Annotated in this window: 47 protein-coding genes (1 of these 47 running past the window's edge); 29 read left to right on the top strand and 18 right to left on the bottom strand. The window is 50.2% G+C overall.

What is annotated here, in order from left to right; genetic code table 11:
- From WC959_06635 to WC959_06660, 6 genes are all read right to left on the bottom strand, one after another.
- The coding region (locus WC959_06635) for a hypothetical protein (protein MFA5688804.1) at window positions 1–274 on the bottom strand (274 nt) is incomplete at its 3' end.
- A 1,077-nt stretch (window positions 275–1,351) separates the two neighbouring features.
- On the bottom strand, window positions 1,352–1,900 hold the full coding sequence (gene folE, locus WC959_06640) for a GTP cyclohydrolase I FolE (GenBank protein MFA5688805.1): 549 nt from the start codon (window positions 1,898–1,900) through the stop codon (window positions 1,352–1,354).
- 13 nt (window positions 1,901–1,913) lie between these two features.
- Entirely contained in the window at window positions 1,914–3,332 is a 1,419-nt protein-coding gene (locus tag WC959_06645) for a dihydroorotase (protein ID MFA5688806.1), read from the bottom strand.
- Window positions 3,322–3,540, bottom strand: coding sequence for a hypothetical protein (locus tag WC959_06650; GenBank protein ID MFA5688807.1), 219 nt, complete (start codon window positions 3,538–3,540; stop codon window positions 3,322–3,324). The genes WC959_06645 and WC959_06650 overlap by 11 nt, the downstream gene beginning before the upstream one ends.
- Window positions 3,524–4,339, bottom strand: coding sequence for a prolipoprotein diacylglyceryl transferase (gene lgt / locus WC959_06655; GenBank protein ID MFA5688808.1), 816 nt, complete (start codon window positions 4,337–4,339; stop codon window positions 3,524–3,526). Before lgt ends, WC959_06650 begins: the two co-directional genes overlap by 17 nt.
- Before the next feature lie 76 nt (window positions 4,340–4,415).
- Window positions 4,416–5,273: an NAD(+)/NADH kinase gene (locus WC959_06660; GenBank protein ID MFA5688809.1), complete on the bottom strand. Its 858-nt coding sequence runs from the start codon at window positions 5,271–5,273 to the stop codon at window positions 4,416–4,418.
- 205 nt (window positions 5,274–5,478) lie between these two features.
- Between WC959_06660 and hisF the strand changes: the two genes are divergently transcribed.
- From hisF to WC959_06685, 5 genes are all read left to right on the top strand, one after another.
- Window positions 5,479–6,237 (top strand): imidazole glycerol phosphate synthase subunit HisF, encoded by a 759-nt coding sequence (hisF, locus tag WC959_06665; protein ID MFA5688810.1) that lies wholly within the window; start codon window positions 5,479–5,481, stop codon window positions 6,235–6,237.
- 119 nt (window positions 6,238–6,356) lie between these two features.
- Window positions 6,357–6,770, top strand: a complete 414-nt coding sequence (locus WC959_06670; protein MFA5688811.1) for a phosphoribosyl-AMP cyclohydrolase — start codon at window positions 6,357–6,359, stop codon at window positions 6,768–6,770.
- Between the two features lie 90 nt (window positions 6,771–6,860).
- On the top strand, window positions 6,861–7,328 hold the full coding sequence (locus tag WC959_06675) for a hypothetical protein (GenBank protein MFA5688812.1): 468 nt from the start codon (window positions 6,861–6,863) through the stop codon (window positions 7,326–7,328).
- An 82-nt stretch (window positions 7,329–7,410) separates the two neighbouring features.
- Window positions 7,411–10,689, top strand: a complete 3,279-nt coding sequence (gene lptD, locus WC959_06680; protein MFA5688813.1) for an LPS assembly protein LptD — start codon at window positions 7,411–7,413, stop codon at window positions 10,687–10,689.
- A 179-nt stretch (window positions 10,690–10,868) separates the two neighbouring features.
- Window positions 10,869–11,462, top strand: coding sequence for a hypothetical protein (locus WC959_06685; GenBank protein ID MFA5688814.1), 594 nt, complete (start codon window positions 10,869–10,871; stop codon window positions 11,460–11,462).
- Window positions 11,463–11,662: 200 nt separating this feature from the next.
- On the opposite strand, the gene WC959_06690 is transcribed toward WC959_06685, so the two are convergent.
- A complete protein-coding gene (locus WC959_06690; GenBank protein ID MFA5688815.1) occupies window positions 11,663–12,163 on the bottom strand; it encodes a LysM peptidoglycan-binding domain-containing protein in 501 nt (166 codons plus the stop codon).
- Window positions 12,164–12,182: 19 nt separating this feature from the next.
- The gene (sppA, locus tag WC959_06695) at window positions 12,183–13,154 is read right to left on the bottom strand and encodes a signal peptide peptidase SppA (GenBank protein ID MFA5688816.1); all 972 of its coding nucleotides are present in this window, start codon (window positions 13,152–13,154) and stop codon (window positions 12,183–12,185) included.
- 191 nt (window positions 13,155–13,345) lie between these two features.
- Between sppA and WC959_06700 the strand changes: the two genes are divergently transcribed.
- The 4 genes from WC959_06700 (at window position 13,346) to WC959_06715 (ending at window position 18,164) form a co-directional block, all read left to right on the top strand.
- Window positions 13,346–14,284 (top strand): ATP-binding cassette domain-containing protein, encoded by a 939-nt coding sequence (locus WC959_06700; GenBank protein MFA5688817.1) that lies wholly within the window; start codon window positions 13,346–13,348, stop codon window positions 14,282–14,284.
- Entirely contained in the window at window positions 14,284–15,030 is a 747-nt protein-coding gene (locus WC959_06705; GenBank protein ID MFA5688818.1) for an ABC transporter permease, read from the top strand. Before WC959_06700 ends, WC959_06705 begins: the two co-directional genes overlap by 1 nt.
- Window positions 15,031–15,108: 78 nt before the next feature.
- Window positions 15,109–16,992 carry a Gldg family protein gene (locus tag WC959_06710; protein ID MFA5688819.1) on the top strand — a complete coding sequence of 628 codons (1,884 nt, stop codon included), beginning with the start codon at window positions 15,109–15,111 and terminating at the stop codon, window positions 16,990–16,992.
- An 80-nt stretch (window positions 16,993–17,072) separates the two neighbouring features.
- Window positions 17,073–18,164, top strand: a complete 1,092-nt coding sequence (locus WC959_06715) for a DUF4340 domain-containing protein (protein ID MFA5688820.1) — start codon at window positions 17,073–17,075, stop codon at window positions 18,162–18,164.
- 17 nt (window positions 18,165–18,181) lie between these two features.
- On the opposite strand, the gene WC959_06720 is transcribed toward WC959_06715, so the two are convergent.
- Window positions 18,182–19,279, bottom strand: a complete 1,098-nt coding sequence (locus tag WC959_06720) for a GntR family transcriptional regulator (GenBank protein MFA5688821.1) — start codon at window positions 19,277–19,279, stop codon at window positions 18,182–18,184.
- 41 nt (window positions 19,280–19,320) lie between these two features.
- On the bottom strand, window positions 19,321–20,694 hold the full coding sequence (locus tag WC959_06725) for a sulfatase (protein MFA5688822.1): 1,374 nt from the start codon (window positions 20,692–20,694) through the stop codon (window positions 19,321–19,323).
- Window positions 20,695–20,814: 120 nt separating this feature from the next.
- On the opposite strand from WC959_06725, the gene WC959_06730 reads away from it, so the two are divergent.
- The 6 genes from WC959_06730 to WC959_06755 all read left to right on the top strand — a co-directional run bounded on the left by WC959_06730 (window position 20,815) and on the right by WC959_06755 (window position 27,981).
- Complete coding sequence (locus tag WC959_06730) at window positions 20,815–22,455, top strand: hypothetical protein (protein MFA5688823.1); 1,641 nt, start codon at window positions 20,815–20,817, stop codon at window positions 22,453–22,455.
- 45 nt (window positions 22,456–22,500) lie between these two features.
- Entirely contained in the window at window positions 22,501–23,319 is an 819-nt protein-coding gene (locus WC959_06735; protein MFA5688824.1) for a hypothetical protein, read from the top strand.
- A gap of 40 nt (window positions 23,320–23,359) precedes the next feature.
- Entirely contained in the window at window positions 23,360–24,145 is a 786-nt protein-coding gene (locus WC959_06740) for a hypothetical protein (GenBank protein MFA5688825.1), read from the top strand.
- Between the two features lie 54 nt (window positions 24,146–24,199).
- Window positions 24,200–26,059 carry a metallophosphoesterase gene (locus tag WC959_06745; protein MFA5688826.1) on the top strand — a complete coding sequence of 620 codons (1,860 nt, stop codon included), beginning with the start codon at window positions 24,200–24,202 and terminating at the stop codon, window positions 26,057–26,059.
- 81 nt (window positions 26,060–26,140) lie between these two features.
- On the top strand, window positions 26,141–27,091 hold the full coding sequence (locus WC959_06750) for a glycoside hydrolase family 130 protein (GenBank protein ID MFA5688827.1): 951 nt from the start codon (window positions 26,141–26,143) through the stop codon (window positions 27,089–27,091).
- Entirely contained in the window at window positions 27,091–27,981 is an 891-nt protein-coding gene (locus tag WC959_06755; protein ID MFA5688828.1) for an alpha/beta hydrolase, read from the top strand. The genes WC959_06750 and WC959_06755 overlap by 1 nt, the downstream gene beginning before the upstream one ends.
- A 243-nt stretch (window positions 27,982–28,224) precedes the next feature.
- Here the strand turns inward: WC959_06755 and WC959_06760 are convergent, their stop codons facing one another.
- Window positions 28,225–29,088 (bottom strand): AraC family transcriptional regulator, encoded by an 864-nt coding sequence (locus WC959_06760; GenBank protein ID MFA5688829.1) that lies wholly within the window; start codon window positions 29,086–29,088, stop codon window positions 28,225–28,227.
- A gap of 628 nt (window positions 29,089–29,716) precedes the next feature.
- On the opposite strand from WC959_06760, the gene WC959_06765 reads away from it, so the two are divergent.
- The 13 genes from WC959_06765 (at window position 29,717) to WC959_06825 (ending at window position 47,911) form a co-directional block, all read left to right on the top strand.
- Complete coding sequence (locus WC959_06765; protein ID MFA5688830.1) at window positions 29,717–30,832, top strand: aminoglycoside phosphotransferase family protein; 1,116 nt, start codon at window positions 29,717–29,719, stop codon at window positions 30,830–30,832.
- Entirely contained in the window at window positions 30,829–31,746 is a 918-nt protein-coding gene (locus tag WC959_06770; protein MFA5688831.1) for an NAD-dependent epimerase/dehydratase family protein, read from the top strand. The genes WC959_06765 and WC959_06770 overlap by 4 nt, the downstream gene beginning before the upstream one ends.
- A 22-nt stretch (window positions 31,747–31,768) precedes the next feature.
- Entirely contained in the window at window positions 31,769–32,788 is a 1,020-nt protein-coding gene (locus WC959_06775; GenBank protein ID MFA5688832.1) for a sugar phosphate nucleotidyltransferase, read from the top strand.
- Between the two features lie 196 nt (window positions 32,789–32,984).
- Window positions 32,985–33,725, top strand: coding sequence for a PEP-CTERM sorting domain-containing protein (locus WC959_06780; protein ID MFA5688833.1), 741 nt, complete (start codon window positions 32,985–32,987; stop codon window positions 33,723–33,725).
- A 205-nt stretch (window positions 33,726–33,930) separates the two neighbouring features.
- Window positions 33,931–34,563, top strand: coding sequence for a DNRLRE domain-containing protein (locus WC959_06785; GenBank protein ID MFA5688834.1), 633 nt, complete (start codon window positions 33,931–33,933; stop codon window positions 34,561–34,563).
- Between the two features lie 137 nt (window positions 34,564–34,700).
- On the top strand, window positions 34,701–38,087 hold the full coding sequence (locus WC959_06790; GenBank protein ID MFA5688835.1) for an FAD-dependent oxidoreductase: 3,387 nt from the start codon (window positions 34,701–34,703) through the stop codon (window positions 38,085–38,087).
- Between the two features lie 74 nt (window positions 38,088–38,161).
- Window positions 38,162–42,358 carry a DNRLRE domain-containing protein gene (locus WC959_06795; protein ID MFA5688836.1) on the top strand — a complete coding sequence of 1,399 codons (4,197 nt, stop codon included), beginning with the start codon at window positions 38,162–38,164 and terminating at the stop codon, window positions 42,356–42,358.
- A gap of 20 nt (window positions 42,359–42,378) precedes the next feature.
- Window positions 42,379–43,035 (top strand): DNRLRE domain-containing protein, encoded by a 657-nt coding sequence (locus WC959_06800; protein ID MFA5688837.1) that lies wholly within the window; start codon window positions 42,379–42,381, stop codon window positions 43,033–43,035.
- 123 nt (window positions 43,036–43,158) lie between these two features.
- Window positions 43,159–43,797 (top strand): DNRLRE domain-containing protein, encoded by a 639-nt coding sequence (locus tag WC959_06805; protein ID MFA5688838.1) that lies wholly within the window; start codon window positions 43,159–43,161, stop codon window positions 43,795–43,797.
- A gap of 48 nt (window positions 43,798–43,845) precedes the next feature.
- Entirely contained in the window at window positions 43,846–45,264 is a 1,419-nt protein-coding gene (locus WC959_06810) for a hypothetical protein (protein ID MFA5688839.1), read from the top strand.
- A gap of 52 nt (window positions 45,265–45,316) precedes the next feature.
- On the top strand, window positions 45,317–47,233 hold the full coding sequence (locus WC959_06815; GenBank protein ID MFA5688840.1) for a hypothetical protein: 1,917 nt from the start codon (window positions 45,317–45,319) through the stop codon (window positions 47,231–47,233).
- A gap of 73 nt (window positions 47,234–47,306) precedes the next feature.
- Complete coding sequence (locus WC959_06820) at window positions 47,307–47,630, top strand: hypothetical protein (protein MFA5688841.1); 324 nt, start codon at window positions 47,307–47,309, stop codon at window positions 47,628–47,630.
- Window positions 47,631–47,692: 62 nt separating this feature from the next.
- Window positions 47,693–47,911, top strand: coding sequence for a hypothetical protein (locus tag WC959_06825; GenBank protein ID MFA5688842.1), 219 nt, complete (start codon window positions 47,693–47,695; stop codon window positions 47,909–47,911).
- Window positions 47,912–48,013: 102 nt separating this feature from the next.
- Here the strand turns inward: WC959_06825 and WC959_06830 are convergent, their stop codons facing one another.
- The 7 genes from WC959_06830 to WC959_06860 all read right to left on the bottom strand — a co-directional run bounded on the left by WC959_06830 (window position 48,014) and on the right by WC959_06860 (window position 56,712).
- Window positions 48,014–49,084: a LacI family DNA-binding transcriptional regulator gene (locus WC959_06830; GenBank protein MFA5688843.1), complete on the bottom strand. Its 1,071-nt coding sequence runs from the start codon at window positions 49,082–49,084 to the stop codon at window positions 48,014–48,016.
- A 206-nt stretch (window positions 49,085–49,290) separates the two neighbouring features.
- Complete coding sequence (locus WC959_06835; GenBank protein MFA5688844.1) at window positions 49,291–50,916, bottom strand: ribulokinase; 1,626 nt, start codon at window positions 50,914–50,916, stop codon at window positions 49,291–49,293.
- A gap of 139 nt (window positions 50,917–51,055) precedes the next feature.
- Entirely contained in the window at window positions 51,056–54,193 is a 3,138-nt protein-coding gene (gene mfd / locus WC959_06840) for a transcription-repair coupling factor (GenBank protein MFA5688845.1), read from the bottom strand.
- A gap of 45 nt (window positions 54,194–54,238) precedes the next feature.
- Window positions 54,239–54,715, bottom strand: coding sequence for an SsrA-binding protein SmpB (gene smpB / locus WC959_06845; GenBank protein MFA5688846.1), 477 nt, complete (start codon window positions 54,713–54,715; stop codon window positions 54,239–54,241).
- A 91-nt stretch (window positions 54,716–54,806) separates the two neighbouring features.
- Window positions 54,807–55,067: a DNA-directed RNA polymerase subunit omega gene (locus WC959_06850; GenBank protein MFA5688847.1), complete on the bottom strand. Its 261-nt coding sequence runs from the start codon at window positions 55,065–55,067 to the stop codon at window positions 54,807–54,809.
- A 380-nt stretch (window positions 55,068–55,447) separates the two neighbouring features.
- A complete protein-coding gene (locus WC959_06855; protein MFA5688848.1) occupies window positions 55,448–55,885 on the bottom strand; it encodes a CBS domain-containing protein in 438 nt (145 codons plus the stop codon).
- Window positions 55,886–55,938: 53 nt separating this feature from the next.
- Window positions 55,939–56,712 carry an RNA methyltransferase gene (locus WC959_06860; GenBank protein ID MFA5688849.1) on the bottom strand — a complete coding sequence of 258 codons (774 nt, stop codon included), beginning with the start codon at window positions 56,710–56,712 and terminating at the stop codon, window positions 55,939–55,941.
- Window positions 56,713–57,046: 334 nt separating this feature from the next.
- On the opposite strand from WC959_06860, the gene murB reads away from it, so the two are divergent.
- Window positions 57,047–57,671 carry the 5' portion of a UDP-N-acetylmuramate dehydrogenase gene (gene murB, locus WC959_06865; protein ID MFA5688850.1) on the top strand. Its footprint extends 320 nt past the window's final position, so only the first 625 of its 945 coding nucleotides appear in the window; it begins with the start codon at window positions 57,047–57,049; its stop codon lies off the right edge, out of view.

Consider the following 57,671-nt stretch of genomic DNA (forward strand, 5'->3'; position numbering starts at 1 on the left):
CAATGATTGTATATTTTGTACCGTTCACGCTGCGGATGGTGATCGCTTTATTGTCGGTTGAAATCGGTGCATAGGTGCCGTTTGTAACAATAATTTCATCGCCGGCACCGGCGGCATTAATTGCCGCTTGAATTGTTTTTTTAGCGGCTGCCCAGCTCTGTCCGTCTCCGCTATCATCCGCACGGCTTGCGTCCACATAATATGTCGCCGCAGAGCACACACCATGAACGAAGATACTCAGACAAAGAATCCGGATTGATTTTAAAATAGTCATGTTATTTATCCCGATCTGTTTTCTCAGCGAAAAAGTACTCTTTCTCTTATGATGAGTACACTTTAAAATGCGCATTTCAAAAACGTTGCATTCCAGGCTGTTACCCTCGTACACCCTTCACAAAGGAACCGTAAGAGCGTTTGTCTGACACAAGCATCGCAGGCGTTTGCGCTGCCGGGCGCCGCGAGAGCATTTTAAATTCATGTACAGCCGCAAAACGCGCAAAATAATTATGGGCCGAATGAGAGATAAACCGCAGCGCGCACTGAGAGCTTTTCAACTCTCAATTGTAAACTGAAAACTCCGAACACGGAACGCGGCGAGGGCGCCGCGTCTACTATACTCTGCCTCTCTGCTAATCCCCTCTCTGCGAAGCTTCCGTGTGTTTTGTGTATTTGCCGTTTTCACTGCCCGCCTTTGGCGAGCCGTTGCCGCTCCCTCCGGTCGCTGTTTTCTTTCAGAAAGCCACTCTTCGAGTCTTCATCTCGTTTCGAATCGCGGTTTAAACATCTGCGCTTATCTGCGTCATCTGCGGACCAATTATATTTTTTGTGTTTTTTGCGGCTGTAATTTTTCTGAATACGCTCTACAACGTGGGGCGGGCATTCCTGCCTGCCTTCTTCATCCTGAAACATGTGGGGCAGGCATTCCTGCCTGCCCATTTTTATAGTCAATTGAACCAACAGAACTTATAGAAAAGGCTCACGCCTGCGCAAGCTGTTGAAATGCCTGGCAATTTTGTTCTGCGCAGTAACGGCAACTTAAACAGGGAGTGCTCCATCCGGCGGTGCCGGCAGATGGGCAGGCAGGAATGCCCGCCCCACGCCTTAAAAGGCATGGCAATTCTGTTCCACACAGTAATGGCAACTTAAACAGGGGATGCTCCATCCGGCGTCACCGGCAGATGGGCAGGCAGGAATGCCCGCCCCACGCCTTGAAAGGCAGGGCGCTTCTGCTCCGCACAGTAACGGCAACTTAAACGGGGAGTGCTCCGCCCGGCGTCACCGGCAGCTGGGCAGGCAGGAATGCCCGCCCCACGTTTTAGAGTGATGCCGGTTGATATCTCATAATAAACGATTAATCCAGAGTTCCGATTAAGCGGAGAAATTCAGTGCGCGTGGCAAGCTGTGAGCGGAAAGTGCCGTGCATGGATGAGGTGATCATTTTTGAATTCTGCTTTTCCACGCCGCGCATCATCATGCAAAGGTGCTGCGCCTCAATTACAACACCGACGCCCTGGGCATCCACTTTTTCCATCAGTGTCTGTGCCACCTGTTCCGTCAGCCGTTCCTGAATCTGCAGCCGGCGCGCAAAGACATCGACAATACGCGCAAGTTTGCTGACACCGAGAACTTTTTTATTCGGAATATAGCCGATATGACATTTGCCGATAAACGGCAGCATGTGATGTTCGCAAAGGCTGTAGATTTCAATATCCTTGACGATAATCATGTGATTATCTTCCGCTTCAAAAAATGCTCCATTTAACACATCGTCGATGTTCTGATGATAACCGCGCGTCAAAAATTTATACGATTCCGCCATACGGTGCGGCGTATCTTTCAACCCCTCGCGCGCCGGATCTTCACCGAGTTCTATCAGCAGTTTTTTGATTAAATTTTCCATAAAACAGTTTTCCTTAACGTTCAAACTTCAAGCGCTGTCCAAAAATTCCGGCATGAATCGCTTCATCCTGCCAGACGATTTGACCGGAAACAATCGTGGTGTCGATAGTTGAGCGGAATATGTTCCCTTCAAACGGCGACCAGCCGCATTGATAGAGAATATTTTTTTTCGCAACTGTTTGCGGACGGTTTAAGTCAACCAGCACCAGATCAGCGAAGTATCCTTCGCGGATAAAGCCGCGCCCGGCAATATTAAAAATCCGCGCCGGCGCGTGCGCCGTTTTTTCGGCGACGGTTTCCAGTGAGAGTATCCCATCGTGAAAATGTTCGAGTATGGCGGGCAGGGCGGATTGAATCAGCGGCAGGCCGGACGGCGCAGTCCAGTAGGTCCCGCTTTTTTCTGCGGCGGTGTGCGGCGCGTGGTCGGTGCCGATCGTGTCAATCTGATTGGTGAGCAGTCCGCGAATTAATGCGGCGCGGTCGGCGGAGGTTTTAATTGCCGGATTGCATTTTACGCGCGCCCCGAGTCTGTCATACGCCGCATCATCAAAATGCAGGTAGTGAATACACGTTTCGGCGGTGATGTGTTTCCCGCATTCATCGTTTTCAATGTAGGCCTCGTTTTCGCGCGGACCGCCGACGCGCGCGATGCTTTCGTCGAACAGGTTCAGTTCGCGCGCGGTGCTGATGTGCAGAACGTGCAGCCGCGTACCGTATTTCCTGGCGAGTTCCACCGCAAGTTTCGTTGAGGCATAACAGGCTTCTTCACTGCGGATTTCCGGGTGCGCACGGAACGGCGTTTTGTCACCGAGTTTTTCGCGGAAGATTGTTTCGTTTTGTGCGATGATGTTCGCATCTTCACAGTGCGCCGCCAGCGGCACCGGCGCGGCGCGGAAAATCTCTTCCAGGACATCGTGCCCATCAACGAGCATGTTGCCGGTGGATGAGCCCATAAAAATTTTTACACCGCAAACATCTGCCGGGTTCAGTTTTTTAATTTCATCCAGATGACTGCCGGCTGCACCCAAATAGAACGAAAAGTTTGTTGCGCAGGTTTGTGCCGCCAGGGCAGATTTTTCTTCGAGCCGTTCAATGGATGTGGTTTGCGGAACCGTGTTCGGCATGTCCATGACAGACGTGACGCCGCCGGCGACGGCGGCTCGCGATTCACTGTGCAGACTGCCTTTGTGCGTTAAGCCCGGTTCGCGGAAATGCACATGGCAGTCGATCATGCCCGGCAGCAGCGCTTTCCCTTCGGCATTGATTTCAATATCCGCCGGCGCACTGATTGAGCTGTCGATGCGATCAATACGACCGTTGCGGATGAACACATCCGCCGCACGGATTTCGCCGTCAGAAACCACCTTTGCATTTTTTAGGAGAATGGAACGATGGAACGGTGGAATGATGGAATGATGAAACTCACTGCTCATAACACACCTCGTATATTTCATTGGTTTCACGAAGAATGAACGAATCATCCCATTCTTTACCTTGCTGCTTCAGTTTATACGGAAAAGGCTTCATGATTTTCCAGGTCAGTTTGTACAGTTCTTTTGCATCCTGCCAGACTCGTAGTTTCATGTATCCGCGATTGATATTTTTCCGGTGCTCCAGTATTCCATTATTCCATGATTCCATGATTCCGGTGAAACAGTTTCTGTTTCAGAATAACACCGGCAGCGATTAAAATCATTATGGCGGAGTAAAGCTGTCCTTTGGTAAGCCAGCCGAAGTAGACGGTGCTGTCGGGTTCGCGGAAAAATTCGGCAGTGATGCGCGCAACGGCATACAGAATCAGAAACATGGCGCTGGCTGCGCCGCTGCATCTGCCCCGCGCGGTTTTGCGAATGAGCGCCAGCGTAATAAACAGAAAAAGTCCTTCACCGCAGGCTTCGTAGAGTTGCGACGGATGGCGCGGCACCGGCACCGGATCGCCGGCCTGCGGAAAAATCACCGCCCACGGAACAGTCGCCGGACGTCCCCACAGTTCTCCGTTAATGAAATTTGCAATGCGCCCGAAAAAAAGTCCGATCGGGGCGGCAAAAGCCAGTCCGTCGGTGATGTTGAGAAACGGCGCCCGATATTTTTTTGCATACCACAGAGCAACCAGCAGTACGCCGAGCATTCCGCCGTGACTCGCCATTCCGCCTTCCCAGACGCGCAGCAGAAACAGCGGGTCGGCAAGCAATTCATCCAGCGCATACAGCAGCACATAGCCGAGCCGGCCGCCGAGGAAAACGCCGAAGATGGCGATGCTGACGATGAAGCTGCCGATCTCTTTTTCCGGCACAGCGAATTCGCCGCGCTTTGAAAGATGACGCAAAATCAGCCAGCCGCCGATAAACCCGAGCAGATAGGCGAGCCCGTACCAGCGCAATGCCATCGGTCCCCAGATGTGAAAAATAACCGGATCAAGATTGTGAACCCAATAATTCATGTAGTTGCAGATTTATTTGTGTTTGATTTTTTAAATTTAAATATTGTTTCGTACTGCGAATTTCGAGCTGCGAATTTTAATTAGAACCGCGCCAGTGCAGTTTACGGCTGAGCACATCAAAATAATCATAATCCGGCAGATGCAGAAATGTCACCGGTGATTCGCTTTTTACAATTTTTACCGCGTCGCCTTCGTCCAGTTCGGCCACATCCTGTCCGTCGGCGGCAAACAGAAGTTTTTTGTGTGAGTGCTGAATGCGGATTTCAATTTCGCTGCTGTCCGGCAGGATGATCGGACGGTTGCTGAGCGTGTGCGGACAGATGACGCTGATGCCGAAAACGCCGGCACACGGCTGAATGATCGGACCGCCGGCGGCGAGGGCGTGCCCGGTACTGCCGGTCGGCGTCGAAACAATCATGCCGTCGCAGGTGAAAACAGAAACCGGCCTGCCGTTAATCAGCAGTTCAAGGTTTACCACCTGCGATGACCCGCCGAAACCGAGTACCGCATCGTTCAGAATCCGGTATCCGGCGGAACATGTTCCATTCTGATAAACGGAGCAGTGCGCGACAATCCGGCGGTCTGTTTCAAAATTTCCGGCAGCGGCGGCTTCCAGTGCGGTTTCGATTTCATCTTCACCGACGCCGGTAAGAAAGCCGAGACTGCCGAGATTTATACCGAAAACCGGAACGCCGGCACCGTTCAGAATTTTTGCACCGAACAGCACCGTACCGTCGCCGCCGAGCGCAAACAGCACATCAACGGTTCCAGCGAACTGATCGAATTCAATCACTGCGGCCGCCGGCAGGTAAGCGGCCGTTTGTTGGTCGGCATAAAGCTCAAGATCCAGCTCCGCCGCTTTCCGGCTGAGCCGTTCAAACACGTCGGCGGCGCGCGGGCGTTTCGGATTCGCTATAATACCGATTTTTTTCATAAAATTTTAAGTCAAACGTCTCAAAGTCGCAGGTCGAAAATCAGTTGTATTAAACCCTATAGACCCGAGACTTTTGACATTTAGACTTTCGACCGTTAGACTTTGACCATTTCCCATTTCCGGCACAAGCACTTATTTTACAGGAGAAGCAAAACTGCATCTGTGTTCTTGTCGTACCACAGGGATCATGTTTAACTTTCTAACTATGTTAGCAAAACGGATTATTCCCTGTTTGGACGTGGCCGGCGGTCGTGTGGTAAAAGGCATCAACTTTGTGCAGCTCCGTGACGCCGGCGATCCGGTTGAATGCGCGAAGGCATATCAGGAGCAGGGCGCCGATGAATTAACACTGCTTGACATCGCCGCAACGAACGACGGGCGCGATACAATGGCTGATATTGTCCGGCGTGTTGCCGAACAGATTTTTATGCCGCTGACGGTCGGCGGCGGCATCCGTACCACGGCCGATGTACGCCGGTTGTTGAACGCCGGTGCCGATAAAGTTTCGTTTAATTCGGCGGCGGTGAATCATCCTGAAATTTTAAACCGGTGTTCTGAACAGTTCGGCAGTCAGTGCACCGTGCTGGCGATCGACGCGCGCCGGAATGAACACGGCTCATGGACGGTGTATACACACGGTGGACGCACGCCGGTTGATCTTGATGTCATCGTCTGGGCGCAGGAAGGAGTCGCGCGCGGCGCCGGCGAAATCCTGTTAACCAGTATGGACGCTGATGGAACGAAAAACGGATACGACCTGAAACTTACGCGCGCGGTTGCCGAAGCAGTCGGTGTGCCGGTCATTGCCTCCGGCGGCGCCGGAACGTTACAGCACATGGTCGACGCCGTCACCGAAGGTAAAGCCGACGCCGTACTCGCCGCCTCCATTTTTCATTTCGGTGAATTCACCATTCGCGAAACCAAAGAATATATGCGCTCCAAAGGCGTCGTTGTGCGCTTGTAACGAAGAGTTGGAATATAGTTTTCTTTTTTATCTTTTTTTGGATGCATGAGGAAAGTGGAGTTCGGGAGTAATGCTGTCGGTTGGCACATTGAATGTTGCTGTGTGATGAGGACGAGAAAATGAGCAGAGAGATTGAAGAGGGTTTGAAGCTGGAGCTGGACTGGAATAAGCTGGAAAAAGCAGTGGCGGGAACAAAGGGAATTATTCCGGTGGCGGTGCAGCATGCGGACACAAAAGAAGTAATTCTGATTGCGTACATTAATCAGCTGGCATTCGAAGAATCGCTGAAACGCCGGATGCTGGTGCTGTGGAGTTCGTCGCGCCAGGAGCTTTGGATTAAAGGGCTGACCTCCGGCGAAACGTTTGAACTGCTGGAAGCGCGCGTGAATTGCGAACAGAATTCGCTGCTGTTTATTGTGCGACCGAATCGAGGCAATATCTGTCATACAAAAAACAGATCCGGTGCGCCGCGCAACTGCTATTACCGCCGGATTAATTTCGATACACTCGAACTCGAAAATATTGATCCATAATTTAAAACCCCGGAAGACACGGAATATGCCGAACCGGATTTTGTGTTTTCAGTGTATTCCGTGGTTCAAAGAATCACCGCCGGCATTTTTATGAACAAATCTGCGTTATTGCGTGCTGTGGTTGCTGAACTCGAACACGATCTGATTCGTCAGCAGGAAGCCAATAAACAAGCCTCTGCCGGCGCGACGGATTCGGAAACGCGTGCCGAAACAAAGTGGGATACGTGCGGGCTGGAGTCGTCCTATATCGCGCGCGGTCACGCATTGCAGTTTAAGGCGCTGGCCGGTGCACTGGATGATTTACGGACGTTTGTGATTCCGGCGTTTAATGATTTTCCGATCGGCACCGGCGCGCTGGTTGAGGTTGAAATGAGCGGCGAGCGGATGGTTTGTTTTCTGCTGCCGTGCGCCGGTGGAACAGAAATCAGTTTTGCCGGCACGGCTGTTTCTGTGATTACGCCGGAATCGCCGATCGGTGCATCGCTGATGGGAAAACGGCAGGGAGAAATGTTTTCGTTCCGTGCCGGGATGACCGGCAAAATCTTATCAGTTCGTTAAACCGGATTCCGGCGGGTTTCCGGCGTTCTTTTTTTATTCCTTATTGGACAAGCGCCGCCGGTTTCCGTACTCTTTGCCCGATATGAGTTTGAAACAGGATGGCGGTTTTTGGGCAGGATTTATTGCGATTTCGGCGCTGCTGGCAGTGACGGGCTGTTCAACGCTGGCGCGGCCGCACACAGAAACCCGGCGCGGAAGTTATATTTATGTAAATCCGTTCAGCTATAAACCGGCGAATCCGGCGGAGCATTTGCGTTATGCCGAACAGCTTCGTGATGCAGGGAAGCTGCGCAAAGCGACCAAAGAATTTGAAATCATTGTTAAACGCTGGCCGGACAGCATGGAAGCGGCGGCGGCGCAGCGTGCACAGGCGGATACGCTGCATGAGCGCGGGAAAAATAAAAAAGCGTTTAAAGAGTATGAAGAACTGATCGCACAATATTATACCGGCATCAAAAATTATGACGGTGTACTCGAGCGGCAGTTTGATATCGCGCAGCACGAACAGGAACGCAAACGGATGCGCTGGCTGTTCGGCGGCTTCCGGGCGCCGGAGCGTGCGGTGCCGTTTTATGAATCAATTTTAAAAAATGCGCCGCAGTGGGATCGTGCACCGGAGGTGCAATACCGGATCGGTCAGGCATATCAGCGCAACGAAGAGTATGAAATGGCGGTGGTCGCATATTCCACGGTGGAATTCCGTTATCCGCGCAGCCCGTACGCCGAAAAGGCGGCGTATGCCAAAGTTCAAACCTACCGCGAACTGGTGAAGTCAGTCCCGTACAGCGTCGATATTCGCGAGCAGGCGCAGATCGCCGCTGCCATGTTTCCCGGGCTTTATCCGGACTCCGGACATATCGCGGAAGTGACTGTTTTTGCTGATGAACTGCGCGATCAAGAGGCGCGGTATACTTATCAGGTCGCTGAGTTTTATGAGCGCATTCCGCGTCCGGCACGCACTGATTCGGCCGTGCTTTATTATCAGAAAACGGTGGATGAATTCGGCGGCACACCGTCCGCCGGCGCTGCCGTTGCGCGGCTGAGCGAACTGCATTCTACACAGCATCCGGCGGTCCGTCCGTCGGCAAAACCGGCTGATGCAGATGTAATGAGCGTTGAGTCCATTATTGCCGATCTGCGTACGCCGGCGGTAACTCCGGTACAAGTATTCTCGGCGGACGAAGGCGCCGGCGTTGCCGGCGGCATGCGTGCCGCTGATATGCGCGCCAAGAGAAAATCCAGCGCAACTGCCGCAGCCGGACTGTCCGGACCGGTCACGGCGGCGCCGCTGCCGCAGCGTTTTTCGAATGAGCAAGGTGCGGTAGAGGTAACGGCCGACCGGATGGAATACCGCGGAGAACTGCTGATTGGCGACGGCAATGTTGCGGTGCAGCAGGAGGGGGCAAGCCTGCAGGCGGATCACGTTACAGTGAATCCGGAAACCGGCGAAATTATTGCCGCCGGCAATATACTCATGTTGCGCGGCAACGAGCGCTGGGAGGGGCATGAGCTGACGTACAATTATAAAACACGCGAAGGTTCGTTCGGCAATTCAATGATGTATTTTGAACCGGCATACATTACCGCCGGGAAAACCGAACGGCTTTCAACCAATGAATTTATGCTGCATGACGTGGTGATGACAACGTGCGAAGGCGATAACCCTGTTGTATACGCCCGCGCCAAAGAGGTTTACGTGATTGACGAAAACAAACCGAGCGGCGCGTTTATCAAGGCGAAGCACGTTACGTTTTTCGTCGGTCCGGTACCGGTGTTTTATACGCCGGTCTGGCAGCGCCATCTCGGTGAGCGCATCTTCTCATTTGCTGTCGGCGCAAGCGGGCGGATGGGCGCATACATCATGAGCCGCGCCGAGCTGCATCCGGCCGACTGGCTGAAAACAAATACACATCTTGATCTTTATTCGAAACGCGGCATCGGTGCCGGACAGGACTTCCGGTGGGCGACACCGCACGGCGGCGGCGGAATTAAAACGTATTACATCAGCGACGGTGACTGGAAAGATTCCGACGACTCCGCTGATGAACGCCGCTGGAAAGATTCTGACCGCTATCGCGTGAAGATATATCATAACGAACAGATTGACGATGAAACATATATTGCGGCGCAATTGAATTATCTGAGCGATCCTGATTTTCTCGACGACTTTTTTAATGATGAATACCGGCACGAAGTAAATCCCGAAAATTATGTTGTCGTGCAGCGCTCCACTGAACGCTATTCGCTCGGCGCGCGTTTCGACCGGCGGATGAACGATTTTTATACCACGGTTGAACGCATTCCGCATGTGACATACGACCGGTATCGCGCCCGGGTCGGCGACACACCGCTGTATTTTCAGAGCGAAAATACCATCGGGTTTTATGAAAATCTGAATGCAAAAACAATTAATCCGCCGCTGATTCCGAATAATCGCAGTGCGCGCTTTGACACCTACAACCAACTGTTAATGCCGCTGCGCTTTTTCAATTTTCTGAATATTACGCCGCACACCGGCTATCGTGGAACATGGTACAGCGAAACCGCCACCGGGAAATCCGATTCGCACTTCCGGCACCTGTTTGAAATCGGCGCGCTGACGTCATTCAAGGCGTATAAAACGCTGACTGATCAAAGCGGATTTTTCGGCACCGGCATGCGCCATGTGTTTGAACCGTACATTGATTATCTTTACCGTACCGAACCCGGATTGCGCGGAACGCGTACGCGCCGCCCCGATCTTTATCATTACGATGAAATCGATGAACTGGACGAACGGAATGAAATCCGCTTCGGTGCGCGCAATCTGCTGCAAACCAAACGCGGAGATCAGCGCATTGCGAACTTTTTTGATCTTGATCTGTACACCAGCTACCGCTTCGATCCGCAATACGACTCTCACTGGCAGCGGGAAGAATATAAATTCGGTCCGCTCACCGGCGATCTCGAATTAAATATCACAGATAATTTTTATATTAAAGGCAATGTGGAGTACGACTGGCATGAACGCGAGCTTTCACCGGCGAATATTCGCACCGTATTTGTTACCGCCGACCAAAGTGAATATTCATTCAGCTATCGCTACCGTGACAGTGATTATTATCCGTTGAATGAAGAAGAGTTCAAGCGGTCACTTTTCGAAGCCCGTGCGCTCCTGTTTCCGAACAGTAAATGGTCATTCGATTTCCTCGTGCGCTACGATGGACATCATGACGAATGGGAAGACCGCCGGATTGTCGTGAATCATCGGTTTAACTGCGTTACGATGGGCGTTGGTTACCGGTGCGATGAAGACGATGAACATGAATTCTGGGTACAGTTCTGGCTGAACGCGATTAAAGGCACACCGATCAAACTGTAGCAGCACTGAAAAACTGTCCGGTTAATACATCCGGTCTTACAGATTACTGACTGGAATGTCGGCGGTTTTGTTTAGCATAACAATAACAAGGCGCTCGCGCCGGCGGCGCCGGTAAAACACGGAGCAGGCATCCCCGTTCGCCCTTTTTCGCAGTGAATTGAGCAGACAGGTTTTGTTCTTTGACAAAATTTCGCGCTTTTACTTATTATATCCGCATGAGCACAGATCCTTTTCATTTGAACCGCACCGTACATCTCGCGCGCCGCGACGCTCTTTACGAGAAAGCCGTTCGCCGCATTCTCCATATCTCGGTGCGTAAATGTCCGCAGGAACAATGTCAACTCGCCAACGAAGCGTTTTATCTGTTAACCGAAGCGCACCGGCACGCCGAAATTGCCAATCTTGCCGGAAAAACATCCACACAAAGTAAACTGTTTGAGCAGGTGCTCGGCACACTGATCGACAACACGCAATCACTCTCCCGCATGCTGCGCCGGCGTTTAGTCTTTGGTCACAAAGACAATCATCTTAACCGGTTTTTCGGAGCACCGGAAATCGGTGAAAAAGTCAGCAGCCATTATATCCGTTGCGCCGGACTTATTCTGCGCGGGTTAAAAAACATTGTTCACAGTGCGGAAACACCGTTTAAGGAACTGAGTAAAACCAGCATTGCAAAAATGACTTCGGTGGATAAAGCGCGCTATGAAAAAGCGTATACTCATTTCTTCGAGCTCGCCGACAGCGAAGCCGCCGCTGCTGCAGAGCGGCAGTAAAACAGATGGTTATGCTTGTGATAAAAACAAAAACCGCACTCATTGTGCCGTGTTGAAGATTATGGGACTGTACGACAGAGATTATATGAGAGCGCCGCAAACACGGCCGGCACCATCACGTAAGCCGTCATTCTGGCAGCGGCTGCGGTTCCGCCTCTGGCTTTTTTGCCGGCGCCGGTAAAATTTTACCGGCGCAGATTTTATTCAGGAATAAAGAGTTTTTGTCCGACGGAAAGGACGTTTGGATTTTTAATTTTGTTCGCGTCGATAATGGCTTGAGTGGTGACGGTGTATGCTTTGGCAATGGTTGACAGTGTTTCACCGGGGCGGACAATGTGTTCATAGCCGTACGCACTGGTTTTTCCGGGACTTGATGACGGTGCGGGCTGTGCGGTTTTTAACTGACGCTCCAGTTCGCCGGTGACATTGGCAATGATCTGGCGTTTATCGGCTTCACTTTTCTGTTCAATCGCGGCGCAGCGCGCGTCGAACTGCATGCGAATCGCATCGATGTCCTGCCGCATCTGACTGATTTCGAATTCGAGATTTTCCATCCGCCCGTTCAGCCGGTTCATATTGGCCTGGGCAATCCGCCGTTCTTCGGTTTGCGCGGCATAATTAGATCGAGACTGCGGTGTTTGAAGGGTCTGACAGCTAGAAATGAGCAGCACGGCCGGAATGAGCAGAATTTGTTTTTTCATGAGAGTTCTCCTGTGAGGGTTACGGTTTCCAAAGATATAAAAACTGCGATGAATTGATTTTAATTTCCGGCAGAACCGGACGTGCGCGCACACTGAACAGCAATGTTTCCAGCAGACTGCGCGGCGCTTCGTAGCGGATGATTTTTAATGCGCCGGTATCCAGCAGCGCTGCAGTGTGTGCTACCGCATCGTCCCAGTAGCCGATGCTGTCGATCAGTCCTTTATTCAAGGCTTCACCCGCTGAAAAAATCCGTCCGTCGAACAGTTCCGGATTGCCGGCGCGGTCAAGTCTGCGCGCTTCGGCGACGAGTCCGGCAAAACGGTTTTGCATGTCGTCGATCAATCCTTGCAGAATTGCGAGCTGATTTGCATCCACCGGCTTAAACGGATTGAGCATGTCCTTATTTTCACCGGAGCGGATTGTGACATCGGAGATACCGAGTTTTTCAGACAGCGGTTGAAAATTGATCGACTGCATAATCACACCGACCGATCCGACCACCGCCGTTGGCTCCGCTACAATCCAGTCCGCCGCCATCGCCGCATAATATGCGCCGGACGCGCCGAGATCGCGAATGAACACAACCACGCGCCGGTCAGGGCGGCTGTCGCGGAAACGGTGCAGCGCATTGTAAATCTCATCGCTCGGCGTTACACCGCCGCCGGGGGAGTTAACTTCCAGAATAATGGCGCGTACATGTGAATCGCGTTCGGCGGCACGGATTTGAATCAGTGCATTGCCAACCATGTCAAACCGCGAACTGAACAGGCCTTCGTCCTGCGGCCGCAAAATGATACCATCGAGAAAAATGCGCGCGGCCTTCACATCGCCGCTGCCGTACGACCACACTTCGGTCAGCTTCGGCGCTTCGTCCACTGGATAATTTGCCGTTGCCGGCGTACACGCCTGCCGTGCACACGTTCCCGCCAGCAGCAGAAACAGCACAACAATCACCGCCCACAGTTTCCAGTTTTTTTTGCAACGTTTCATGACGTTAATGTAAAAGCGCGCGCCGCCGAAATCCAGAACTAATCCATAACGAGTAATGCATGAAAAATCCACCGCGCCGGTGGTTAAAGTAGAAAATTATGACTTGAAAAAGTCGAGGTATTGAATAAAAAAGAGAGAATAATGCAGGCTGATGTCTGTCGACAGGATGTTTGAATACAGGAGGAGAGTTTATGATCAACGTTGACGGTTTGATCAAACGCTTCGGTGCGCGCACGGCGGTGGACGGCGTATCGTTCGAAGCGGAACAGGGAACCGTGCTGGGATTTCTCGGCCCGAACGGTGCCGGAAAAACCACCACTATCCGGATGATCGCCGGTTTTTTAATGCCGGACGCCGGGCGGATTGATGTGGCGGGAATTGATGTAACGGTGAATCCGGTTGCGGTGCAAAAGCGCATCGGTTACATGCCGGAAACTACGCCGTTATACGAAGACATGCCGGTCGCCGGTTTTTTAAAGTTTCTGGCGGAAGTGCGCGGGCTGAAAGGCGCGGAACGCAACCGGCGCGTGGATGAAATTCTGGAGCGCTGTTCACTGGCGCCGGTGCGGAATCAGACAATCGGCACACTGTCGAAAGGATACCGCCAGCGCACCTGTTTTGCGCAGACACTGCTGCATGATCCGGATATTCTGCTGCTCGACGAGCCGACGGAAGGGCTTGATCCGAATCAAAAACAGGTCGTGCGCGATATGATCCGCAACATGGCGGCGGATAAAGTGATTATGCTGTCAACGCATGTGCTCGAAGAGGTGGAAGCGATCTGCACGCGCGCGATTATTGTCAGTAACGGAAAAGTTGTAGCGGACGGAACGCCGGCGGAACTCAAAAAGCAAAGCCGGTGTTACAATGCCGTAACACTCACTGCCGACGGCGCTGAAATTTTTGCAACGCTGCAGAAAATTCCGGCGGTGGAACGCGTCGAATCCATTGCGGACGGCTGCTTCACCGCGTTTCCGAAAAACGGCGAATCCATCGCACCGGAAATCCTTGCCGCCGCACAGGCGAACGGCTGGAAACTCGCCGGAATTAAAGTGGATGCAGGGCGGCTCGACGATGTGTTCCGTCAGCTGACAGTGACCGAAGATGCGCAGCAAAAAGAGGTGGCGTAATGAAAGAATCAACCAGTCATGTTCTGGCGGTGTTAAAGCGCGAATGGAAAAGCTACTTTGATTCGCCGGTCGCTTATGTATTCATTATCATTTTTCTGATGCTCGCCGGATTTTTCACATTTGCAGTGTCGCGTTTCTTTGAAGCGGGACAGGCGGATCTGCGCGGATTCTTTATGTGGCATCCGTGGCTTTATATGATTCTTGTACCGGCGGTGGCGATGCGCCTGTGGGCGGAAGAACGCCGGTCCGGCACGATCGAGCTGCTGTTTACCGTTTCGGTCACACCGTGGCAGGCGATTCTCGGAAAATTTTTTGCCGCATGGCTCTTCCTGATTCTCGCGCTCGCGCTGACGTTTCCGGTGGCGCTGACAGCGGCATATCTCGGCTCGCCGGATTTCGGCACAATTGCCGCCGGTTATCTCGGCAGCGCGCTGCTCGCCGGCGCTTATCTTTCCGCCGGAATGTTCACCTCCGCGCTCACGCGCAATCAGGTGATCAGCTTTATCCTCGCGGTGGTCATTGGCATGTTTCTGATTCTCGCCGGCTATCCGCCGGTCACCGATCTGCTCGCGCGTCATGCGCCGGTGTGGGTGGTTGACGGCGTGGCGGCGTTCAGCTTCATGCCGCATTTTGAAACGCTGCAGCGCGGTGTGATCGACGTCCGCGATCTGCTCTATTTTGCGTCCGTCATGATCTTCATGCTTTTCGCGACGCAGGTTGTGCTGAAAAATAAAACGGGAAGATGAAAAACAGTCGAAGGTCTTAAAGTCAAAAGTCTCTGACCTTCGACTTTCAGACTTTCGACTCTAAAAAAGGAGATGACCATGAATTTAAAAAAACTTGGCGGAGCCGCCGGAATACTTCTGCTGCTCGGAATTCTAATTGCGCTGAACGCAATATTCCAGCCGTTGCGTCTGCGCAAAGATGTAACGGAAGATCAGCTCTATACATTATCGGACGGAACCAAGCTGCTGCTCGGCGAACTCAACCGCGATGTGACGCTGAAACTTTATTTCTCAAAAAGCAACGACCGCCTGCCGGTGCCGCTGAAAAATTTTGGCAGCCGCGTACGCGATCTGCTGGCGGAATATAAATCGCGCGGCGGCGGCTGGCTCGTCGTTGAAGAATTCGACCCGAAACCGGATTCTGACGAAGAGGAATGGGCGCGCCGTTACGGATTGCAGGGTCAGCCGCTCGATATGTTCGGCGCCGGCAGTGAACTGTTCTTCGGCATTGTCGCCGTTTCCGGCAACCGCGAAGCGGTAATTCCGATGCTGACGCCCGACACCGAGCCGCGCCTCGAATATATGCTCACGCGCATGATCAGCGAAGTGAGCCGCGACAAAGCCGCGAAGATCGGTTTAATGAGTGCGCTGCCGGTGCAGGGCGCCGGTGCGAAGAATCCGTACATGATGATGGGCCAGCCGCCGCCGCAGCCGGCGTGGTCGATCATCGGCGAAATTGAACGGCAGTCTGAAATTCAAAATCTCGGTATGGACGTTACAGAAATTCCGGCGGACATCGACACGCTGCTCGTTATTCACCCCGCCGGAATTAATGAAGCGGCGCTGTTTGCCATCGACCAGTTTGTGCTGCGCGGCGGACGGCTGTTTGCATTCGTCGATCCAATGTGCATTGCGGCGCAGGAAAATATGCCGCCGGAAATGCAGCAGTACGGCATGCCGCCGCCGCAAATCGCCTCTGATCTCGATACGCTCGTTCAGGCATGGGGGTTAAAAATGACCACCGGCCAGCTCGCGTGCGACGAATCCGCCGCAACGATGCTGAACGCCGGTAACGGACGCGCCATGCGCAACGCCGCGTGGCTTTCGTTGCGCGCGCCGCACATGAATCAGGATGAAGTTGCCACGTCGTCGCTCGGCGATATGATGCTGCCGTTTGCCGCCGCATTTCAGGGTGACGGACTTGAATCGCTGGAAGTCACTACGTTACTTCATACCGCGAACGATGGTTTTCTTGTCAGCACCTACGAAGCGCAGATGGGGCAGATCCGTCCGCCGGCGCTGAAACAGCAGCTTGCACTCGCGGTTCGGCTACAAGGTAATTTTAAAACGGCATTTCCGGACGGAAAACCGGCACCGGAAAATTCTGACGATGAAGAAAACCCTGCCGCATCGGAATCCGAACATCTTGTTGAAAGTGCGAAACCCGGCGTTGTTGTCCTCGTCGGCGATGTCGATATGCTCACCGACCGCATCGCGATGCAGGCGCTCAACTTTTTTGGTCAGCAGATTATGCAGCCGCGCAATAATAATTTTGCGTTCGCCATGAATCTGACCGAACAGATGACCGGCAGCGAAGCGCTGATCGGACTGCGCAGCCGCGGTTCGTTCGACCGCCCGTTTGACCGCGTGCTTGATCTTGAAAAGCAGGCGCAAATCAAATGGCAGGCCGAAGAGCAGCGGTTGAACGAAAATCTGCAGCAGACGCAAATGCGGCTGAATCAGCTGCAGCAGGCGCGTGACGACGGACAGCAGTTGATCATGACGCCGGAGCAGGCAGCGGAAATTAAAAAATTCCGCGAAGAGGTTTTCCAGACGCAGCAGTCGCTCAAAGAAGTGCGGAAAAATCTGCGGAGCGATATTGAGCAGCTCGGTACGCGGTTGAAGTTCATCAACATTGCCGGCGTTCCGCTGCTCGTTGCGCTGTTCGGAATTTTTTACGGGTTAAAGTTAAGAAAGAGGTAAAAGTCAAAAGTCACAGGTCTGAAAGTCCAAAGTCCCGACTTTTGACCTTTGACTGTCAGACTTTCGACAAAGGAAAAATTATGAACTCTAAAAATTTTTTTCTGATGGTGGTTGTGCTGGCGGTACTCGCCGGAATTGCAGTCTGGCAGCGTAAGGATTCTACGTCGCGCCATGAAAAAACGCCGGCGGAATCAACGCTGCTGGCCGGTGCAGATCTGAATGCGATTGACCGCATCGAAGTGTCAGACAGTTCCGGCGCCGCAACCGTTGTTAAAAAAGACGGTCGCTGGGCGGTTGAATCGCTTTATGATTACCCGGCGGATTTCAGCAGACTCGCCGGCGCGCTGCGCGCGGCGGCGGAAGTAAAAACCGGTGCGCCGGTGCGCACCAAAAACGTTGATGCGGCGGAATTCGGTTTGAACGCCGGCGCGAAAAAAATTGTGCTGAAAACCGGCGATCAGACCGCGGCGGAAATTATCGTCGGCGCGCGGCGCGAAGCATCGTCCACCGCCGGCTGGGCAAATCAGTATTTCATTACGAAAAGCGGCGGCGATTCCGTTTTTCTGGTGGATTACGATTTCCGGCCGTTTGCCGGAAATTCTGCGGAGTGGATGAATAAAGAGCTGCTGCGTGTTCAGTCCGGCGATGTGGTTGCGGTGAAAACCGGCGACGTTGAGCTGAAAGAGGAGAGCGGCACATGGACGCTCGCCGGTCTGGATTTAGAAAAAGAAAAACTGCAAACGTCTGAGGCCAACCGGATGCGCTCGGCAATGCAATATTTAAACTGCACCACCGTCGCTGATCCGGCGGCTGAATTTTCTGTCGACAGCGAATACACTGCCAAAACCAAAGACGGCTTCACCTACACTGTAAAAACCGGCACGGAAGCGGACGGCGGACGTCTGATGCAATTGGCCGTTGAATACGTCGCACCGCCGGCGCCTGCAAAGCCGTCCGGCGATGATGCAGATCAGGCGGCAGCGTTCGATCGTGCCGAATCCGAATATCATTTAACAGTTGAAGCCAATACTCATAAAGCAGCGGAGCTGAACGCTAGGCTCTCCGGCTGGACGTATGTCGTCAGCACCTATTCCGCCGACGCCTTTCGTCTGACGCGCGACAAGCTGGTGAAAGAAAAAGAACCGGCGGCAGCGGAAAATTTGGCGGAATAAATTTAGTTATTAACGGGTTATAGCTTCTTTACACTGTCGCGGCTGCAGAGAACCGGTGCGAGATGTATGGATTGCAGCGGGCGATCCGGTGATTCTATCCGGTTAACTAATAATTCAACCGCCCGTGAAAACACCAGTTCAAACGGTTTGTCGACGGCGCTGATCGGCGGGTTCGTATGTTCAAACGAGGGGAGATCTAACTCCATCGCGATGAGTGATATATCCTCAGGAACCGAGCGGCCTGTTTCAATAATTGCTTTATAAGCGCCTAATGTAATGTGTCCGTCACCGCCGATAATGGCGGTGATGTCCGGATGTTTTTCCAGTAGGTGGAGTGCGGCATTCCGTCCGGGATTCCACGGAGCGTCAAAATCGAGATGCATCGGGTCAACGGTTTCTTTTATCATACTGTTGTACGACTGCCCGATCTGCTTCATGGCGAAATCGATTCCCTTTTTACGGGCGATAAAAGTTTGGTTATCCGATTCATTGCCAATCAATCCGATTTTCCGGTGCCCCATCTGGATGAGATGATTTGTGGCGATCTGTCCCATGGAAAATCCATCGGCTGTTACACTGTCCATGCCGAGTTCTTCAAATTCGGCCAGCGCCTGAATGCACGGAATACCGGACGGCAGATTTCTTTGGATTGATTCTATGTAACAGCGTGCAGGAGGTGTCTGGAGGATGATTCCGGAGATGTATGGGCTTGAAATGGTTTTTAAAATATCAATCTGTCCTTCATATCCTGTAGAAGAGGCTTCGATGACCAGCCGGTAATTTTTTGGCAGGCTTCCCCGGGTTGCCCGGATAATTCGTGGCACCTGTTCCAGCTCCGCCGAGGAGAGGACCAGTGCAATGCTTTTCAGCGGCAGCGTATCCGCCACAAACACGCCGGATTTCGGTACGCTCCTGAGATACCCTTCGAACGACAGCGTGCGCAGCGCCAGTTTAATAATTCCGATACTGACGCCGAAATGTTCCGCCAGATCCTGCATGCTGGGCAGTTTTTTTCCGGGGGAAAGTTCTTTGGCTTCAATTTTCCGGCGCAAGATGTGTTCAATCTGGCGAACCTTCGGGACTGGAGATGCTCGATCTATTTTTAAACGGTTCATAATTTTGCAATACTTGCTGGAAAACGGATATCCTTATAATTTCATTTCAACAGGTTGTCGCCAAGTTCATTGCGAGCTTTTTCAGCGGGCCGGTCAATTTCCGATTCAACCGCCGGAAATTCAGTGCGCCGGTCAATCTGTTCGCCGGGATCGACGATAATATCATACAGCGCTTTGCCGGTGCGGCTGTCGGTTGGATATGAACAGTAACCATCGCTGCCGGCGGGTACGCTGGTATAATCGCGGTAGGCGTGCGGAAAAATCAGTTTCCACTGATCCTGAATAACGGCGCGCAGTTCGTTCGGCTTATAATAGTAATACAGATTTTTGCGCGGCGACGCTGGGTTTGTTCCGGCGAGCAGCGCTGAAATATCAAACCCGTCGAGCGGTTTTTCCGGCGCCGGCGCGCCGGCCTGGGCAATAATCGTCGGCAACAGTTCCATGGATGAAACCAGCTCATTGCACACCGTTCCGGCGGGAATAGCGCCGGGACGGCGCATAATCGCCGGCACGCGGATTCCGCCTTCCCACGCTGTACCTTTGCCGCCGCGCAGGCCGTGACATGTGCCGGCGTGATTGCCGAAACTCAGCCACGGACCGTTATCGCTGGTAAAAATGACCAGCGTGTTTTCTTCCAGCTGATGCTCTTTGAGTTTTTTGATGATCTCGCCGACCGACCAGTCGATTTCCATCATCACATCGCCGTACAATCCCTGTTCGCTTTTGCCTTTGAACTTTTCCGAAACACCGAGCGGAACGTGCGGCATGGAGTGTGCGAAATAGAGGAAGAACGGCGCGTTATGATTACGGTCAATAAAATCCAGCGCGCGTTCGGTGTAGCGCGTCGTCAGCATGTCCTGCTGTTCGAGTGTGGAAATAATTTCAACCGGCGCGCCGCCGTCGTACAACGGCAGCGGCGGCCATTTACCGGCGCCGGAATTTTCTCGCGTCGGCGTACCGTCGAACTCCACCGGCCACATATCATTGGAATAGGGCAGTCCGAGCCATTCGTCGAAACCGTGATGCAGCGGCAGCTGTTCCGGCCGGCTGCCGAGATGCCATTTGCCGACCATGCCGGTGGCGTAGCCGGCGGTTTTCAAAATGCCGGCGATCGTTTTTTCGGATTCCGGCAGTCCGATTTCATCCCACGGCATCAGCGCACCGTCGATGCCCATGCGGTTGTGATAGCGTCCGGTGAGAATCGACGCCCGCGATGCGGAACAGACGCCGCTGGTGACATGAAAATTTGTAAACTGGATGCCTTCCGCTGCCAGCCGGTCAATGTTCGGCGTCTTCCAGCCGACAGCGCCGAACGCGGAAATATCGGAGTAGCCCATGTCGTCAGTGAGAATTAAAACAATATTCGGCGGGGTCTGCATCTGCGGGATTTCTGCATCTGTTGCTGGAAAGTTCATTTTGGCAGGATAAAATATCATGTATGTTATACAAGAAAAAATAATATGAAATAATCGTTGAAATATTAAAAAACTAGGATAACATAGTTGGGAAATTTGAAAATAAAGGAGTTTGTGATAATGAGGGTTGTGATTGGAAAATCACTGTTCATGGGGGCGGTGCTGGCGGCGTTATCGGTTCAAGCGGTTGCGCTTGGCGTGTCGGTTTCTTCGCCGGAAAAAGTGGTGATCCGCGCCGGATTTTCCGAACCCGTGCCGTACAGTCCGTATGTGCTGGGAGTAAATCCTCATTTCACCAGACGTCCTTATGATTTTTCGCATCAGGAATGTTTCCGGTTGACGAAAGAGTCCGGTGCGACATTTATGCGCTTCCCCGGCGGAACCATGGCGAATTTTATAAACTGGGACACCGGCACGTTTGTTGACGATAAAACTGTGGCGCGTATTGCGCCCGCATTTAGCGGTCAGGTAAAAGACTGGCGCAAGGATATGGAAAACTATCATCCGCACGGTGAAACGGTGGATGAATTTATGGACGCGCAACGGGGACTTGGGATCAACAATACCTCCTGGGTTTTAAATCTGCTGACCGGTAGTCCGGAGCAGAGCGCCGCATGGCTGCAGTATTGTATTGATAAAGAGTATCCCGCCGAATACTGGGAACTTGGCAATGAATATTATCTGAATCCCTATCGCAGTCATTATCCGACGGTGGATGATTTTATTGCAGACGCCAAACGCCATTCGCAGGCGATGAGAGCCGTGAAGGCAGATGTGAAACTCGGCGTGCTGGCATCCGGTTTCCGGCATGTGAAAAATGAAAATCCGGAAGCGGATGATTTCTGGGTAACGGATAATCCGAATGCGCAGTGGAATATCGCTGTTTCAAAAGAGTCGTTTTATGACGCAGTGGTGATTCATGACTATCTGGTCACGCCGCAACTGTTTGCGCATTTGACGGAAACTGAGGCGTATACCTATCTCATGTCACGCAATCCGGTGGAATTTTCAAAGCTGATTGCATACTATCAAAAACTGTTTCCGGGCAAACCGCTCTGGCTGACAGAGTGGAACATTCATCCAATTCCGTTTTTCACGAATTTGAAAAATCAGGGACTGTCCGATCAGGACCGGACGAAATTTATTCACACCAAAACGCTGGCGCACGGATTGTATCTGGCGGACTGGCTGCTGCATGCGCTGAAATATCCGGAGACGGTTGAAATGGCGCATCTGCACGTGCTGGCGGCACCGTTTTACTGGGGCATGTTTTATGTGCAGCAACCGGAAGAAAAACATTTGGACGATCCGTTTGTGCAAACCATTTCATTTGAGGTTGTAAAACTTTTCAGCGAGGCATTTCAGTCCGCCGGAAAACTGACCGTGTGCGAAATTTCCGGCGCGCCGGAAATGACCGGTGAACTGGATTTCGGCAGTGAATCATTTCCGGCGGTGATCGGCGCCGCGTTTCCCGGCGAACAGAAAACGGCGCTCATTCTGTTGAATAAATCCCTGTCGGACCAGCTGGCGGAAATCCGGTTGAACGGCTTTTCCGGCGCGAAAGCACGGCTGAAAGTGTTGACTGCGCCGGAACTGATTGAGGGGTGGGGCACCGTTAAAAAAGTCGAAACAAAATACGGCGTAGATTCGGTATTTAACGGGAAATATGAAGTGTATGAAAAAGAGATCGCGCCTGCATCGTTTACGCTTCCGGCGCATTCGCTGTGTTTAATCATAGTTGAATCCGGCGACGGACAGTAAGCGAAGCGGGCAGAGGAAAAACTGGAAAAACAAAAGGAGGCAGCAATGAGTAAGAGAGTTCGTTTAACAGCAGTCGCGGCGATTTTCGGCGCGTATTGTGCATCAGCCAATGTGGTTGATTTCAGCACCTATTCCGCCGGGTCAATTTCGACCGTAAGCGGATATGATTTAGTGGTCATCGACGGCAGCGGCACCGCCAGTGCATCCATCGTAGATGACGGTTCCGGAGTTAATGTTTTGCGGTTAAGCTCAGGTGGCCACGGCTCTGCCGTTGCCATGCTCGGGTCAAAACAGATATTCAATTTAGCCGATGAATGGTCGGTCTCAGCCGATTTTTCTATCAATTCTGTTTCGGGTAATGGACCGCTTTCATTTGGAATATACAATGCGGCGGTGGTGGATGCCGATGGACTGGCCAGCGGGGAGGCGTCCATTGCCTCCGGAGACGCCGCGACATCACGCATGGCCATGCAGATGACGGTTCGCCCAACTGGGGCATACTCATTCAGCTACGTTGACGCCGGCGGCACGAGAAGAGAACCCGGTTCGGCTTACAGCGGTTCTGTTAACGGCAGCACACGGTATACGGTTACGTTTGAGTGCGATGGCGTAAATCTGGTTGCAACACTTTCTGACAGCTCCGGCACGGAATTAAAAACTTTGTCGCAATCCGTGACAGCGCTGGGTCCGAATGTTTCCGGGGATGCATTGAAATTTGCATTCGGTGACACGATGAATAACAGCACATCAGGCTATGATATTGATGTTTACAAAATTACCACCATTCCGGAACCGGCTACAATCAGTCTGTTTATTATTGCATCGTGCGTCGGACTTGCCGGCCGGAAATGGATTCAGAAATAAAATATAATACCACCGGTATTTAGCTTTCAGGAGAATATGAATGAAAAAGAATCGTCAGGTTGGATTATTTTTTTCTCTGCTTTTAGCCGGAATTTCTGTTTCCGGCGCGCCGGTGGATTTCAGTAATTATACCGCCGGAAAAATTGCCTCGTCCGGTACATTCACCACAAATCTATTGGACGCAACAGGCAATGCTTCCGGATTCGTTTTAAAAGGCGGTGGATCATTTCAACTGTCCATTGAGGACAGTGCCGGAAAAAAATGTGTCCGGTTGAATTCAAGGAATTCAGTGGCGGCGGCTTTGATTGCTTCAGAAAAACCGCTGGCGCTCAGCGATAACTGGAAAATTACCGTTGAATTTTCGGTGAGCAGTCCGGCTCCGTCTGGCCCATTATTGTTTGGCTTATATCGCACTGGCACCGCAGATAAAAAAGGCGCTTATATCAGCGATGCAGTGCTGCCGGGCGGTTCGGACAAAGACGGCAGTAAGGCGGTCGTGGCGATGCAATTGGTGATTCGTCCGTCCGCTCAGTTTGCATTCAGTTTTATCGATAAGAGCAATGTTCCTCGGCAACCGGGTCACGGTCTGCAAGGCGACATCACCGGCAAAACAAACTATTGTATTAAGTTCGAATGCAATGGAACTGCCATTATCGCTACGTTGCGGCAGGCAGGCGGAAAAGTGCTGGACGGGAATCAAATAAAAATTTCTGATATCGAAGCCAGAGTCGGGCAGACCGTGGAGTTTGCCGCCGGAGATATTATCAACAATTCAACCTCTGGCTGGGATATTGATATTTACAGCATTGAACTCCTCACAAAATAAATCCGGCACATTGCCGATGATGCACATGAATTTTAAGTTACCGGAAATTACGTTATGATATGGATGTTCGCTGTGATGACGTTTTGTGCAGTGTGTATTGCACAGGGCGCACTGGTCGATTTTAATTCATATCCGCCGGGAATCCTGTTTGAGGAATCCGTTTCCAGGACCGATCCGTCTAGCGCCAAAGTTTCTGCAAAAACAAAGACGCTGAGTCTGGAGGAAAACGCATTTACGCTGTACGGCTCAACCGGCGAGCTGTCAACCAGTCAAACCGGCACATTAAGCTACGCATTCTCAATCCTGGATGATCTGGATGAAAGCTATCTGCAGATCAGCAGCCGCCGGCAGGCGTCCGGCGGAAATCCGGTGGCGCAGGTCAGTTCAGATTCTCATTTTCTGCTGAAAGACGGGCAGTGGCAGATTACGTTTTCGGCAGAAAAATATTCCGGTGTTTCAGGGACGGTGTATCTCGGACTTTACGGCGCTTCCGCTATGAGCACCGCCGGCGGTTATTCTCTTAGCCAGTTGCTCAATAATCCGGTGGTATTTTCTCAGATTGAAATCAATTCGTCCGGCGAAATTCTGGTTTCCAGAACAGCATCTGCCGGCGGCAGTCTTGAATATTGGAATGGAAATTCATGGACGTCCGCTCGCGGTACGCTCGGCAAAATTGTGTTAAAAAACAGTTCAAAATATGTGGCAACGTTCGGCATCTCTCAGGCAGGGACGATTTCGTGCGATTTGCGGTCCATTGAAGATGATCAACTTTGTTCTGTAACGTACACAACGGACGATGTCGGCGTCCGGGATAATGTCCGGTTTTCTGCCGGCGACATTGGGAACAATACCGCATTTAACTGGACGTTGAATGTCTTCAGCCTTTCGAGCGGAGAAACGTTTGAGCAAAAGACCGATTCATCATTTCTGTTCACGGTAAACGCAAAAGAAAGTGCGGATGTATTCCGGCTGGTCGTCTTTCCGGACACACAGAATTATGCCAATCACGGCTGGGTTGATCTGCTGGGAAATACCGGTACGCGCGCACCGAATGCTGCCATATTTCCTGTTATGACGGACTGGATTAAAGAGAAAAAAGATGACCTGAAAATTAAAATGGTGGCGCATGTCGGGGATATTGTGAACACAGATTATGCGCCGGAATGGGACGTCGCATCCAACGCGTTTGCCACGCTGGACCAGTCCGGCATTCCGTATGCCGCCTGTCTCGGGAATCACGATATGGGTGTTGAAGTTTATGCTAAAAAAACAGAGACCAACACCTTTTCCTGGGCCACAGCGACCATCCGCAATTCACTCTTCCGCACCTATTTTCCGGAGACACGTTTTCAACAGCATGAATGGTACGGCGGCAGCTTCAGCAACAGCTATTACTGTTATGCCGAAGCGTCCGGCATGAATTTCCTGCTGCTGGCGCTGGATATGCAGCCCGGCGCCGCCGTACTGGAATGGGCGAAAGGAATTGTTGATGCGCACCCCGATCACCGGTGCATTGTGGTTACGCATATCTATTTAAGAAACTATGCATCAGGACGGGACACCCGGAGAGGTAATTACAAGGTCACAGAAAATTCCGGCGAAGATATCTGGCAGAAATTTATTACGCAATGTCCGAATATATTTCTGGTGCTGTGCGGACACGTCAGCGGGGCGCAGGATGTGATTATTTCCGACATTAATCAGGCCGGAAAACCGGTGCATCAAATTCTTACGGATTATTCCGGACTCACCAAAGGCGGCTCCGGATTCATGCGGGTTCTGACGTTTCATCCGCGCCAGAGCAAAATCACCGTGTCCCGGTATTCGCCGTGGCTGGATGCCAAAACAATGACCGGCATGTTGAAGCCCGCGGATCATCCGGATCCGTTGTATTATAAAATGACCGACGAATGAAACCGGCGCCGCAAATCCTGCTGCGCGGGATTGCGGGGCGGTTGAAGAAGTTTCCAGAACAAAACAAACGAAAAGGTTTTTATGAAGAGTGTATTTATCCGCAATGAAAATAATCCGGTGCTGGCGCCGAACGATATGCCGCCGGATGTGATGTATGTGCTGAATCCCGGCGCGGTTAAACATAACGGTGAATATGTTGTGATGATGGACGCCGCCGTGGCGTCCGGTCCGATTGTATTCTGGCTGGCGCGCAGTAAAGACGGTATGAAGTTTACGGTGGATCCGGAGCCGGTGAACTGGCCGGGCTTTGAACCGGGCTATACCGAAAACTGCGTGTACGATCCGCGCATCACCAAAATCGGTGAGGAGTATTTTATCATGTATGCCAGCGCATCGGATGAATACGGTATCAGTCTCGGTCTTGTAAAAACAAAAGATTTTGTGAGCTATGAACGCATCGAGCAGGAGCGCACACACGCACCGATCCGTAACGGTGTTTTATTTCCGGAAAAAATTAATGGGCGCTATGTGCGTCTCGACCGCCCGATGGACGACCCGCGCGGGCCATCGATGATGTATCTGAGTTATTCGGATGATTTGATTCATTGGCGCGATTCGGTTCCGCTGATGGATGTGCGTCCGGCGCTGTGGGATCGGTTTAAAATCGGTGGCGGCGCGGTTCCAATAAAAACTAAAAAAGGCTGGCTAACGATTTATCACGGTGTCGGCGACACCTGCAACGGGCTGATCTACGCGCTCGGCGTCTGCATGCTGGATTTGAATGATCCGGAAAAAATCATTGCGCGTGGTGAAGATGCAGTGCTGTGGCCGGTGGAGCTGTATGAACTCGTTGGCCGTGTGCCGAATGTGGTGTTCACCTGCAACGCGATTCCGGAAGATGACGGCAGTGTGAAAATTTATTATGGCGCTGCAGATACCTGTATCGGACTCGCCGAAGCGCAGCTCGCCGATCTGATGGATGCCTGCTATCGCAAAAACCGGCACATTAAAAAAGTTTTTGGAAAAAAATAATGCTGAAACTTCTTATTTTTGCAATGGGGTTTTCGTTGCAAATCAATGCACAAACAAATCCAGTGACGTTAACCTACGGTCCGCATGAACGAAATACGCTCGATTTCTGGCGTGCGCCGGCGACGGATAAACTGACGCCGACACTGGTGTATATCCACGGAGGTGCCTGGACGAGCAACGATAAATCTCAAATTATCGGTCGTGTGAAAATTGATGACTGGCTGGCGAAAGGTGTTTCGGTTGCGTCGATTGATTATCGCTATTCAACGCAGGCGATTCTGCCGGCACCGGTGTATGACGCGGCGCGGGCAATTCAATTTTTGCGCTCTAAAGCCAAAGAGCTGAATATTGATTCTGCGCGGATTGCGGTGCAGGGCGGCAGCGCCGGCGGGTGTACCTGTTTATGGCTGGCGTTTCATGATGACATTGCCAATCCGGCATCCAACGATCCGGTGCTGCGTGAATCCAGTCGTGTTTCCGGTGCGTATGCTCAGTTCCCGCAAACGAGCATTGATCCGAAAATATTGAATGAATGGATCGGTGGACTCGCCGCCGGGCATTCGATGATTACACGCGCGGTCGGCGCGAGCAATTACGCCAGCATGATGGCAAATTATGAAACATACAAACCGCTGTTTGATGAATTTTCGCCGATTAACTTCATAGATGCCGGTGATCCGCCGGTATTTTTGAGTTATAGCGTTAGAAGTTCAACGTCCGCCGAAACTGCATCGTCGGCAATTCATCACGGTGTGTTCGGCGTCAAATTAAAAGAGTGCGCCGATGAACTCGGAATGACTAATTGCCATTTATTAATTACCGGCGAAATCTCTCCAGCGGTCTACGAAACACCGGATCAATTTCTGGAAGCAGTTTTATTAAAAAAGTAAAAAAATCAGTGCAGAGTTTCTTTTGATGCCGGAACACTCGGCGGCTAAGATCGCAAATGGCAATGCTCAGCGTATTAGGGACGCCTGTTCACGAAACTTTATCGCACCGCGCTCGTACGGCAGGGACTCATTCAAATCTTTAACGATTTTATCCTTCATGGGCAAATGTGCCGTGTCGCCAATTACACTCAATAAAAGTTTATCTATCGATATTTCGCCGCAACAATGATGCAGACCGATTTTTTAAATCTGCCGCCGGTATTCGCGCGGGGTGCGGCCGGTTTTATTTTTAAATGCCCGGCTGAAGGCCTGCAACGAACCGAAGCCCGCTTCTTCGGCGATGTCGGCGATGGAAAATCCGGTGGTGGAGAGCAGCGCCATGGCGCGGTTGATGCGGTAATTCTGAATATAACTTCCCAGCGAAATTCCAGCGGTGCGTTTGAAGAGAATCCGCAGATAGGATTCGGAGAGTTTCAGTTCTCCGGCGATGTCTTCAATAGTAACCACGCGTCCGCGCCATTCGTACATGAACGTGTTAATGCTTCGCAGCAGGCTGTTTTCAATTTCCGGCGGCGTTTCCGGCGATGCGCGTTGAAAGTCCTGTTTCAATGAAATCAATAATGAGAGCAGGGTGGTTTGCAACTGTTCGAGCTGCGTTTTTGCCGGCGCGCGCAACGATGAACATTCCAGCCAGTATTTCAACATCTGTTCGCGGATGAATAGCGATGCGTCGCCAACGTGAATGGTGCGGTTGCGCAGCGGTTCGAGAAAGTTTTGTGTCGATCTAAGTTCAAATGTGCTGAAGAGCCATTGCAGTGAAACTGATTCGAGATGGCTGAAGTGGTGAAACTGATACGGAAAAATAAGCAGGGCATCACTGGGGCGCAGCGGCAGCGTGAGGTTGTCAACGTGCACGTGTCCGGATGTTTTCAAACAGAACGCTAAAACGTAACGATGATGCGAACGATTTTGCAGCGCCTGCTGCTGCAGGTTGTTTTTGGCAGTGCGCAGATACATTAAAATATTCACCGGCAGCGGCAGTTCATATTCGCCGAGTCCTTTGAAATAGTCCGCCGGTTCTTTGATTTTTGTCAGCAGCTTGTCCATGAGGAAGAGCATATCGCGTTATTTTGCAGAGTCAATATTGTTAAAAAAAAGACGAAAGCGCTAAATTTTAAATTTTTTCGCGCACGTTCATTTGTGAAACAGTGAAATAAACCACGGATAACGCGGATATAAACAGATTAGGGAATAGGCATCAGGCATGAGGAAAAAAGGCACAGAGAGAAGGGATTAGGCATCAGGCACGAGGCATTAGGGAAGAGAGGGACAGAGGCACAGGGGCACAGAGAGAAGGCATTAGGCATTTCATCTGCGCAATCTGCGTTTATCTGCGGATAAATTTCCGGCGTCTGGATGAATGAGCAGAAAGTAGACGCGGCGTCCCTGTCGCTTTTCAGTGGAGCAGAAATTAAAACCACAGAGTACACAGAGATTTAGAGAATTGAGACTCCGCGCCTCCGTGGTTAAAATCTTTGCGGTTTTTGCGTGCAGAATTTCCCGCGCAGAGCCGCAGAGGGATGAGAGTTTTTTGACGGGATGAACAGGATTTATACAGATAAAAATCAGCAATCGGAAATCGGTAATGCGACTCATCCGTTTATATCCGTGATATCCGCGGTTAAAGCATCAATAAGAAAAAAATACTGTATATTAAATAAAGCTCAGGCTAAGGATGAAGAACAGCGAACAGATATCACAGATTTTGCCGGATGAAGTTGTTCAGGCGTTTCAGTGTCCGGGAATTTACCGCGGTGAAATTCCGTACGGCACCGGCCACATCAATGACACCTATAAAGTGTTTTATGAGCGCGATGGAAAACAGGAGTATTACATCCGCCAGCGGATTAATCATAATGTGTTTACGAATGTGCCGGCGCTGATGGAAAACATCGGGCGTGTCACGCGTCATCAGCGGCAAAAATTTGAACTCGCCGGCGCCGGCGAAATTGACCGGCGCGTGCTCACATTAGTTCCAACAATTGATGGCGCCGATTTTTATTGCGACGCCGCCGGAAATTTCTGGCGGACATATCTGTTTATTGAGAATGCCGTCGGCATTGATGTGGTACAGAATACTGCGCAGGCGTTTGAGGCGGCGAAAGCATTCGGTTTGTTTCAGTGTCAGATGGCGGATCTGCCGGTGCGTCTGCACGAAACGATTCCGGGATTTCATAATACGCGCCAGTGGTTTAATGCGCTGGTTGCGGCGATGAACGCCGACCGTTTTCAGCGTGCCGCCGGCGCAGCGGCGGAAATACAATTTGCATTCGAACGCGAGTCGATGGTTGATGTGGTTACCGGTTTAATGAACGCCGGTGAAATTCCGGAACGCGTGACGCATAATGACACAAAACTGAACAATGTTCTGCTCGACACCGTTACCGGCGCCGGAATGTGCGTGATTGATCTGGACACCGTAATGCCGGGTTCAGCGTTGTACGATTTCGGCGATATGGTTCGCACTACCACTACGCGCGCACCGGAAGACGAGCGCGCCCTTTCGCTGGTGGAAATGGATATGAATTATTTTGAAGCGCTGACCGCCGGCTATCTGGAGTCTGCCGGATTTCTCGTGCCGCGCGAACGCGAACTGCTGGCTTTTTCTGGTGCGCTGATTACGTTTGAAATCGGGCTGCGTTTTCTGACAGATTACCTACAGGGCGATGTGTATTTTAAAACGCACCGCGACGGACAGAATCTCGACCGCTGCCGGAAACAGTTTAAAATGGTACAGTCGATGGAAGCGCAGATGGAGCAGATGAAACGGATTACCGGAGCAGCATCATGAGAGTTTTAATTACCGGCGGCGCCGGATTTATCGGCAGTCATATCGCCGAATATTTTCAAGGAAAAGCGGACGTGCGGATTCTCGATAATCTGCGCACCGGCTACCGTGAAAATCTCGCCGGCATGAACTGCGAATTTATCGAAGGATCAATTACCGATCGCGCGGCGGTGCGCAGCGCGGTTGCCGGCGTCGATTATATTTTTCATCTCGCGGCGATGATCAGCGTGCCGGAGTCGATGGAAAAACCGGCGGAGTGCGTTGAGCTCAATACGCTCGGCACATTGACGGTGCTCGAAGAAGCCGCGCGCGCCGGCGTGAAAAAACTTTGTCTCTCAAGCTCAGCAGCGATTTACGGAAACAATCCGGTTGTGCCGAAACTTGAAACCATGCTGCCGGAACCGAAAAGTCCGTACGCCGTTACCAAACTCGACGGTGAATATTACTGCGAAATGTTTGCGAACGAAGGGGAATTAAAAACCGCTTCGATGCGTTATTTTAATGTATTCGGCCCGCGGCAGGATCCCGGCAGTGCATACGCGGCGGCGGTGCCGATTTTCATTCACCGCGCCGTAAAAAATGAGACGATCACCATTTACGGCGACGGTGAACAGACGCGCGATTTTATTTTTGTCAAAGACATCGTCGCCGCCAACGTGTTTCTCGCGCTGAACGAAAATCTTTCCGGCGTTTACAATGTGGCGTACGGCGGTTCGCTGACGATTAACGAGCTGGCTAAACGGATTATTCAACTCACCGGTTCATCGTCCGAAATTATTTACGCACCGGAACGCGCCGGCGATGTAAAACACTCCAAGGCATCGCCGGAAAAAATTTCCACAGCCGGTTTTCGTCCCGAATTTAATCTCGAAACCGGACTGCAGCAGACCATCGAGTTTTTTAAAAACAGGCATTAGGCACGAGGCATTAGAAATTCAAATGAATAAAAATCTACAATCATCAATTATCAACCGAGCCTCCGGCGAGCTGGGCTTCGCGAATGCGAAGCAACGAAGTGACAATCTGCAATCATCAATCGTCAATCGTCAATTACCAGCGCCACCGGCGCTGGTGATCATGGCCGCCGGAATCGGCAGTCGCTACGGTGGACTGAAACAGATTGATCCGGTCGGACCGTCCGGCGAAATCGTGCTCGACTATTCGGTGTTCGATGCCATCCGCGCCGGTTTCGGCAAAGTGGTTTTCATTATTCGCCCGGACATTGAAGCGGCATTTAAAGAAGTCATCGGTGATAAGCTCGCCGGTAAAATTGACGTCGAATATGTTTTTCAAACGCTCGACAAAATTCCGATGCCGTTTTCTGTTCCGGGAGGACGTACAAAACCGTGGGGCACCGGTCAGGCGGTGCTGATGGCGAAGCCGGTGATTAACGAACCGTTCGCCGTAATTAATGCCGATGATTTTTACGGGCGCGAAAGTTTTGAAGTGCTCGCGCGCCAGCTTGAAAAAATGCCGGTGGAAAGTTCCGACTGCTGCATGGTCGGTTTTTACATCAAAAACACACTGTCGCCGAACGGCGGTGTTGCGCGCGGGTATTGCGATGTCGACGCCGGAATTTTGAAACACGTTTCCGAGCGCTTTAATATTGAGCGCAAACCCGACGGCATAATCCGTTATGAAGAAAACGGTTTGCTGAAACAGATGAACGACGACGACATTGTTTCGATGAATACCTGGGGCTTCACGCCGCAACTGTTTGAATTTCTCGAACGCGGTTTTGTTGAATTTCTCGAGCGCGCCGGCAACGAGATGAAAAGTGAATATCTGCTGCCGGAACTCATCGACAGCATGATCGCGCGCGGTGAAACCACGGCGCGCGTTCTGCCGACGCCGGAAAAATGGATGGGCGTGACGTACGCCGAAGATAAACCGCAGGTCATGGCCGGCATCCGGGAGCTCATTAACGTCGGAATTTATCCTGAAAATCTCTGGATGTAATCCGGCCGCAAAATAATACATAAATATTTTTTAAAATAATTATTGCCCTGTCGAGAAAATCAGCTATTTTTAATTAAACGGTTAATCATTAATGAAGGAGGATATGAATTATAGAACAGCAGGAACAGCAATGGTATGAGGAAGATTAGTGTGTAAGAGACAATTGAGAAAAAATAACAAATAAAAGGAGATAATCATGAAATTAAGAAATGCAGTTATCTGGATATTGTTGATTGTGAGCGCCGGATTTTTACAAAGCGCTTTGGTTACAACCAATATCATCACCAGCGGAGATACATATGCGTCATCCGCTGCCCCGGCCAGTGAGAATGGCGCCAAAGAGCATATTTGGGTGAGAAGCTGGACCAATGCCAGCAGCAACCCGGATTCAATGAAAGCATATCTGAAATTTGTATTACCATCAGATATGGTTGCCGGAAGTATCACGGGAGCCGGCTTAACGTTTGTGCGTCAGGGAACTGCAATAGGGATAGACCTTACGATGAATCTTTACGGGCTGACTTTAGCGCAAAGCTGGATTGAAAAAGGCGGCGGTGCCGGGAATAATTTGACCTGGAATAATGCGCCGGCCAACGATACGGGTTCTATGTGGGGATTCACTTCAGACGCGAAGTTATTAGCTTCTTCTTTATGGGTGAAAGGTAGTGAAGGCGAAGCTGTATCAATCGCCAGCTCTGCTGACTGGGTTGCATTTTTGAATACATTTGATCCCGGCGATACCGTGACATTGATGCTGGCGCATGACAGCCCCCTTGATAATGCAGGTGTCACCCGGTTGGCCTCGCGAGAACACGCTACTCTTGATGCTCCAACATTAACACTGGAGTATACGCAGATACCTGAACCGGCCACAATAGGAATCCTCGGCGGCGGATGCATATTGCTTCTGCTGGCCCGGCGCAGTCACAAAAAATAAGCGCCTATGTGTTAATTCTTAACGGGCATCTTTGCCCGTTAAGAATTTAATAATTTAACCGGGATCGTATCGCACTGCCGTAATGCAGCGTCCGTTAACGTACGCGATAATTTTTTAAAATAATTATCGCCCGGGCCCGGCGAAAAAAGAAGCCATCTTAATTAAGCGGTAAATTAAAAAATTTCGAATGTAAAAAGAGGATGATATGAAAAGGGTACTGGTATTGTTTACAACAATATGGTTTGTCATATCAGGTGTAAGTGCATCGATGATTACAAATCTAACTCCGTCTGCTGATGTTTATATAAACTCGATATCGCCGAGTATAAAATATGGCGGAAAAGATTATCTGTGGGTGAGAAGTTGGATTTATAACGGCACCAATAATTCGATGAAGATTTATCTTCAATTTGCATTACCTTCAGATACTGCATCGATTGAGACGGCCAGTCTTGTATTAACCCGTATTGCAAAGGCGGGATCTGCATATTCATATACACTCTATGGGTTAAAAAAAGGATCGATGGGTGAGAAGTGGACAGAACGAGGCACCGTATGGAATAACGCTCCTGCAAATGTGACGGACAGTCCTTCAGCTTTTACAGCGGATGCTGTCTGTTTAGCAACTGTTGACTGGGCCGCGGGTGATGAAGGAAGCACAGTGTCAATGCCGAGTACTGCCGATTTCGTGGCATTTCTGAACACATTTCGCGCCGGCGATGTAGTGACGTTAATGATTTCACAAAACGGGGAGTCCGGCGGCATTAACCGGTTGGCATCCAAGGAAAACACCATATATTCGGGCCCAGTCTTAATGTTAACTTATGCAAAGAAATAGAAAACGATCATGATGTTTTTGATTCGAGGTGCTTTGCTAAGAGAATTGCAAAATATTCAACGCAATATTTTTAAATATATTAATACAAATGTCTTGTGCCTGTGTGCAGGCGCGTGAGGAAGAATCCTGGTGATAAAATGAAACGATATATTATGAATATTATGATATTAATCGGATTGTGCTTTCATATTGCAAGCGCTGAGGATCAGACAATTTTGTTTCCTGTAGCTGACACATTCGCAAATTCAGCTTCGGTCAACGGATTATTCGGGACAAGAAATGAAATATGGGTGAGGAACTGGGAAGCTGGCAGCTCAATGAAAGGTTATATCCAGTTTCAGCTTCCATCTGAGAAAAAAGCCAATGTCCGGTCTGTAACGTTATCGATGGTGCGAACGGAACCGGGCAAAGTTAATTTGCAATATAATCTGTATGCAATAAAGCCGGCATCGGAACGGTTATGGAAAGAAAACGGCATAACGTGGAATAATGCGCCGGCGAATAATTTATACAGTGGATGTTTTTTTAACGAAGAGGCGACAGATGTATTGAGTGTCAGCACGTTGCAGCAGGGTGAAACCGGCGAGTTATTGAAATTTCCTTCTACTCCGGAACTGCTGAATGTAATTAATTCGTGTTTGGGCAATACAGTGACCTTTTTGATCACGCAGGTTGAAGACACTCCTTCGATGAACCGGTTTGCTTCAAAAGAGCATGAGACATATGCACCGCCGAAATTGATATTGGAAACGGTTGTTCCCGGGAGTTTTAAGGATCTTGCATGGTTTAGAAAACCGGTTGGTAATATTGAAATGGCTGTAGATGGTTTTCTTTGGATTGAGGCGGAAGATTTTTTGGATTATGGCGAATGGCGGATTGACACACAGTTTGTTCATAAAATGGGATCTGCTTATCTGTTAGCTGCTGGCGTTGGGGAGCCACTAAGGAATGCTGTGACAGAAGTGCAGATATCGAAAGAAGGAACATATCGACTTTGGGTGCGCACCAAAAATTGGTTTCAGGAGTATTCTCCAGGAAAGTTTGCAGTTTCTGTTAACGGACAACAGTCAAAACAGATTCTCGGCGCAGTAGCTTCAAGTAACTGGGTTTGGGAATCCGCCGGTGAATTTGATTTAAAAGAAGGATTGGTTCGATTGGAGTTAAATGACTTAACCGGTGCGTTTGCTCGTTGCGATGCGCTGATTTTAACGAGTGATTTGGCGTATAATCCTCCAGAAGAACTTGAGGCATATTTGCATGAGCGGGCACGGCTGACCGGAATACCGTCAGAGATCAAAGACCAGGGTGAGTATGATGTTATTGTGGTAGGCGGCGGGACAGCGGGATCTGCTGCGGCGATTGCCGCCGCACGAATGGGTGCGAAAACGGCTTTGGTGCAGGATCGTCCGGTGCTGGGCGGGAATGCCAGCACCGAACTGGGTGTATATCCGAACGGTGCGAGTACTCACCATTCAAATGCCCGTGAAAGCGGGATTATCGAAGAAGCGACACTGATTCGGTTTAATAATAATAATGCCCGGATCAGTGAAGCGTTACATATTTTGGCCAATGCAGAAACAAACCTAACCCTTTTTTTTAACCAACGCGTGATTGCTGCGGATATGAAGGATGCCTCTACAATAAGGGCGGTAGAGGCCGTTGATACGCTTACTCATGTAATCAGCCGCTATCGCGGGAAATATTTCATCGATTGTACCGGAGACGGATGGGTTGGATATTATGCCGGGGCAAAATGCCGGTTTGGACGTGAGTCCAGGGAAGAGTTTAATGAAACAGCGGCTCCATTGCAGGCAGATAATATAACAATGAGCGGGTGCATTATCGGCAATATGGCTCTTTCTTATCGCGCCGATGACATGGGAGAGCCGGTAAATTATGTTCCCCCCTCCTGGGCGTATAAACTTCCGCCAGCCACAGAGTTTAACCGTACGCCAAGGGCGTTTAAAATCGGACAGTGGTGGCTGGAGCACCCTGGTGATGTTAACGATCTGGATGATCCTGAATTTGCTCGCGATGAATTGGTACGCATTACATTCGGTTACTGGGGCTTTATCAAGAATGCCTGGGAAAATAAAGATGTTGCGCGTAACTATGCTTTAGCCTACGTGCCGCATATGAATGCACTGCGTGAAACCCGGCGGCTGGTTGGTGATTATATTATGAAACAGCAGGATATGGAAGCAGGGACAAATTTTCCGGATCGCATTTCATATGGCGGCTGGAAACTGGATATACATCATCCTCGCGGAATTTTGTCCGGAGCAGGTGGAGCTTATGATTATGCAGAGCTGGTTCCAATTTACAGTATCCCCTTCCGTTCAACATATTCGACAAATATAGCGAATCTGTTTTTTGCCGGCAGAAATATGAGTGTGACTCATGTTGCGCTTGGATCGGTGCGGGTAATGTCAACTTTAGCAACCGTCGGGCAGGCGGCAGGAACGGCTGCTGCGCTTTGTGCGCAACGGGAGATTACTCCGAGAGAACTAGGACACCAATATATTGATGAATTACAGCAAATATTGCTTAAAAATGATCAATATATTCCGGATGTTGTAAATGAAGATGTCGCTGATCTCGCGAGATCAGCAGAAATAACAGCATCAAGCACACAGGTATTTTCGAAATTTGCAACACTTGAATCAATGTCAACAAGTACAGCGCATGAACTGGACAGGCCGCGCGCTGTGATGTTTCCAGCGGGGCTCACCAGATACCTTGGCACGGTGGGCTTATGTATGTCATCGGAATGCGATGAGCCAATTGATGTTATTTTGCACGTGAGAGAAGCTGATGAATCCGGAGATTTTTCATCAACGAGTGATATAACTGTGGCAAAGGCTAAAGTCCTGCCAGGAAAAATGTCACATGTAACTTTTGATTTAGACTGCCGGATATCAAAACCATATGTATGGCTGTGGATCCCAAAAACACCCGGTGTAAAATGGTTTTTGATGGAAGAAAGCATGCCTGGGGGATGTCGTGCATATTGTGGAAATGAAAAATGGAAATCAGATAATGGCCAATATGCTTTTTTTGCGGAACCGGCATTAAGCGTTCAAAGTTCTCACAGACCGGAAAATATCATAGACGGTATTACGCGTAATATAGGTGGCGGTGCCACGGAGGAAAGCCATCAATGGGTTTCTGATTCTGAACAAATAATGCCGCAATGGGTTGAGTTGGACTTTGAGAAGATAGTTCAATTAAACAAGGTGCAACTTACTTTTGATACAGATATCAATCGCCGAATGCCGGAACGTCCTGCCTCAAAAAAATGTGTAAAAGATTATTATATTGAAATCTATGATGGAAATGTGTGGGAGCGCGTAATGGATGTAAAAGACAATTTTTTACGTCATCGAGTACATTGTTTTCCAACGATAAGTGGCTCGAAGTTAAGAGTTGTTATTGAGGCTACAAATGGCGATCCGTCAGCTCGTATTTTTGAAATCCGCACATATAACGATTCGGATGGCAACAAAGGAAAAATATCAAGTTAAGTGAAGCTGTAACGCACTCGCAGAATTCAGCGCCTGTTATTTTAAGATGTATTTTTAAAAAAGATAAGGAATCTATGATGTGTAATGTTAAAGCAAAAATGCTGGCAGGGCTGCTGTGTTCGGTTGCGATCAGCAATGCGGAAAGTTTTCAGCTTAATCTCCGCACCAAACAGGTAAAAATTTTTCCGGCGGCGGATGCATGTGCAAACTCGGCGGCACCGGACGGATTTTACGGGGTCACGCCTGATATAACGGTCAGGAACTGGGAAGGCGGAACTTCAATGAAAGGCTACCTCCGGTTTAAACTGCCGTATGACGCCGCCGGCCGCATTCAGTCTGTAACATTGTCGATGGTGAGAACAGAGCCGGCAACCAGAGAGTTAACATATCATCTGTATGGTTTAAAGCCGGATGCCCCCGGTCAGCAGTGGAAAGAGCACGGCGGCGCAACCTGGAACAATGCTCCCGGCAATGATCTTTCCAGCGGGAATACGTTTTCCGATGATGCGACAGGAATATTAAGTTCAGCCACATTTGACCGCGGTGAAAAGGGAGACCGGATTCAGTTCCCCGGTACTGCTGAATTCCGTAATTTTTTGAACGAGGGCGGTGTATATGTAACACTCATGGTGGCGCAGGATGAAGATACCGGTTCATTAAACCGGTTCGCGTCCAGAGAGAATACAACATACGAAGCGCCTGTGCTGGAACTGACGTATGCTCCGAATGAAACGACGCGTCTGCCCCGGATTGATGCGGCGAAAAAAGATAAGACCGGCAAAAAAATATTCGATTATGCCGAGGAGGTTTATTTCACTCCGAAAGCGGATCTGGCCGGCGGGATCAAATATGTAAACTCTAAAATACCGGTGCTGACGGATTTTTCCGGAAAGGATATTGTGCTGGGAAAATTCTTTTACAATGGAAGCATTTTTCTCAAGCTGGTCAACCGGCAGTCAAAGACTGCGGAGATATCTTTCAGTACGTATCCGTTGAATCTGGATGTGTTTTTACAGGATTCAGATACAGACGGAGAAACGCTGCTGAACGGCATCGTCGGATTTTATGAATATTCGATTCCTGCCGGTGAAACTGTTTTGCTGCGGTTTAGCAAAACCGGGCTGACGGATAATATTAATATTCAGGCAAAACTGGCCGCGCGCCGTGCCGTAGCGTTGAAAACCCAAAGTCCGCCGAACCTTACTAAAGATCCGTCAACCTGGGGCGCCGTTCCGATACCGCTTGATTTTATAACTTCAGAAACCATGTGGCGCGGAACAAATGATTTGTCTGCGACAGCGTATGCCATGTGGGATGACAGCTATTTTTATATCGGTGCCGTGGTTCAGGATGATGAAGATATTGTTATCCCTACAACACAGTCCGGACAGAATAATTCGACTGATAATCCCGACCGCGAACCGACGGATGCGGCAATAATTAATGATATTCTTGTGCGCGATTTTGCCCGGCTGGTCGAGGGGCAGGATTCAGTTAAGATGGGTGACAAAGTGGAGTTCGCTTTAGTTGAAAAACGGATATCCGGATATAATACAGCTAAAAATTTAGTGGTTGAAAAGCGGTCGAGAAAGGGCGGACAGACGTTTTACGCCTCCGCGATCCCCTGGACAGCGCTGAAGATTTCAAATCCGGCGGAAGGGCGCTGGCTTGGTTTTTCTGTTCTGACACATGATTATGATACGGAACGGTATAATATTGCGCAATGGGCCAGCGGAGTGATCTGGCGGAAAAACTCCGCACTCCTCGGGATGATTTATCTGGCGGGACGCAGTGATACAGAAAATGCGATTGAGAAATGTTCAGATATTGTTTCGTTAAAATGGGAGCCGGCCGCAATCGGGTGCGATGAGCCGCTTAACATCTCAATTTCAGGCAGCAAGGCGGTAAGTCAGCATATAAAAACAATTACGGTGCAGGTGCTGGATGATGCAGGCAGAGTTATCGGTACTCCGGCTGTTTCCGGTTCTTCCCCCTGGTCGAGTGTCTGGACGCCGGAAAACCTGCCGGATGGCAAATATAAAATCAGAGCGACGCTGGATGTCAAAGACCGGATACGTACAGCGGAACGCGAAATTTTAATAGCAACCGAAGCAAAAGAACAGGCGCGCAGACTGATTGACAGTGCGGCTTCTGAATATGCGGCAGTATATTCCGGACGCACGGATGAGACGGCACAGCGCGCAGGGCAATCGTTAGAAAATGCCCGGCGGCTCTTCGGACTGGGACGCTTTACGATTGCAGCTGACTGCGCGCATCAGGTCAGCGCCTGGTGCCGGATAGGCACCTATGACGTGCCTGTTCCGGCGATCGATAGCGGTGTTGTGCAGCAGACCCGCTTAACATCGACACCGCAAACTGTACATGGTGTTTCTGTGTGGGAAACTTCAACGCATTGGTGTGCCGGGAATAACAGAATCATCGCTAAAATCCGGAAAAGTAATATGGCGCTGGAATCCGGCTGGGCAAACGGGCCGGATAATGTATGGCAGACTTCAAATAATACAGCCGATCTTGTGTTCTCTACACCGGACGGAAAAAAAGGTATCCGGCTGGCTGATGCCAAGGTGAAAACGGCCTATTTGTCAACCGGAGAGAACAGCGCCGGATTTCAGATTCATGCCGGCAGTTTTTCAGCGCTGCAGGGATCCAATGCCGTTGTGAAAATTGAGGTGACTCTTTTTGAGAATACGGATGAGTTTACTGTGACGCTGTTCCCGTCGGATTCAACGGATCAGAACCGGTTAATCAGCGCATCTTATCCGCATGCACAGCAGCTGGATCCGGGCGCAGGACATTCGGCGGTTATACCGGTTTACGGAGGATGCATGATTCCGTCAGACTGGCCCTCCACGGTAAATTTAAGTCACGACGGTATTTTCTGGGTGGCACCCACCTGGATGGCGCTTATAAAAGCCGAGCGCGCACTGTTGTTTTTCCCTGAAACTCCGTATGACATCAGTACGCGGTTCAGCCATACCCTGGGTACGCCGTCTCTGGCGGCGATCAACTGGCAAAGCTGCTGGGGAGAGCTGCGTTATCCCCGCCGGATGCGGTATGTGCTGCAAGCTGAGGGAGATCATGTAACCGTTTCAAAACGATTCCGGCAATATGCGATAGACGCCGGATATTACCGGTCGTTGAATGACAAAATTGCTGAAAATCCATCCATTGAAGCGCGGATCGGCGCGCCGGTGGTGTTAACCGGTCTTTACAGTACGCTCGACCGCGTTGCTCAGGGGAAATATAACGTAGCTTCGTGGTCCGGACGGATTAATGCTGCGCAAAAACTGGCGGAGAGATCATTAAACAAAGCATATGTTCATCACACACAATGGACCTCTCTGTTTGCTCCGGGTGATGACGGGATTATTTTATATTCTTCTTACGGAGTATATTTCCCGCCGAATGAAGCCGCCGGCGGCTGGCCCGGACTGGGGAATTTTTCTCAGGCGCTTGCAAATCAGAACTGGGTGCTCGGGTTATATTCCAACTTCCGGGATTTCGACCCGCACTCTCCGGCATGGAATGAAGCGTGGACTAAAAAAGGAGCGAACGGCTTAAGTGTCAGACGCAGAAATCCTGTAACTCCAAGCTCATTTATATCCGCCAAAGAAGTGGCAGACAATAAACTGGTTACAGCGTATTATAATGAATTTGTTACAAATAACATATCGACGAATGCGTTGAACCAGATTTATCTCGATGTTTTCGCCGCAGTTCCGTTGCGGGAGGATTATGATCCGAGACATCCGATGACCCGCGAGCAAACCGCGCACTATCAGCGGGAAGTCATGAAAGAAGCCCGCGGACTGGGTCTTACTGTAATTACTGAGCATTATGCGGACTGGGCAGTGCCGTATCAGGATGCTTCGTGGCAGGTGATGCCGCCGGCGTATGGAATTGCTGTGCCGGTTTTCCAAATGATTTACGGTGATGCAATCATTGCACCGTATAACATAACCGAAACGGGCGATGAACACTGGCTGCGGTGTCTGCTGTTCCGGCAGGTTCCCCGGATCGAATTTTTCCCCAGCGACAAGCTGCTGAACTGGGTGGAAATTCTCTGCAAAGTACACGCGGCTGTCGCCAAAGAGGAGATGGTGATGCACCGGTTTCTGGATAGAGACAAAAAGGTTCAGGAGACGGAATTTTCTAACGGCGCAAAAATCAAAATCGATCTTAACCGGAACGCGTATCAGATAACGGGAATCCCCGGATTTTCCGGAACGGAGCAGCTGCTGCCGCAGTAAATAAGAAAAGCGGAGTTATTATGAAACAGCATGTCTTAAACGTTATATTTGCACTGTTATTGTGCAGCGGTCTGTTGCGGGGGGAAACGGTAAATTTATCGCCCGTTGCAGATGCGCACGCCAATTCCGCAGCTCCGAATAGCTACTATGGAACAAGCGGTGAATTATGGGTCCGGAGTTTTTCCGGTACGGATGCACTGAATTCAATGAAAATATATCTCCGGTTTAAATTACCGGCTGATGTTGTATCAGTAACATCCGCGGAACTTACATTTATCCGGACCACCGCAGCAAGTACGCTGCCGTATCGTCTTTACGGCCTTAAGCCTGAATCTGCGGGACAGAACTGGAGTGAAACACAGCTTAGCTGGAATAATGCACCGGCAAATAATCCGGCGAGTATCTCCGAAGTTACGCCGGATGCCTCCGGTGTTCTGGCAGATGTGACCTGGAACGCCGGTGTAATCGGCACGGCCGCAGTGATCCCGACGACAGCAGAACTGGTCTCTTTTTTAAACCGGTTTTCCGGCGGCGATGAGGTGACCTTGATCCTGGTGCAAAATCAGGATTCCGCACAGATGAACAAGCTGGCGTCCAGAGAAAATACAACATATTCCGGCCCGGTACTTACATTGACGTATAGTACGGGTGAATTAAAACTTTTCATATTACATTAACATTGAAAGGAGGAATGAGTTTTATTTTATACGGACGTACAGAGAAGCGTATTTATCATATAAACTTATAAGATTTGCAGTTTTGTGCCGGTTGCATGAAGCATGCATGAAAAAGGAGATAAAATGAAAAAAAACATCAACGTTAAAACAATATGGGTTATGGTATTATTGACTGGTATTTTCGCCGCACAGGCAGCCGACCTGTCGCCTGTTGCCGATGCGTTTGCTAATTCAGCGGCTCCCGCCGGGTTCTATGGCGACGGTCAAGAACTCTGGGTCCGGAGTTTTGATCCGGGGACTATTAATTCAATGAAAATATATCTCCGGTTTCAGCTGCCGGCAGATTTTTCCGGGGTGGAGTCCGCCGAATTAGTATTTACCCGTACAACAGATGTATCGCCGCCGGCACTGCCGTATAATTTGCATGGGCTGAAAAAAAGCGTACGGAATCAAAAATGGAAAGAACATGGCGGCGCAACATGGGATAATGCTCCGGCAAACAATAAAACAAGCACTTCCGGATTTACTTCTGATGCGACGAAAGTTTTAGCCACAGCGGACTGGGAAGCTGGCGCCGCCGGAACAACCGTAAGTATTCCGGGCACTAAAGATCTGGTTGATTTTTTAAATGGATTTTCTGCCGGGGATGTTGTGACGTTAATGGTGGCTCAGAATCAGGAGACCGGAAAAATGAACAAGCTGGCCTCCCGGGAAAATAAAAAATACGCCGGACCTGTTCTTAAACTCGTCGATAAGAAATAGAACATACAAATAAAACAATATAGCAAATCCTGAAAGCTTTGGAGAATTATGGGGTACATTCATTTTTTTGATGACTGGCAATTGATTTCTTACTCGAATCTTGAGCGGAAAATGGGTGTACCCCGGTATGTTCCTGAAGCAACCCTGGAAGACAGTTTGACAGAGGGTACATGGAATTTTCCGCTGGTGGTCCGTGATGAGAAAACCGGGAAATATATTGCTCTTTACGGCGGTGCTGCATCGGTGCAGGAATTCGCGGATTTAAAAATTCCGGACGGAGTGGATCAATTTCTGAAACCTCGCACACAGGTGCTTTGTTATGCTGAAAGTAAAGACGGAATTCACTGGGAGTGCCCCGATCTTCGCGGACAGGTCAGTTTCGCCGGTCCGGTCTTTGCTAAAAACCAGGTGTTCGGTCTTGAAAGAGGTCTTGATGGGGGGCCGCCGACATATGATCCTTATGATCCCGATCCGGGCCGCCGGTTTAAGTATTTGATCAATTACCATCCCGAAGGTGCAGATCAGATGGTCAGGACGCTGGTTGTTTCCGGCGACGGAATACACTGGACGATCTGGAAAATATTTAAAACACAGCCCGGTACCGATACGCCGACATCTGTTTTTTATAATCCGCAAAAAAACTGTTATACATTTAATATTCGTAAATGGCGCGGAGACCGCCGGATTTTTTTCATGGAAACAGAGGATTTCGAACATTTTTCTGAGCCGGAATTAATAGTACATCCCGACAGTATGGATGAACCTTTGATCGGACTCTACGGGATGCCGGTTTTCCATTATGAAGATTTGTTTATCGGATTATTATGGAAAATATATTGTGACACGGCATCGCATGCACTGGCTAACGGAAAAATTAATTGTGAACTGCTTTACAGTTACAACGGGCGGAATTTTAACCGCACATTCCGCCGGCCGTTTATTAATAATCCGGAACTGGGTGAGCATGGCGGCGGATGCATTTATACCAGCTCGATGATGATTGATGAAAATAACCGGATCCGGTTTTACTCCGGCGGGTCAAAGGCAGAGCATTTTCAAAATCAGGAATTGAACGATGCCGCACTGATGCTGCATGAGATGCGACTGGATGGCTTTATGTATTTGGCGGTACCATCCGGACGCGGTTATCTTCGGACCCGTCCGCTGCATATTCTCGGTGATGATCTGTGGATTAATGCCCGTGCTCCGTGGGGCGGAATCCGTGTCCGGATTCTTGATGAAAAAGGCGCGGTACTCCCTGGTTTTGACTATACAGATTGCACACCGCTGCAAGGCGATGAGTTATTCTGGTCACCGCGCTGGGGCGGAAACCGGTCGTTCGGTGATGCGGCAAGCTATAAACGGCGGCAGCTTGAGATAGAAATTCACAGCGGTGAAATTTTTGCGATCCGCGGTGACTTTAAAAAACTGGATTGTTTGTGGGATGTTGATCGCCCGGATAGTTGACATAAAACCGGTCTGTTATTATGCGGCGGCACTGTAAGCAGGAGAATTTATCGTGACATTATTAGACTGGGGTATTCTTGCTTTAACCATCGTTTTTACAACCTGGATGGTTTTAAGAACCCGTAAATTAACGCGCAGTGTAGCCGATTATCTTTCAGCGAACCGTTGCGCCGGACGCTATACACTCGGGGTGTCGGAAGGGATGGCGATGCTGGGCGCAGTTTCTGCGATTGTATTTTTTGAAATGCATTACAACGCGGGTTTTGCTCCGGCGTGGTGGAGTCTGATGCAGTTGCCGATCGGAATTATTATTGCAATGACAGGCTGGGTGATTTACCGGTACCGGCAAACGCGCGCGCTTACGTTGGCGCAGTTTTTTGAAATACGGTACAGCCGGAACTTCCGTATTTTTGCCGGGGCGCTGGCGTTTTTTGCCGGGATTGTGAATTATGGAATTTTTCCGGCGGTCAGCGCCCGGTTTTTCATCTATTTTTGCGGATTGCCGGAAGCATTTCATATTTCCGGAATCGCAATTCCGGTATATCCGGTGCTGCTGGCCGGTATTCTGGCGCTGGCGCTGTGGTATGTATTTGTCGGCGGTCAGATTGCAGTCTTAATTACAAATTTCTTTCAAGGGATTTTCTGTTTTGCGGTGTTTATAATTCTGATTGCGTTTTGCTTGTGGCAATATCCCTGGGACAGCCTGATCAGCGGATTACTGGCTCTTCCGAACGGTGAAGCGCTGGTGGATCCGCTTCAAAGCAAAAATAATCAATTCGGCTTCCTGTTTTTTGCGATCGGCGCAGCGGCGATGTTTTTCAATAATATCGGCTGGCAGGGACGGTCCGGGTTTAACAGCTCGGCACGGTCACCGCATGAAGCCCGCATGGCCAAAGTTCTTGGACAATGGCGGCAACTGGTGGTTGCCATGGTCATGATGATGCTCCCGTTATGTGCATTGCTGGTGATGAAAGATCCGGCGTATTCGCCACTGGCGGATAAAATTTCAGCAACCATTAGTGCCATTCCGGGCGGCAGTTATATCCAGCAGCAAATGACGGTTTCAGTCGCGTTGCGTTATATGCTGCCGACCGGTTTGGTCGGATTGTTTTGCGCCATGATGTTTTGCGCCATGATTACTACCGATCAACCGTATTTACATTCATGGGGAAGTATTTTAGTTCAGGACGTGATTATTCCATTGCGTAACGGCCGTCCGCTCTCGCCGAAACAGCATATTCGCTGGCTGAGAATATCCATTTGCGGTGTCGCGGTGTTTGCATTCCTGTTCAGTCTGCTTTTTCGGCAGACGGTTTATATTGCCATGTTTTTTAATATTACCGGTGCGATTTTTCTCGGCGGTGCCGGCGCGGTAATTATCGGCGGCCTCTATTGGCGCAGGGGAACTACACCGGCGGCGTGGATTACGATGATTACCGGCTCTGTTCTTGCCACGAGCGGTGTGGTTATTCTGCGTATCTGGCCGGACTTCCCGCTGACCGGCATGGAGATGAACGGGGTTACCATGCTGGTTGCAGTTGCGGTGTATGTCGGCGTTTCATTGTTAGGGAAGAAAAAATTTAATCTGGATAAAATGCTGCACCGCGGTGTTTATGCGGATGGCGCTGATGCAGACAGTCTGCCCGCAACCGGCGTGAAAGCATTAATTACATCCGAATTTTCACTGCGCGATAAACTGGTGTATGTGCTGGTAACCATATGGACCGTTGGACTCTTTGCCATATTCGTGGCGGTTACACTGATCGGAAAAATAAAAGGGCTGCCGATTGAATTCTGGGCGGCCTGGTGGAAATATTATGTCTATGTAACCCTCTTTTTGGGGATTGTAACCACGATCTGGTTTTCAATCGGCGGAATTAAAGAAATCCGTGAAATGTTCAGAATGCTTTCCACCTCCGAGCGTGATAACTCGGATGACGGATCGGTGAGCAAAACAGAACCAAACTGAATTGAATAAAAACGCAGTGTTTTAAATTTTTTTGATATGCATCTTTGGAACACTGACTTTTTTCGGGTGTTGCATGAAGGGAGAAAATATTCCGGTAATTGACGGTTGTATCGAGGATGAGTTTTGGAAAGAACTGCCGGTTTGTCCGCTGTCACTGCCGCAACGCTGGATGGAAGATGGACGGGTTCTTCGTGAAACGGGGCATGCCGTTTTCCTTGTATTGACGAAACATTGTATGTGGCGGCCGAATTTGATGGCACCTCGATTTTTACTGCCGGTGAGAAAGATGGTGACGATCTTTACCACGGGGATTGCTATGAAATTTTTATTCATCCTGCCGGATATACGTTCTACTGGGAAATATGGCTTTCACCGTCTTCACTGCGAAGTGTTGTGAAATGGCGGGAAAAAGATGATATGATATCCAAAGGCCGATTAATTGATGGGCAGGAAATTCGAATGTCTGTTTCTAAAAAAACAGATAATACCGGTTGGATTCTTGATGCGGCGATTCCGTTACCCCGGATTGACGGGCGGAAGCACCGGGAGTGGAATATTTTGATTGCGCGTCAGAATTATGATCAGAGTTTAGGTAAAAAAACACGTGAACTCAGTTCATTCCCCCGGCTTTCATCTCCGGATTTTCATTTGCTGAATGAATATTTTAGAGCATTTTAAATTAAACTATGGCCGGCAGGGATGCCGGCGGTACGTATCGCAGGTATCTTGCCTGCCCGACCGGAGGCAATACTTCATAAAACGCTCTAAACTCAGCAGTGATTAGGGCGGACAGGACTGCCTCAGGTGAAGACTGGAAGATATCCAGTGTGTTTTTGGGACTGGAATTTCACCTTGGCAAAGCTGATAAAGCATTTCCACTGCCATAGTGATCGTCTGTTCAATTTGCAGATCAATACTCGACAGAGTCGGGCGGACAAGTTCACAGATTTTCGAATTTCCGAGACCGATGATTGCGATGTCTTCCGGTATCTCTAATTTCCGCTCAGAAATCGCATTCAATAAAAGAGACGCCTGGTCGTCATTCCATACCGCAATGCCGGTTAATTTATTTGGCAGAATCCATGAATTCAGTGCCCGGCGCGCGGTGGCAATTGTGAAAAGCGGTTTATCGTTTTCTTCCGGTTTTTCGGCAATCCACACCGGATCATAAAGTTTTTTAGGAGAATGAATCTTCCACTCCTCCGTAAATCCTTCTGCCAGCAGAGGTGCTGCATACCATAAAAGATTTTTTACAATCAGTCCGAGGCGCGCCCCATGTTGATTCAACGCCCGGTATGCCATCCGCCCAGCTTCAACATAATCAACTCCGCAAAAATACGGATTCGATATTTCTGGACGGTCAATAAAAACAACGTGTTCAAAATGTTTGGTTAACAGCTTTGGAATTAACGTGTGCTGATTTGGAAAATGATGATGCAAACAGATCACGCCATCAACTCCCAGATTCCGGAACACTCCGACCAGTGAATCCAGATCGGGGCGGGTTCTGTCATAATATTCGACAATAATCCGATATCCTCTGTCACGCGCCGTTTTATGCAGTAATGCCAGGCGGGAGGAGTTCAGTTCCGTTGGCAGTGAATCACACACAACGCCCCACGTTTTACTGCATCGTAATGACAGCTGTCGTGCAGCTTGATTGGGGATATACCCTTCTTTTTTTGCAATAGCTTTAATTTTTTTTTCTGTAGCTGCACTAACCCGAATTGTTCCTTTTTTTGAGCAGTGCAGCGTCGCACTTACAACAGCCGTCGAAACTCCTGCCATTTTTGCAATAGTCGCCAGTGTTACGCGTTTTTTTTCGGATAAAGCTTTATTGGATTGAGACATTGATGACATTTTTAAAATATAAGCAAATGGGCGTTCAAATGTCGAGATTTACAACCTCATCGAATGGTATAAGTGTAAATATTATGCACAGTGAAACTACGGCACGCATTTTGCCGACGCCGGAAAAATGGATGGGCGTAATTATTTTCCAACGCAAATCAACCCTGCAAAGGTAGGGCGGTTTCGATGAAGCCGCCGCGGACGCCTCATCGAGGCGTCCCTACCGCCTTAATCTGCTTCAGCGCTTTCATAAGCTGTTTTTCTTCGCGGCCGAAAATATCGTGACAGCGTTTATAAACAGCGAAGAGCTCGCGATAGATTTTTGATGCGGCGGGATTCGGCATAAATGTTTTCGTTGCCGGTTTGGTCATATTGGCAACCGCTTCTTCAACCGTATCAAATCCACCGCGATTTTTTCCGGCGGCGACCGCGCCGAAAATTGCGGAGCCGAGCGCAACGGCTTGTCCGGATGCCGCCGTTTTTACCGGCAATTCAAGCACGTCGGCATAAATCTGCATAACGAGATCAAAGCGAATGAGTCCACCGCACGCCACCAGTTCGCTGACCGGTACACCGTTATTTACGTATGAATCGACAATAATTTTTGTGCCGAACGCGGTGGCTTCAATCAGGGCGCGGTGGACTTCTTCCGGCTTCGAGCTGAGCGTGAGACCGAGAATCATACCGGAAAGTCCGGCGTCCATTAAAACGCTACGGTTGCCGTTCATCCAGTCGAGTGCAATCAGTCCGCTTTCGCCGGGTTTCAACTGCGCCGCTTTTGCTTCGATTTCCTGAATCGGCTGATTCATAAATTTTTTGGTGAACCATCCGAACAGATCGCCGACAGCGGCCTGGCCGGATTCGTAGCCGTACATGCCCGGCAGAATTCCATCTTTTACCACGCCGGCGTAGCCGTTAAACAGATGCAGTTTTTCCGCCGGCAGCATCTGGCAGCTCGACGTGCCCATGATCATGCAGAACGGACCTGCGGTGGAAACGCCCATGCCGGGCACGCCGCTGTGTGCATCAATAATCGCACCGGAAACCGGCGTGCCGGCTTGTAGTCCGCTCAGTTTTGCAAATGCGGCAGAAATTGTTCCGGCTTCTTCACCGGCGGCGACAATTTTTGCGACTAGTTTATCATTCAGTCCGGCGAGTTCCGGATTCAGCGCTGCGAGAAATTCCGGCGATGGGTTTCCGAGTTCCTCACTCCACATGCCTTTATACCCGGCGGCGCATGCGTTGCGTGTAAATGCGCCGGTCATCTGCTGGACAACCCAGTCGCCCGCTTCAATAAACAGATCGGCGGCGGCATACACTCCCGGTGCGCGCTCCAGTGTTTCAAGACATTTCGGCACGAGCCACTCGCTTGAAATAATGCCGCTGTAATACTCTAAAAATTTTTCGCCGCGCGCATGCGCAATTTCATTTACGCGATCCGCCTGCGGCTGCGCCGCGTGATGTTTCCACAGTTTCACCCACGCATTCGGTTCATTTTTAAATTCCGGCAGTGCGCACAGCGACGTGCCGTCGGATTTTATCGGCAGAACGGTGCACGCGGTGAAATCAATCCCGATGCCGATAATTTCATTTGCCGGAACTTTTTCTAAAACGGTGCGAGTTACCGTCAGCATGCCGTTCATGTAATCTGCCGGACATTGCAGCGCCGATTCAGAAATCAGTTTTTTACTGTCGCCGGGCAGCGTTTCCGTAATTACACCGTGAGCATACGCACACGTTGCTTCCGCCGCTTCACGTCCGGTTTCACAGTCGACAACCAGCGCGCGAACCGACTCTGTTCCAAAATCAAGACCCAGTGCATAACGTTTCATAATAATTCCTTTTTCAAATTGAAACAAAGTTTATGGTACGAAACAAATTTACCTGCAACTAAAAACATGATTTTTTCACACGATCTCATGCAAACGCTTCTTTCGAAAAACAGAAATTCCCTTTCATCATTTTTGATTATCAGCTATGCCGAACCAGTGCCAGAATTTCTTTGAGACGAGCGGAAGTGGTCTTGGCTTTGAGGCGGGGATAGAGATTATTGGGCATGACGGCTTTGCCGTTCCGCATAATGACAATACGTTCTTCGCTGACGCGGATGGATTGAATTCCGGCGCGCGCGGCGGCAATCCGGATGCGCGCGATTTCAAACAGATGATGAACCGCTGCCGGCAATCTGCCGAAACGGTCGGCAAACTCCTTTTTCAGTTCGCGGACCTCATGTTCGGTGGCAAGCGACGCGACGCGCCCATAAAGTTTGACGCGCATATTTTCGTCATCAATGTAGCTGTATGGGATGTAGGCGGCATTGTGCGGATCGCCGGTTGCCGGCGAGCGGTCGAGAAAATCAAGGTCGACAGAGACATCGATGATCGGCGGAATTTTTTCCCCCTGCAGGCGCGCGACGCTGCGCTTAAGCAGTTGACAGTATAAATCGAATCCGATGGCGGCGATGTGTCCGCTTTGCTGTGCGCCGAGCAGATTGCCGGCGCCGCGTATTTCAAGGTCGCGCATGGCGATGCGAAACCCGGTGCCGTACCCGGTATATTTTTTGAGCGCTTCGATGCGCCGGCGCGAGTCGTCGGTGAGAATTCCGCCGGGCGGCAGCAACAGGAAGGCGTAGGCTTTTTGCCGCGCGCGGCCGACGCGCCCGCGCAGCTGATAAAGCTCGGCGAGTCCGAAACGATCGGCATGGTCAATGATGATTGTATTAACGCGCGGAATATCGACGCCGCTTTCAACAATGGTGGTACAGACCAGTACATCGAACAGTCCGCGCACGAAGCGGTGCATGACCTCAGAGAGTTCACGCTCATTCATCTGTCCGTGAGCAAATTCAATGCGTGCTTCAGGGACGAGTTTTTGAATTCCGGCGGTGACATTACCAATGGATTGTACGCGGTTGTGCAGATAGAAAACCTGCCCGTCGCGCGCGAGTTCATGGCGGATGGCCTCGGTGACGATGTCGTCATGGTATTCAAGCACGATGGTTTCGACGGGCTGACGTTCCTGCGGCGGCGTTTGAATAATGCTCATATCGCGCGCGCCGGTCAGGCTCATGTACAATGTGCGCGGAATCGGCGTGGCACTGAGTGTTAACACATCCACCTGCTGCCGCAACAGTTTTAAATGTTCTTTGGCGCGCACGCCGAAGCGCTGCTCTTCGTCAATGATCACGAGTCCGAGATCAGCAAACTGAACATCTTTTGAAACGAGCCGGTGTGTGCCGATGGCGATGTGCGCCACGCCGGCGCGCAACCGCGCGATGGATTCGTTCTGCTGCTGTTTAGTGCGGAATCGGCTGAGCATTTCGATGCGGACGGGGTAGGCGGCCATGCGTTCGGAAAAGGTGTCAAAATGCTGCTGCGCAAGGATAGTAGTCGGGACGAGCAGGGCAACCTGCCTGCCTTCCATTACCATTTTAAATGCGGCGCGCATCGCGACTTCGGTTTTGCCGTACCCGGCATCGCCGCAAATTAAACGGTCCATCGGCTGTTCAGATTCGAGATCGGCTTTTACTGCGTTGATGGCGGCAAGCTGGTCCGGTGTTTCCAGATATGGAAACGCATTTTCAAACTCGTTCTGCCAGTGTGTATCCGGTCGGCACGAAACTCCTTTTTTGAGTGCGCGCGCGGCCTGTGTTTCGAGCAGCGCCGCCGCTAAATCTTCAATGGCGTCCTGCGCCGATTTACGTTCGTTCTGCCAGCGGTGTCCTTTTAAGCTGTGCAACGCCGGCGCAGCGTTGCCGAGTCCAACGTAGCGCGTGAGCAGGTGCGCCTGTGCGGTCGGCAGATACATACGTGCTCCGGCGGCGTATTCAATAAGCAACATCTCCTGCCGGCGCCCGGACATTTCCATTTCGACGAGACCCATGTATCTGCCGATGCCGTGATCGACATGTACAACCAGCTCGCCGGGCTGAATATCCGCCCATTCTGCAATGCGCATGCCGGAAATCTGCTGCTGTTTTTTATTGCGCCGGACGTGCGCAGTTTTGGCGGCATAGCCGTAAATATCCGCCTCGGTGATGAAGAGGCGGTTTTCGTGTTTGGAAATAAAGCTGCCGTGCAGCAATCCAACGTGCAGCTGGATTGCGAATTTCCGATTCCTGATTTCCGATTTTCGATTTTTTAATTCTGAACTCTGAACTCCGAACTCTGAACCAAAATACGCCTCTTTGAGGCGATCAAGTGCGCCGGGCGTTTCCATGTAGATGTCGATACGCCAGTTGTTCCTGGCGAGTTTTTCGAGCGAATCGAAAAAGAGCTTGCGCTGCTGTTCGAGCCTGTCCGGCGTATTCAGTTCGCTGACGGGTTTCAGATGGGTGTCATAAAAACCGAGGCCGGTATCAATTGCGCTGCTGGTGACATCGCCGATGAAAATCGCGGGATGCGGCGAGGAGGCCGCGTCTACATTGCTGAAAATATAAACGGTGTTTTCCGGCAGAAGCTGTGCGAATGGAATGGTTCCCTCGGCATTGAGCGGCAGGAGTTCAATCGCATCTGTTTTTTCAATCGAGCGCTGTGATTCTGGATCGAATGTGCGAATGCTTTCAACGTCGTTGCCGAAAAATTCAATGCGGACGGGCAGGGGAAAGAGCGGCGGCCAGACATCAAGTATTCCGCCGCGTCGTGCGGCGTCGCCTTTGGCATAGACTTCAATGCCGAAATTGTAGCCGGATGCTTCAAGCTGCGCGGCGACTTCATCGGGAGAAATATGCGAATTGTGCGAAAGTTTTACGGGATTACCGAGATACGGGAATGTCCCTGATAAACAGGGTTCAACCGTGATAATTATAAAAGTGTGCGCGTCATTTTTCTGTTCGAGAGACCGTACGGTTTCGAGGCGTGCACTGTGCGCATCCATATCATCTTTATCAAATGGAGGCAGGGTGAAAATTGGCATATCCGGAGCCAGCGTCCGGAAACTTTCGGCAAGTTTTTCGAGTGACGGCAGCGAATCGGCAATCCAAAGCTGCTGCCGGAATCTGTTTTTTTGCAGCGCTGTTCCCAAATATGCCTGCGCCGCCGGCGGCATAGACGGCAGCCGGCAATGATTATTTTTCAGAGCAGAAAAAAGCGCTGACAGATTTACGTTCACGCCTAAGAAATACCACGGGGCGGGAGAAATGTAATTTTAAATATGTTAGTGCCGGCGCATGGCACGTCTGGCTTCAAGGTCAGCAGTTTTTTGCTTGAGCGTTTCGCGCTTATCTACTGTATCTTTGCCTTTGCACAGCGCAATCTCGATTTTCACGCGGCCGCCTTTTAAATAAACTTTAAGCGGAACAACCGTCAGTCCCTTTTCGTTCACTTTGCTTTGCAACCGGATAATTTCACGTTTATGCAGTAGCAGCCGGCGCGGACGGGCCGGGCTGTGATTGAATACATTGCCGTGATCATACGGTTGAACTGTCATTTGCAGCAGTTCTGCCTGTCCATTAGTCAGATTGACATAAGCTTCATCGATCCGGACGTGTCCCTGCCGGATAGATTTCACTTCGGTACCTCGCAGTTCAATTCCGGCTTCAAATTTTTCCAGTACAAAAAAATCCCGAAAAGCCTTCCGGTTTGTGGTTAACACGCCGGATGCGCCCCGGGATTCCTGCTTTTTAGAAGACATGAAATTTAAAAATTCGAAATTAAAAACCCGCAGCACGAAACAATTTTCTAAATTCAAATTTGTTTCGAATTTCTAAATTCGGATTTCGTGCTTATAAAATAATATCCGGTCCTTCATCGAACGTATCATACGAAGAACTGAAATCAACCGGCGTAACGCCCATTTCGACCGTCAGCTTGCCCTCAACGATTTCTTTAAGGACGATATCATGGTTGTCCTGCTCCGGATGATCCGGCTTTACCATCGGGCGCTCACCGCGGTTCAACTGGCGGGTACGATAAGAAACAAGGTTCACCAGCGTAGGAATACTGCCGATTTTCTCTTCCGCTTTAGTCAGATATTCAAAATTCATAATGAGTTCTCTCTTTTTCCAGAAAAACAAAAGTGCAGAACTGTATGTTGTGCAGCTGTGTGCGTCAACAGTTAATTTGTCAAAGACCGCACGGTTTCTATATGATTTTGAGGCAAAACCCCGATGGACAGACGGCAAAACAAATCAAACCGCCAGTGCCGGTGTTTGTAATTCGCGGCGAGTGTATTCGCCGGCGGCGATATCTGCTGCCGGAATCCTTGCTGTTTTCATGTGCCCAGCGCCAAAAAAGTAATATAACACACTCCGCCGCGCCGCGCATAGCAAGCGCGGCAGGCGAGGCTCAGTAAAACGGGCAGATTGGATACGTTAGATGTCACATCCAATATCGCAGTATCCACTATTTGCTGCATTTGAATTAGTTATAGACCGAAGCCGGCAATGTAGCTTTGCAGGTTTTTAATGAGAAATTCTTTTTCCTGTATGGTGAATTTCACGATGTCACCGATAGAAATGATCCCTACAACCTGTTCGTTTTCAATTACCGGTAGATGGCGGATGCGTTTTTCTGTCATCGATTCCATACAGTTTTCAAGTCCGGTGTCCGGCGTTACTGTGGTAAGATCAGCAGACATAATATCGCTGACTTTCACTTCGGCACCGTCTTTGTTTTTTAAATAAACCTTACGGATAAAATCGCGCTCAGAAAGAATTCCCGCCAGTTTGCCGTCCTCCATGACCAGCGCCGTGCCGGCAGATTTCTGCGCCATTTTTGCAATCGCATCGCGCACAGACGATTCAGGACTGACGGTGATCAAGTCGCCGCCTTTTGCTTCGAGGAGCTGCCTAACTTTTGTCATCCGGGATTCCTTTCTCTGTTAAAATTACTGCCAATGATAGTCCGCGCAGCCGTTTATCGCAAGTTCTGTTGCATAGCGAACATACAGACCCCGCCGGCGACCGCCGCATTCAATGATTCCACCGCCGGTGACATCGGGATGGAAATTCCGCGTGCCGCATGCCGCAGAACTTCTGGCGAAACACCGCGTGCCTCGCTGCCGACCGCCAGTACATTTTTTTCACCGAACGTCATGGTGCTCAACTCTTCACCGCCGCTCACTACGGTGGACAGCAGTTCATAGCCTCCGGAATGTATTAAATCAAAAATTCCGGCATCGACCGTCCAGTGCGGCATCAGCGGCAGTGTACCCATTGTTGCACGGACAGTTTTCGGATTAAAAATTTCCACCGTATCGCCGTATAAGAAAATTCCGCTAAATCCGAATGCCGCTGCTGTGCGGATCAGTGTGCCGAGGTTCCCCGGATCTGTAATATGATCAGCCAGCAGAAAATTTCCGTGTACCGGAAATTCTGTAAACGGCACGCCGGAAAACTCAACCACACCCAGCACTCCCTGCGATGTTTTACAATCCGACAACTGTTCCATGAATTCGTGCGGGATCCGGTACACCTCCGGTACCGCTGGAATCCCTGTCACATCCGTTTGATTCGAGATCCAGACTTCTTTTAATTGGTATTGCGGCAGGATTCCGGCGCCGGAAAATACTGACAGCGCACGCACGCTCTCAATTAAAAAACACGACGATTCCTGCCGCGCTTTTTTTGATTTCAGCAGCATGCGCAACCGTTTTAGTTTTGCATTATCTTTCGATAAAATCGTTTTCATAAAATCATCTTACATTTATTTAATCGCGGATAACACGGATGAAAACGGATTTTTTACACAGAGATAACAGAGGAAATTGAGATTTTTTGACAGGATTAATAGCATTGTAGATTTCTGATTGCCAATTGCTGATTTGTTTTTGTGTATCTTGTGTTTTTCGTGGTTAAAAAATCTCTTTTTCCATCCGCTTATATCAGCATGATCCACGGTAAAAAATATTCTTTTTTATTCGCGTTCATTGCTGCTTTGCTGCCCGGCATTCGCCGTGTCGTCCTTCGAATCGCGGTTAAGAATTTCTATTTTCTTTGCGTCTCTGCGCGGTTAATGTCCTCGCATGAATTGTTATTTAGAAATTCAGAAAAAATTTCCGACACTGGATGTGCGCAAAACTCAACCGTTGCGTGAATTCACCACCTTCCGGCTTGGCGGTTCATGTCCGCTCTTTATCAATAACCCTGCCGCCGCTGAGCTGCCGGAAATTATTCAGCTGCTTAACCGCGCCGGAATGCCGTTCATCATCATCGGGCAGGGGTCTAATCTCGTGATTTCCGATGCCGGACTCGATTGTGCCGTAATCCGCTTCTGCTCAGAAGTGCCGGAAATGTTCATTGCCGGGAAACAGATTACAGTTGCCGGCAATACACTGCTTGACGATTTCGTACGTTATACCATCGAAAAAAACGCCGGCGATATATCTTACTGTGCCGGCATCCCCGGCACTGTCGGCGGAGGCATTGCCGGCAATGCCGGTGCATTCGGCCGCGCACTTGGTGATCACCTCATTTCCGTTGAACTGCTCGACACTGCCGGTGAAATTCACACCGTTTTTAACTCCGGACTCGAATTTTCCTATCGCCATTCGAAACTTAAAAAAACCGCCGGTGTCATTCTGTCCGCCACGTTCGAACTGCCGCCGGCAGAAAGAGAATTTCTAATTTCAGAACGTGCGCGGATTTTAG

Source organism: Kiritimatiellales bacterium (assembly GCA_041656295.1).
In the GTDB taxonomy this organism is placed as follows: domain Bacteria; phylum Verrucomicrobiota; class Kiritimatiellia; order Kiritimatiellales; family Tichowtungiaceae; genus Tichowtungia.

Bases quoted from the DNA above. Each gene is read 5' to 3' on its own strand.
- folE (MFA5688805.1), bottom strand. From the start codon at position 1,900: ATGGAAAATTTAATCAAAAAACTGCTGATAGAACTCGGTGAAGATCCG.
- WC959_06645 (MFA5688806.1), bottom strand. From the start codon at position 3,332: ATGAGCAGTGAGTTTCATCATTCCATCATTCCACCGTTCCATCGTTCC.
- WC959_06650 (MFA5688807.1), bottom strand. From the start codon at position 3,540: ATGGAATCATGGAATAATGGAATACTGGAGCACCGGAAAAATATCAAT.
- lgt (MFA5688808.1), bottom strand. From the start codon at position 4,339: ATGAATTATTGGGTTCACAATCTTGATCCGGTTATTTTTCACATCTGG.
- WC959_06660 (MFA5688809.1), bottom strand. From the start codon at position 5,273: ATGAAAAAAATCGGTATTATAGCGAATCCGAAACGCCCGCGCGCCGCC.
- hisF (MFA5688810.1), top strand. From the start codon at position 5,479: ATGTTAGCAAAACGGATTATTCCCTGTTTGGACGTGGCCGGCGGTCGT.
- WC959_06670 (MFA5688811.1), top strand. From the start codon at position 6,357: ATGAGCAGAGAGATTGAAGAGGGTTTGAAGCTGGAGCTGGACTGGAAT.
- WC959_06675 (MFA5688812.1), top strand. From the start codon at position 6,861: ATGAACAAATCTGCGTTATTGCGTGCTGTGGTTGCTGAACTCGAACAC.
- lptD (MFA5688813.1), top strand. From the start codon at position 7,411: ATGAGTTTGAAACAGGATGGCGGTTTTTGGGCAGGATTTATTGCGATT.
- WC959_06690 (MFA5688815.1), bottom strand. From the start codon at position 12,163: ATGAAAAAACAAATTCTGCTCATTCCGGCCGTGCTGCTCATTTCTAGC.
- sppA (MFA5688816.1), bottom strand. From the start codon at position 13,154: ATGAAACGTTGCAAAAAAAACTGGAAACTGTGGGCGGTGATTGTTGTG.
- WC959_06700 (MFA5688817.1), top strand. From the start codon at position 13,346: ATGATCAACGTTGACGGTTTGATCAAACGCTTCGGTGCGCGCACGGCG.
- WC959_06705 (MFA5688818.1), top strand. From the start codon at position 14,284: ATGAAAGAATCAACCAGTCATGTTCTGGCGGTGTTAAAGCGCGAATGG.
- WC959_06710 (MFA5688819.1), top strand. From the start codon at position 15,109: ATGAATTTAAAAAAACTTGGCGGAGCCGCCGGAATACTTCTGCTGCTC.
- WC959_06715 (MFA5688820.1), top strand. From the start codon at position 17,073: ATGAACTCTAAAAATTTTTTTCTGATGGTGGTTGTGCTGGCGGTACTC.
- WC959_06720 (MFA5688821.1), bottom strand. From the start codon at position 19,279: ATGAACCGTTTAAAAATAGATCGAGCATCTCCAGTCCCGAAGGTTCGC.
- WC959_06725 (MFA5688822.1), bottom strand. From the start codon at position 20,694: ATGAACTTTCCAGCAACAGATGCAGAAATCCCGCAGATGCAGACCCCG.
- WC959_06730 (MFA5688823.1), top strand. From the start codon at position 20,815: ATGAGGGTTGTGATTGGAAAATCACTGTTCATGGGGGCGGTGCTGGCG.
- WC959_06735 (MFA5688824.1), top strand. From the start codon at position 22,501: ATGAGTAAGAGAGTTCGTTTAACAGCAGTCGCGGCGATTTTCGGCGCG.
- WC959_06740 (MFA5688825.1), top strand. From the start codon at position 23,360: ATGAAAAAGAATCGTCAGGTTGGATTATTTTTTTCTCTGCTTTTAGCC.
- WC959_06745 (MFA5688826.1), top strand. From the start codon at position 24,200: ATGATATGGATGTTCGCTGTGATGACGTTTTGTGCAGTGTGTATTGCA.
- WC959_06750 (MFA5688827.1), top strand. From the start codon at position 26,141: ATGAAGAGTGTATTTATCCGCAATGAAAATAATCCGGTGCTGGCGCCG.
- WC959_06755 (MFA5688828.1), top strand. From the start codon at position 27,091: ATGCTGAAACTTCTTATTTTTGCAATGGGGTTTTCGTTGCAAATCAAT.
- WC959_06760 (MFA5688829.1), bottom strand. From the start codon at position 29,088: ATGGACAAGCTGCTGACAAAAATCAAAGAACCGGCGGACTATTTCAAA.
- WC959_06765 (MFA5688830.1), top strand. From the start codon at position 29,717: ATGAAGAACAGCGAACAGATATCACAGATTTTGCCGGATGAAGTTGTT.
- WC959_06770 (MFA5688831.1), top strand. From the start codon at position 30,829: ATGAGAGTTTTAATTACCGGCGGCGCCGGATTTATCGGCAGTCATATC.
- WC959_06775 (MFA5688832.1), top strand. From the start codon at position 31,769: ATGAATAAAAATCTACAATCATCAATTATCAACCGAGCCTCCGGCGAG.
- WC959_06780 (MFA5688833.1), top strand. From the start codon at position 32,985: ATGAAATTAAGAAATGCAGTTATCTGGATATTGTTGATTGTGAGCGCC.
- WC959_06785 (MFA5688834.1), top strand. From the start codon at position 33,931: ATGAAAAGGGTACTGGTATTGTTTACAACAATATGGTTTGTCATATCA.
- WC959_06790 (MFA5688835.1), top strand. From the start codon at position 34,701: ATGAAACGATATATTATGAATATTATGATATTAATCGGATTGTGCTTT.
- WC959_06795 (MFA5688836.1), top strand. From the start codon at position 38,162: ATGATGTGTAATGTTAAAGCAAAAATGCTGGCAGGGCTGCTGTGTTCG.
- WC959_06800 (MFA5688837.1), top strand. From the start codon at position 42,379: ATGAAACAGCATGTCTTAAACGTTATATTTGCACTGTTATTGTGCAGC.
- WC959_06805 (MFA5688838.1), top strand. From the start codon at position 43,159: ATGAAAAAAAACATCAACGTTAAAACAATATGGGTTATGGTATTATTG.
- WC959_06810 (MFA5688839.1), top strand. From the start codon at position 43,846: ATGGGGTACATTCATTTTTTTGATGACTGGCAATTGATTTCTTACTCG.
- WC959_06820 (MFA5688841.1), top strand. From the start codon at position 47,307: ATGAAGGGAGAAAATATTCCGGTAATTGACGGTTGTATCGAGGATGAG.
- WC959_06825 (MFA5688842.1), top strand. From the start codon at position 47,693: ATGTCTGTTTCTAAAAAAACAGATAATACCGGTTGGATTCTTGATGCG.
- WC959_06830 (MFA5688843.1), bottom strand. From the start codon at position 49,084: ATGTCTCAATCCAATAAAGCTTTATCCGAAAAAAAACGCGTAACACTG.
- WC959_06835 (MFA5688844.1), bottom strand. From the start codon at position 50,916: ATGAAACGTTATGCACTGGGTCTTGATTTTGGAACAGAGTCGGTTCGC.
- smpB (MFA5688846.1), bottom strand. From the start codon at position 54,715: ATGTCTTCTAAAAAGCAGGAATCCCGGGGCGCATCCGGCGTGTTAACC.
- WC959_06850 (MFA5688847.1), bottom strand. From the start codon at position 55,067: ATGAATTTTGAATATCTGACTAAAGCGGAAGAGAAAATCGGCAGTATT.
- WC959_06855 (MFA5688848.1), bottom strand. From the start codon at position 55,885: ATGACAAAAGTTAGGCAGCTCCTCGAAGCAAAAGGCGGCGACTTGATC.
- WC959_06860 (MFA5688849.1), bottom strand. From the start codon at position 56,712: ATGAAAACGATTTTATCGAAAGATAATGCAAAACTAAAACGGTTGCGC.